The sequence below is a fragment of the Brevibacillus laterosporus genome, from assembly GCF_030489605.1.
In the GTDB taxonomy this organism is placed as follows: Bacteria; Bacillota; Bacilli; order Brevibacillales; family Brevibacillaceae; genus Brevibacillus_B; species Brevibacillus_B laterosporus_E.
In genome coordinates, this window is the sequence record NZ_JAUKFY010000009.1 from 1 (window position 1) to 57,671 (window position 57,671).

The following is a 57,671-nucleotide window of genomic DNA, read 5'->3' on the forward strand; positions in this document are numbered from 1 at the left end:
ACCAAAGCGCTAGGAGAGTTTTTTTATATCTTATAGTTTAGCAAATTTCATTGTGTCGCGAGCAATCATTACCTCTTCGTTTGTAGGGATAATGAAAGCTTTAACTGGAGAATGATCGAAAGTAAGATCAGTTTCTTTACCGCGTACGTTATTTTTAGAACGGTCGAAGTATACACCCATCCACTCTAATTTATCCAATACGCGACCACGAATGATATCACTGTTTTCACCAATACCGGCTGTGAAAATGATTGCATCCACACCGTTCATTTGCATTGCATAAGAACCGATGTAGTTACGGATTTTTTCTACAAAAATTTGTAGAGATAGCTCGGCACGCTCGTCATTGTTTTCTGCTGCAGACTCGATATCGCGAAGATCGCTAGACAAGCCAGAAACAGCTAGAAGACCAGACTTTTTATTTAGAACATCTACTAATTCGTCAACAGAAAGTCCTGTTTTTTGTTGTAGATAAGGAAGCAATGCTACATCGATATCTCCAGAGCGAGTACCCATTGGCAAACCAGCAAGTGGTGTAAAGCCCATGGATGTATCAATGGATTTACCACGGTAGATAGCAGCCAAAGAAGCACCGTTACCCAAATGGCAGCTAATCAAACGTAGTTTTTCTACTGGACGATCCAACAATTCAGCAGCACGCTGCATCACATACTTGTGAGAAGTACCGTGGAAACCGTATTTACGGATACCGTACTTTTCATAGTACTCGGTTGGGATACTGTACAAGTAAGATTTAGCAGGCATAGTTTGGTGGAAAGCTGTATCAAAAACTGCAACCGCAGGAACGTTTGGTAGAATCTTTTGGAATGCAGTAATTCCCATGATGTTTGCTGGGTTGTGAAGAGGAGCCAGTTCAGAAAGCTCTTCTAGTTTTTTAATTACTTCATCTGTTACCAATACGGAATCTTTGAAAGTTTCGCCGCCGTGAACTACACGATGACCAACGCCATCCAATTCTGTAATATCTTTAATAGCGCCTTTTTCTGGATCAGTTAACAAAGCAATTAGTTTTTTTACAGCTACTTCATGGTCTTTCAGATCAAGCGTTTCTTTTAGCTTCTCTCCATCGCCTACTTGGAATGAAGACATGGAATCCTCCATGCCAATACGCTCCATTAGACCTTTTGCCAATACACGCTCAGAAGGCATGTCAAACAATTGGTATTTCAAAGAGGAGCTACCACAGTTTACGGATAGTACGATTGCCATATGATCACCTTTATCCTATCTTGTTGTTTGTCTTTCGTTGTCTCTCTCGATTAATGAGAAAATCAGCATAGACCGATTTCATCACAATCTCTAGTAATCTACTTTAGCATGAATCCTCGCATCTGTGAATGTTATCACAAGAAATTCAGACTCTTTCAAAAACTGTTACTTTTAGTATGTCCAAAACGATACAATCGTACTCAGCGCTCGTTCATCATTTTAGAAAAGAAATAGATAAGCTTGGAAATTGAATGTTAATTTTTTTAAAAGCTTCTGTCAGAACCCTTTACACTGCCTATACCTTTTTAATAATTCTCGTTGATCTTATCCGATTTAATCTTTGCTTAAATCCCATCCATTAATAAAGCTCCAGCCTTTTCCTTTCTCCCTATCACTATAATTCCTTTTGTAAAAAAACTCGTTTCTCTTTCATAGAATCTTCATCCCAGCTTAACCTCATCTCATGACAGGCTCTTTACAATGAAAAGCGAAAACGAGCTTTTAACAGGAAAAGGAGCGATTCTACCAATGGAAGTAAACCGTCGTCAGTTTTTAACATTTCTTGGAACCGGCACTGCTGCTCTCGCTTCATTGGCTACAGGGATTCCAGCCCTTGCCAAAGGGGAGTCCATTTCTGGGAAAACAGCAGATCATCTATTTGGCCTGCAATCTCCTCCTAAAGCCTTTCATCCGAAATTCACCCCGATCAAACCAAGTACAAAGGATGACGTCATTCTTCCCCAAGGCTTTTCTTACAATGTCATTGCCCTTTATGGTGATAAAATTAACGCTTCCGGCGATACTTTTGGTTTTAATGCTGACTTCAACTGTTTTTTGCCGATGAACGGAAAATCAGATCATGGTTTACTTTGGACGAATCATGAATATTGCGGCGAGCTGGAATACTATGTAAATGGCTATGATAACCTGAACGCTGATCCCCAAAATAATAAACGCACGCAAGAACAAATCCGTAAATACCTGTACGCATTAGGCGGCTCTGTCATTGAGATTAAAAAGGAGCAAGGTAAGTGGACATTGATTCCTAACTCCAAATACGGTCGCCGTGTTAGCGGATTAACCAAACACCTCATGACAGGCCCTGCCGCTAGCCTTGCAAAAGAAGTAGTCGGTACATTTGCCAACTGCTCTGGCGGTGTCACCCTGTGGAATTCTATTTTAACCTGTGAAGAGAATTTTCAGGATGTAATCACCGATTGCAAACTTGCTGATGAACGACACTATGGCTGGGTAGTGGAGGTGGACCCATTCGATCCAAGCTCCACGCCTAAAAAACATACGGCACTTGGGCGCTTTTCACATGAAAATACTGCTATGACACTAGCTCCTGGCGGTCAATTAGTGGTATACATGGGCGATGACGCTACTGATCAGTACGTGTATAAATATGTATCTAAAAATAAGTACGATAAGGCTAAAGGTAAAGCGAACAGCAAGCTGCTAGAGGAAGGAACGCTGTATGTGGCCAATTTCGCAAAGGGGAAATGGGTAGCTCTCGATTACCAAAAGACAGAAGCCTTGCAAAAAGCTGTGGATAAAGAAAACAGACCGCAATTTACCTCCCAAGCGGATGTGTTGATTAACTGTCGCATCGCTGCAAAAGTAGCTGGCGGGACACCAATGGACCGTCCCGAGGATGTGGAGGTTCATCCGATTGATGGTTCTATCTTTATTTCCCTGACTAACAATAAAAATCATAGTAACTTTTATGGTCATATCATGCGCCTGTTTGAAAAGAATAACGATCACGCTGGCATAGAGTTTGATTTTGAAATCTTTGCCACAGGTGGTCCGCAAAGCGGCTTTGCGGCTCCAGATAATCTGGCCTTTGACAGTGCAGGCAATCTGTGGGTCGTGACTGACATCTCCTCTGGTTCTATGAATGCGGGAATCTACCGTTCCTTTGGAAATAATGGAGTCTATTTTATTCCTACCTCTGGTGAGCATAAAGGCGTAGCTAGTCAGTTTGCTTCGGCCCCAGTTGGTGCGGAGATGACAGGCCCCTGGTTTACATCCGATGAAAAAACATTATTTTTATCCGTTCAGCATCCTGGCGAAAATTTAGAGTCTTACGATAAACCAACCAGCCACTGGCCTCGCGGAGTATCCTCCCTCGCTTTGCCAGGGGTAATTGCTATTAACGGATTTTAGCCACTGCACCTGGCTTTTGAAGGCAGATAGACACTCTAAACGTAGGAAGGGAGAGTAAAATCCACATGCTATCATCTATTGGGATTCCGGGTCTTATCCTGATTTTAATTATTGCTTTGGTTATCTTTGGCCCTAGCAAGCTGCCTGAGATTGGTCGCGCTTTTGGACGTACACTAAGTGAATTTAAAACAGCAGCCAAGGATTTAACCAAAGACGAGGAACCAAATCAATCCTCAGAACCTGCGAAAACGACAGAAGCAACAAAAGTCATGGAACCTGCGAAAAAAGAGGTTTCCTAATTAATTTGTTCGAATCTAGTTGAAAGAGGTAGAATTTCATTGGACCCTTCCAACACTCCACGTCATATCTTCGACCATCTAAGCGATATGCGAAAACGGATTATTATTGTCATTGCCACATTTTTGATAAGCTTTATTGTTTGCTTTTTATATGTAGATTTTATTTATCAATTCCTTACGAATCGTTCTGGAGAAAAGCTGACCATCTTAGGTCCCACCGATGTACTAACCATTTATATGAAGCTGTCTGCATGGGCCGCAGTCGCGATTACGATTACGATTGCAGGTTTTCAGATGTGGGGCTTTGTTTCTCCAGCATTAACCACCAGGGAACGGCAGGTAACATTGATGTATATTCCCGCTCTGTTTCTGTTGTTTATCAGTGGGGCAATGTTTGCCTATTTTATCTTGTTCCCTATGGTGTATCAATTCGTGCTTGGATTGTCCAACAATAACTTTCAGCTTTTAATTACGGCTAGCGACTATTTCAGCTTTATGCTCGCTTTTTGCCTGCCCTTTTCGGTATTATTCGAACTTCCACTGGCGGTTTTATTTCTCAGTCACTTGGGCATTGTGAATCCGCATCGGTTAGCAAAATTACGCAGGCCTGCTTATTTTCTACTATCGATCATTTCTATCTCGGTAACTCCACCAGACATCATATCGGACATATTGGTGATTGTACCGCTGATTGGGTTATACGAATTAAGCATTGGAATTTCAAGAATGGTGTACCGTAAAAAGCTAGGGAAAGAGCAAATTACACTAGGGCGGTCGAATTGCTAAAAGAGGCGGTCATTCTCCGATCAAAATCGGTTGAAGACCGCCTCTTTTGCTATCCAACGATAATTTTATCGATTATCCACTTTCTCCGGATACATGTCATGATTCATCATGCGATGCTCCGCCATCTCTTCAAATTTAGTGCCTGGCTTCCCGTAATTGCAATATGGATCAATCGAAATACCTCCGCGCGGAGTGAATTTGCCCCATACCTCAATATATTTTGGATCCATAAGCTTGATTAAATCGTTCATAATAATATTCATGCAATCCTCATGGAAATCACCATGATTGCGGAAACTAAATAGATAAAGCTTTAAGGATTTACTTTCAACCATTTTCTGATCAGGTATATAACTAATATAAATGGTTGCAAAATCTGGCTGACCTGTCATTGGACAGAGGCTGGTAAATTCGGGGCAATTAAATTTCACCCAATAATCGCGATATGGATGCTTATTATCAAATGCTTCCAAAACGTTTGGATTATATTCATAATGATACGCTGTCTGTTGATTGCCAAGCAGCGTTAAATCTTTTAATTGCGGGTTGGTAGATTGATTATTATGGGTCATCTATAGTAAACTCCTTTAGCTCTTATTCTCACATCTGCAAGGCATATATTTCGACGGACGCTATTACACGCCTCGCTTATTGCCCCACAGCAGGGTGTGTAGCTGCGGTAGAACTTTGGCATTGTTAAACTCTTTGGTCATGGCTACCTTGTCCACTAACCATTCCAATGATTGTAGTAACCGATCACGCAAGCCTTCTCGTTCACCTTCTAGGTCGGCCAATTCAGGATTCCCTACTTGCAAATAGAACGGCACCTGCGGATAACGCTGATGTAATTCTTTTGCATACTGGAAATCCTTGTCGTCAAATACAACCACCTTCATGCTAACCTGTTGATCAGTTGATTGAAAAGGGTTGTCAGTGAGCTTGGCAACGATTTCATCCAGTCGATCTATATTTGTCGTCATCCCGGAGCTAGGCGGTTTCGGAGATAAGGTGATATCATCCACTTCAGCTAACCATTCCTGCCATCTGCTACCCTGGGTTTCCACACCGATGCGAATGTTGTGGGAATGCAGCAGCTGGACTAGTTCTCCAAGCGGAGCCAGCAATAGCGGATTGCCTCCTGAGATCGTGACATGCGAGAAGCAGTCTTTGCCGAGCTTCTGTAGCTGATTCCAAATCTCCTCTGCTGTCATCATGCTGATTTGCTCTTTAGCCGAGCCATCCCATGTGAAGGCAGAGTCACACCAACTGCACCGATAATCGCAGCCAGCCGTACGTACAAACATGGTTTTTTGCCCAATAACCATTCCTTCTCCTTGGATTGTCGGGCCAAAAATTTCCAGCACAGGAATGTTACTCATGATACATCCACTCCCGGCGCATTTCGGCGTAGCTAGTTGGTGTCTCGAATAGCCGTACAAATTCCACACGTACACCCTGTTCCTGATAAATAGAGCTATTGGTAAGCGACTCTTCCATTTTTTCAAAAATCCACGCTACCATATTTTCTGCTGTTGTATTCATTGGCGGCAACGTTTCATTTAAATAACGGTGATCTAAATAAACCTCGATCTGTTCCTTCCAGATCGTTTTAATATCTCCGAAGTCTACTGTAATCCCGATTTCATTGGGGCGACCGCTAATGCCAAACACAACCTTATAGGTGTGTCCATGTAGATTCTTACATTTCCCTTCGTAAGCATGCAGATGATGAGCGGCATCAAAAGTGAATTCTTTACTTACCAGCACTCGCTTTTGATGATAACGCAGTTCTTTCTTCTGGATATCCTGTTCATATCGCTGCAAGCGTTCGACAATGCGAAAATCATAGAAGTTTCCCATTGTTCGCTCGCTCCTCTTCGTATGCCTTCAGGCCTGCGGCACGCAACTGGCAAGCAGGGCATTCCCCACATCCATCGCCAATCACTCCGTTGTAGCAGGTCAAGGTTTTTTCACGGATATAATCAAACGCACCCAGTTCATCGGATAGCTTCCACGTCTGCGCTTTGTTTAGCCACATAAGCGGTGTATGGATCACAAATGGATAATCCATCGCTAACTGCAACGTGACATTGAGTGATTTGATAAAGGAATCCCGACAATCTGGATAACCGCTAAAATCGGTTTCACAAACACCAGTGATGATATGTCGAGCACCAATTTGCTTAGCGTAGACCGCTGCAAACGACAAAAAGAGCAGATTGCGTCCATCCACAAATGTATTGGGGATTTCACCTTCTACCTGTTCAATCGCTACATCATCGCGTGTCAACGCATTAGGAGCCAATTGGTTTAACAGACTCATATCCATAATCGTCTGCTTTACACCTTGTTCCTTGGCAATTCGCTGCGCACATTCAATTTCTTGCTTGTGACGCTGGCCGTAATCAAAAGTGACTACTTCCACCTCACCAAACTGTTTTCGTGCCCAAAACAAACACGTTGTGCTATCTTGGCCACCACTAAATACAACCACCGCTTTGTCTTTTGTCATATCGCTTCATCCCTTTCGTGTTCTTGAAGAATCATGTCTTCAAGGGTCTACGAAGAAAGAGCGTTCTTGAACTATCATATGAAACTTGTCCCCAGGTAGTTTTTTATAGAGGGAGTTCGCGAACCTCTCCCATGCACCAAGGCATGGAATTCTTCTGGTTGTCTGGTTGCGGTAAACAGACTTCTCCATTATACGCTGTTTTGATAGAAAGCATAAGGTTGTTTTACAAATTACAAATTTTCACTTGGTAAATCCCGCCAGTTATAATACAGCAAACCTTTTACGATTATGAAAGGAGCCATCTCTATGTACTTTTCTTAAACCAAAAGCCATTGATCGTATCCTGTTTATTGTTCACGTTAGAATATTTGCAGCTTTTGTTTATCCCTTATTTTTTATTTTAATGCAGCCATTTGTAAACTCTTTACATCCTTCACAAGTACAAGCTAAACCCTATCAGTAATAAAAACAAAACAAGGTAGGAACGCCATTCCTACCTTTTCTACTCCGAAAGACTCGTTATATTCCATCTATGACCTCTACAAGTCTTTTTCTTATTGGTCTTTTTCTCTTGGGTTTCAGCCAAATCTAGTTTCTTTCACACAAATCTTTACTTCTGTTCGCCATTGCTTTGCATATTGTTAAGATTCACAAGCAGCTTATACTTCCCCTTGTTTATTGACCAATGCAAGAATCGCTTCTACAGCTTCTTCAATTGAACAATGAGCGGTTTCTACAATTAAATCAGGATTAACCGGCGGCTCATAGGGCGCACTAATTCCTGTAAACTGGCCTATTTCTCCAGTCCTTGCTTTTTTGTACAAGCCTTTCGGATCTCTTTGCTCACAGACCTCTAACGGACACTTCATATAGATTTCATAAAAAACCTGATCAGAAAACAGCATTCGAGCCATTTGCCGGTCTTCTTCATAGGGGGAAATAAACGAAACGATAGTAACGATCCCCGCATCCACAAACAGCTTGGCTACCTCTGCTACCCTACGAATATTTTCTTGCCGGTCTTCTTTGTTAAATCCCAAATTTTTATTCAAACCATGCCGGATATTATCGCCATCCAGCACATAGGAGCGAATTTTTTGAGCCAACAGCGCCCTCTCAACAGCAAATGCAATCGTTGACTTCCCTGATCCGGATAATCCAGTTAGCCATAGCACACAGCTTTTATGGCCGTTTAGTCCAAAGCGTTCCTGTTGTGTTACTGTTGAGGTTTGCCATACAATCTGTTGCTTCTGATCAGTCGATTGGTTACTCACTTCCTCACTCTCTCCTTTTTTTATTACATTATGCACAGTTGCTTGTACGATTGTTAGGCATTACTCCGTTTCTTAGTTTTACGGGCAACCTACTTCTGTCCAATAGTGTGTCGGTTTCTAAATATTTGAATATAGTAGTAAGAGAATTGAAAAAGGTAGTCTATTATTAGCAAAAATCGGTTCGGGAAGGGGGATTTTACATGTTATCTTTATCTGAGGTCCTTTTAATAAGTGCCCCTAACGGTGGTGGTTTGGCTTGTTATGAAAACAAAGTAATGCGCGTATTTGATAATGTCTCATCAACGGGACTTGCCATATACAACTCATCTGTGATACGTTCTTTTCACTTTGCTGATTCTGCTGTACTCATGTTCTATCACCCTGATGGTACTCGAAAACAGTTGATTAATCATGATCTGGCTGATATCCATGACCTGCTGGTACTAGATGGTGTGTTATATGCTGTATCTACTGGCACAAATGAAGTTGTTTCGCTTTGTACAGATACCGGTAAAATTATGCAACGATGGTCATTTCCTGGTGAAGGAGATTCTTGGCATCTAAACTGCATTGATTTTTGGAATGGTCGCCTGGTGGTAACTGCCTTCTGTGAGGGAGTGAAACACGGAGATTATTATAAAAATCCTCTTTTCAACGGCTTTGTCATGGATGTGGAAACTAAGGAAAAGCTCTGGTTGAACCTGACTCATCCCCACACTCCGAAAGCAGAAGGGAATCGTCGCTATGTATGCGATTCAGGACTACAACGTCTTTTAATACAAGAGGATGATCAGATTCATTCATTAAGTCATCCCGGATATCCACGCGGGCTCTGCTTTACAGATGATTACATTCTGCTGGGGGTCAGTCAGCCGCGTAACCTGACCACGGAAAAGAACGCCAGTATTAAGGTGATTGATAAAAAAACTTTAATCCAGGTCGATGAAATCGAGCTGCCATTCACAGAAGTCTATGACATGAAAATTCTGCCTGCCGAGCTCTTTCATCGATACAATTTTAATTAAATTACGCTGTAAACAAAAACATTCCACGTTCCTATTCATGGACACGTGAAATGTTTTTTCTTTTTTACCTATTCATAATCAAAGTGATCAGGATCGGGGCCAAAACGTTGATTTCGATTCAATCCGTCTAACAGCGCCATGTCTGCAGCTGTAAGCTCAAAATCAAAAAGACCTGCATTTTCGATAATCCGTTCTTTTTTCACAGATTTAGGTATAACCAGGACATTATGCTGTAAATCCCAGCGTAACACGATTTGAGCAGGCGTTTTTTGATAGCGCTCTGCCATTTCTTGCAGCAGAGGAACCTCCAGATTGCCACGCATCAGAGGACGCCAAGCCTCCACATAAATTCCCCGCTGCTCGCAGTACTGACGCAATTCCTTCTGTATTAAATATGGGTGCATCTCTATCTGGTTCAGCATCGGTTTCACTTCACATACTGACAACAAATCTTCCAAATGATGAATATGAAAATTACTTACACCAATTGAACGGACAAGCCCTTTTTTATAAAGAGTCTCCAATGCTCTCCACGTTTCTTTATATTTACCAGGAACCGGCCAGTGCACCAAATATAGATCAATATAATCCAAGCCTAATTTTTGAAGACTAGCATCAAAGGCTTGTAAGGTTGACTCATAGCCTTGCTCCGTATTCCACACCTTTGTCGTGACAAAGATCTCTTCACGTAAAATCTTACTATCTCTAATCGCTTTTCCTACTCCTGCTTCATTTTCATAAATCGCCGCTGTATCGACACTGCGGTAACCTGCTTCAAACGCCAGACGAATGGCTTGCTCCACTTCAGCACCGTCATCCGCCTTATAGACTCCAAGCCCCAACCAAGGCTTTATTACTCCGTTTGCTAATGTTGCTCCATCTGCAATACGCAATGTCATACTTATCCCTCCGCTCACAAAAGTCTTAACGTTATGATAGCATACAACAACCCTTTTAAAAATTTTTTCAAAAAGTGTGAAAGAAAAATCCTCCCCCCTACGTTATAGCTTATGATTTAAATAAAAACACCCTTAGATATCGTTAGCTAACGCACATCATTGTGAAAGTACAAAAAGGAAAAAAAGCTGCATCAGCTCCCTTTTTGAATAGGAGGACTAACACCATGCAGGACGACCAAGAGTTGGTTGTTCTTGTGCAACGCGGACATAAAGAAGCCTATGCACGGATTGTCGACAAGTACAAAGGTAAAATATACGCTTACCTATACCGCATGATAGGCCAGCAACAAGACGCACAAGACATGGCTCAAGATGTTTTTCTTAAGGCATATTGTCATATTCACCAATATAAACCGGAGCACTCCTTCTCATCCTGGCTGTACCGGATAGCAGCCAATCATTGTATAGATGAGCTCCGTAAACGAAAGAAAGCTCCAAGGAAAAATCAAAATGAAACCACCTTGGTCGACAAACAAACACCAGAATACATTCTGTTGGAGAAAGAACGAAATCAAATATTGCAATCTCACTTATTAGCACTGGATGAGTCATACCGAACGGTTCTCATGCTTCGTCATCACGAGTATTTCAGCTACAAGGAGATCGGGGATATTCTAGAAATTCCTGTGACCACTGTACAAATGCGCCTGCATCGAGCACATAAAAAATTACGCGAGAGCTTATTAGCCTCTGTTGAAGGAGGTGGATTCCATGACTTGTGTGAAATTGAGACTGTACCAAGCCTACATGAAAGATCTACTCTCTCCTGAAGAGAGCGAACGCTATGAATTGCATGTAGCGACTTGTTCGCAATGTCGGCGCCTTTTAGAGAAAGAAGAAGCAAAAGAGCATCTTGAAAACCAAGACGTTGATGTTGATATTAATGTTGATACTGATACTAATGCTAATGCTAATGCTGATACTGATAACGGACATCCTACCGACCTTGTCACATGGGAGAATTGGGAGGAAGCCCTCATGGATATGGACATTCCACCTCTCTCCGACACATTTACCCAAGATGTAGAAAGACGAATGGAGCGCATTATACCATTAAAACCACCTGTTAATTGGAAAAAAAGGAGCTGGAATATCGTGAAAAAAGCTACACTTGCTGTTGCCGGACTTACTTTAGCCGTTTCTTTAGGTACCTTTGTATCCCCTACCTTTGCCGATTATGTGCATAGTTTATTTTCAGATAATAAAAAAGCTGACATAGGACTAAAAAATGCCGCCACACAAGGATATGTACAAAAGCTAACTACAAAAGTGACCCAGCAAGGGATTACAATAGAAGCTAAAGAATTAATGGCAGATACATTACGGGTCGCTGTTCTATTGGACGCTACAGATAAAGAGGGCAAAAAAATGCCTGTCGAAGAAATGAAAAAAGCTGAAATGGATGCTCAGCTAACAGATGGCCAAGGAAAGCCATTTAGCCAATATGGCGGAAATACCGGTCTATTAGGTGACCTTCTCATCGTAAAACATGAGATTGCCAATCTGGTTACGGATAAGAATCCATTGCCGGACGAAATGTTTATGGATATTACTTTCACAAAAATCAAGGACATAAAAGGCGAATGGAAACTACGTATTCCAATTGATATGAAGAAGGCAAAACAGGTAACCAAAACCTTGTTTCCGAATAAACAATATACGTCTGCGCAAGGTGTTACCATAGATCTGCAAAAGCTAGATATAGCACCGAGTGCAACGCTCCTCACCCTCCGAAAGGAATGGACAGATAAAGAAAAGCAAAACATAAAGAAAATGATTGATCAGATTGGAGTAAATGAAAATTCGAATGCTAAAAGAAAAGAAGAAGTAGAAGAGAAGCCAGAATTTGCCTCCATAGAAATGCGTCAGATCGATATCGCTTATGAATTATTAGATGAGAAGGGGAATATCCTAGCAGCACAGGATGACAGTAAAGCCAGTAATAATAAAAACGTGATTCCCAATGGATTCTTTGGAACAAGAAATCCAGATGGATCATATACAGTCTGGGATACTTTTACCCCACAAAGCCTGGAGCCTACGACCTTTAAATTAAAAGCGATCTATCGAAGTGAACCAGCTAGTTTTCAAACAAAGTTTTCACCAGCAACATTAGCTCAAAAACCTGTTACTGCTACAGGAAGTGATGGTAGTGTATACACCTTTAAAAAAGTAAAAGTAGATACGGAAAATGAAAGGGTAGATCTTGAAATTGAAAGTGTTTTAGGCAAGAACGTTGTGAATACATCGATGTGGAGAGCAATCGATGAAACCGGTAAATCCTATCGTATCTATCAATCTTCTGATAACACGTTAACTATTGACGAGCTAACTACAATGCCAAAAGAGCTCACTATCAAGTATCACTTTGCTAAAAAGGAATATAGGAATGTCGATTGGGAAGTAAACCTCACGGATAAAAAGCAGCAATAGATTAGAAAAAAAGAAAGAGCCAGACAGTCTGGCTCTTTCTTTTGTGAGTAACTAGCTCTTCTTTCGCTTTATGCCAATACTTGCTTAATTCGTTCAATCGCCCAATCCAGCTCTTCTTTCGTAATAACAAGCGGTGGTGCAAAACGAATCGTCGTATCATGAGTTTCCTTGCACAGCAAGCCTAATGCTTTTAAGCTTTCACAATACGGACGTGCTGCTGTATCCAGCTCTAATCCGATAAACAACCCTTTACCGCGAATCTCTTTAATATGCGGGTTCTTGATCTCTTTCATTATTTCCATAAAATAAGCGCCAAGCTCTAGGGAGCGTTCCACTAATCCTTCTTCTTCCAACACTTCCAGCGCGGCCACTGCTACTGCACAGCCTAGTGGGTTTCCACCAAAGGTAGACCCGTGGGAACCTGGTTCGAATACGCCCAGTACCTCGCTGTCAGCGGCTACAGCAGAGATTGGGAAAACTCCGCCGCCTAACGCTTTGCCCATAATGTACATATCTGCTTTTATACCTTCCCAATCTGTGGCAAACATTTTTCCTGTACGTCCAAAGCCAGTTTGGATTTCATCTGCTAGCAGCAAAACATTATGCTCGTCACAGAGACGGCGCGCTTCACGCAAAAAGCCCTCCTCTGGGATGACAATCCCTGCTTCCCCTTGAATCGGCTCTACTAAAAATGCTGCCGTGTTAGGAGTAATTGCTTCTGCTAATGCCTTGCTGTCACCGTACGGAATAACCTTGAATCCCGGGGTGAATGGCCCAAAGCCGCGTTTGTATTCATCTGCGGAAGAAAAGGAGGTGATGGTAACTGTGCGTCCATGGAAGTTCCCTTCACACACAATAATTTCCGCTTGATTAGCCGGCACTTTTTTACTATCATACGCCCAACGACGTACTGCTTTAACTGCTGTTTCTACCGCTTCTGCTCCCGAGTTCATTGGTATTACCATATCTTTGCCTGTCAAGGCAGCAACTTTTTCATAAAAATGACCAAGCTGATCATTGTAAAAAGCTCGCGAGGTTAAGGTTACTCTATCTGCTTGATCCTTCAGCGCTTGAATGATTTTTGGATGGCGATGTCCTTGATTCAAGGCAGAATACGCGCTTAGCATATCTAAATAGCGAGTGCCTTCAGGGTCTTCTACCCAGACGCCCTCTGCTTTGGAAATAACAATCGGCAACGGGTGATAATTATGTGCTCCGAACCGTTCTGTCTGATCAATAATTTGTTTTGTCGTTGTCATAAATAACCCTCCCTATATCTGTCTGCTTATAGTTTTATGCATTTTCTATGCCAGCTAAAAATTGTAAAAAATTAAGCTTTTATTACACGAAACGAGCTTGCTGCGCAAAAAAAGTTTGCATAAACAATTTTCAAGCAGTTTTTATCAGCAAAAATATTTTGCACCTCCCTCTGTCTATGTTAGAATGACTACACCAATTGATAAAAACGAATTGAGGTGAGCTGCTATGTCCACTTCTCGGTTGATGGACGGAACAACCTTTCTTGCAATGGTTGCTCATATTTTGGACGAAATGAATGAAGGTGTCCACGTGATTGACGCGGATGGCACCTCTATTTTATATAATCGTAAAATGGCAGAACTAGAAGGCATGCAAAAAGAGGATGTTCTTGGCAAGAAGCTGCTAGACGTTTTTCAATTTTCCCCTGGTCAGGAAAGCACCCTGCTTCAAGCTCTGCATAAAGGAGACAGCCTGCGCCAGATCAGACAAACCTATTTAAACGGCAAGGGACAGGAAATTACTACCATCAACAACACTCTCCCCTTGCAGCAACATGGAAGAAATATTGGAGCAGTGGAAATCGCTAATGATGTAACCAAAATGGAGCGTATGATACGTGAAAATTATTTCGTAAAAAAAGAAATGGGTAACACTCGTTATACCTTTGCCAGCATTATTGGAAATAGTCCTGCTATTCGTGAAATGATTGAACACGCAAATCGAGTAGCACGTACCTCCTCCTCCGTTCTGATTGTCGGAGAAACCGGAACAGGCAAAGAGCTGTTTGTGCAAAGCATTCATAATGCAAGCATGCGAGCCAAGTCCCCTTTTATTTCACAAAATTGTGCGGCTCTCCCTGACAGCTTAATCGAGGGACTATTATTCGGTACAACAAAGGGTGCCTTTACAGGAGCCATAGAAAGACCTGGTTTATTTGAGCAAGCAGAAGGCGGAACCCTGTTTTTAGATGAACTAAATTCGCTTAACCTCTCCCTTCAAGCCAAATTGTTGCGCGCCCTGCAGGAGAAAACCATCCGGCGCATCGGTGATACTAAGGATCGTGCCATTAACGTCCGCATTATCGCCGCCATTAATGAGGACCCTATCGAAGCAATCTCAGCAAACAAATTGCGGAAGGATTTATATTATCGTCTAGGTGTGGTCACCCTGCTCATCCCGCCGCTGCGTGAACGTCGTGAGGATATTCCTCCTTTAGCTGCTCATTTCATCGAGAAATATAACCGCCTGTTTCAAATGGATGTAGCAGGTATAACCGAAGAGGTAAAGCGTTTTTTTGGAGATTATGATTGGCCTGGAAATGTTCGTGAATTAGAACACTTCATTGAAGGCGCGATGAATTTAATGCTAACCGATGAAACCAGCATTGCACTTGAACATTTACCGCTCCACCATATTCGGCGTAAACTGCCTGGATCAACGCCAATTCCTTCTTCGCCAGCCTTCGGGGGCCAGGAAAAAAAGGGTATAGATCATAAAGAAGCCCCTTTGCCATCTATTCCTTCTATTAGAGCCTATTCGACAGAAACTACCAATACTCAACCAATTTTGCACGAGTCTTATATCAAAGATACCCTGCATCTCTTACAGCAGGATTCTTTATCATTAAAAGAAGTGCTACAATCCTTCGAAGCGATCTATCTTCAAAAAAAATTAGATCAGTTTGCAGGAAATATATCCCATACCGCAGAACATATAGGGATGAGTCGACAAAGTTTGCAATATCGCTTACGCCGTTTACAACAAGAAAATCGCTAATTATCAACATGCAAAAAAAATTGGCAGCAAAGTTTTTCAAACAAAAACCGACAATTTTTTTTGCATCCCCTTTTATTTATCTTTATAATTCAGAAAATTGAAATTGGTACGAATGTTGCATAATGTTTTCTCTGTAAACGCATACATCTCACTGTGAGATCATAGAAAGGAGAGAAGGACATGTCCAAACAACGTTCCTCTCATGAATTGCAACGTACGCTGAAAAGTAGACACTTATTTATGATCTCACTCGGCGGAATTATTGGCACAGGCCTCTTTCTGGGCTCCGGCTATACCATTAGCCAAGCAGGTCCGATCGGAGCCATCATTTCCTACCTTGTAGGTGGCTTTATCATGTATCTCACCATGCTCTGCCTCGGTGAATTATCCGTTGCTATGCCTGTATCCGGCTCGTTCCAGACGTATACCACTAAATTTATTAGCCCAGCAATGGGTTTTACCATTGGATGGCTATACTGGTTAGGCTGGGCTGTAACAGTAGCTCTGGAGCTTTTATCTTCCGGTCTGCTCATGCAACGTTGGTTTCCAGATTCACCCGTCTGGATGTGGTGCGCTGTTTTTGGCATAATCCTCTTTTTACTCAATGCCCTGTCAGCTAAAGCTTTTGGTGAGACTGAATTCTGGTTTTCCAGTTTCAAGGTAGCAGCTATTTTAGCCTTTATCGTGCTCGGCGGTGGAGCGATGTTTGGCATCATTCCCTTCCGCAGTGGCGAAGCTGCTCCCATGCTAAGCAATTTTGCCGAAACCTCCTGGCTGCCTAATGGAATTACTGGTTTGTTGCTTACGATGATAACGGTCAATTTTTCCTTTCAGGGAACCGAGCTCATTGGCATTGCTGCTGGTGAAAGTGACAATCCAGAGAAAAACATTCCCAAATCAATTCGGGCTACCGTTTGGCGAACACTCATCTTTTTTGTGCTGGCAATCACGATTTTAGCCGGCCTGATTCCCCATCAACAAGCAGGGGTGATTGAAAGCCCATTCGTCATGGTGTTCGATAAAATTGGTATTCCATATGCCGCCGATATTATGAATTTTGTTATCCTAACAGCATTACTATCTGTAGCTAATTCTGGTTTATATGCGGCCACTCGAATGCTCTGGTCTTTATCTAAAACAGAAATGGCCAGTCCAACACTCGGTAAAGTAAACAAAAAAGGCGTCCCCATGAACGCCTTATTACTAACATTTTCCATTTCTCTGCTATCCTTGCTTTCCAGCGTGTATGCTGAAAATACCGTATATCTCTGGTTGATCTCCCTTGCAGGATTAGGAGCACAGGTAGGCTGGATTTCAATTTCTGCCTCTCAATTAGCATTTCGTAAGCATTATCTAAAAAATGGCGGGAAGCTACACAATCTCAAATTCCGGACTCCGTTTTATCCAATCCTGCCGTTAATCAGCTTAACACTCAATCTAGTTGTACTTATCAGCCTAGCCTTTGATAAAGATCAGCGTATTGCTTTATATTGCGGTGGAGTGTTCGCTCTTTTCTGTTTACTCTATTACTTCCTGAGGATTAAAAGAAAGCCCATGAGTAATGGATCTCCAGAGGATAATAAAACGTACCACATCATCTAGCTCCCGAATAGAAGCGGCCCTCTGATGTTATGTCAGGGGCTTATTTTTCTTTCTAATAAGAAAATTCTGCACCCATTTCTACTAAATGAGCAGGTTAAACAAAGTAGGATTATGATTGATTTCCATGTAAGGGAAGTTCTTTTGATTCATCCGTTCCATTAATGCCTCATAATCATCCTTTTGCTTTAATTCAATGCCCACTAATGCAGGTCCGTTATCCCTATTATTTTTCTTGGTATATTCGAATCTAGTAATATCATCTGTAGGCCCTAGCACCTCATCAAGAAACTCCCGCAAGGCCCCCGCACGCTGAGGAAAGTTAATGATAAAGTAATGCTTGAGTCCCTCATAGATTAAAGACCGTTCCTTAATATCCTGCATGCGGTCAATATCGTTGTTTCCCCCGCTAACAATACATACCACATTTTTCCCTTTAATTTTATGCCTGTACTCATCCAATGCCGCGATGGTAAGTGCACCGGCAGGCTCAGCTACAATTGCATTTTGATTATATAAATCAAGAATTGTACTGCATACCTTTCCCTCTGGTACCGTAACAATGTCGTCAAGCACCTCTTTACAGAGCTCGTATGAGAGCTGCCCTACCTGCTTAACAGCAGCCCCATCTACAAATGTATCAATCTCTTGCAAAGCGATCACTTGATTTTCTCTAAAGGATTGCTTCATAGAAGCCGCTCCTTGGGGCTCTACTCCAATGACATCTGTTAGAGGGCTTATCCCCTTGACACAAGTTCCAACACCTGCCGCCAGACCCCCTCCTCCAATACCAACAAACAGGTAATCCAACGCTTCTGTCATATCATTTAGGATCTCCATGCCTACCGTGCCTTGACCCGCAATGATTTTTTCATGATCAAATGGATGAATGAACGTCATGTCATGTTCCTTGCCGTATTTGATCGCCTCAGAAAAAGAATCATCGAAGGTGTCGCCCACCAATACAATCTCAACTTGGTCACCGCCGAATAACTTCACCTGAGACACCTTTTGACGAGGTGTTGTGCTAGGCATAAAAATCGTACCTCGGGCTCCTAAAGCTTTACAGGAATAGGCAACCCCTTGTGCATGATTGCCTGCGGAAGCACAAACGACACCGCGTTTCATTTGCTCGTCCGATAATGTACGCATGAGATAATAAGCACCGCGCAATTTAAATGAACGAACAACCTGTAAGTCCTCCCGCTTTAGGAACACATTGCATTGGTATTTATCTGACAAAACTCCGTTGTACTGTAGAGGTGTTTTGACAATAACTTCTCGCAATAAATGACTCGCCACCAGAATATCTTCTATGGTTAGTTTGCTGGTTGTTACATTCATCAGTTTCTCCGCCTCTCTATATTTTTCAATAACAAAAAAACTCGCCCAGCATGAAAGAAATTTACTTCCATTGCTTAGGCGAGAGTCGCGATACCACTGAGCATTCTCCGTTTCTTCACAAAAACGGACTCCACAAGTCTAATTCCGTCTTCCTTCATGACTCGCAGTAAAGCGATCCATACGTTTAAAGAAGGTTCAAATAGACTTAGTCCGATAACGTGGACAATTCGTTGCCATGTACTAATGATCATAGAGATTGAGAGTTTTGTGTTTGCTCTGACTCTCCCCCTGCTTCTGCTCTGATCTGTTCCACAACAAAGCTCTGAGGTGATTTTCAAGGAAAGTTAGCGACCATCTTCGCAGCACATTGAGACGGCTCTCTGACACTAGAGCTTTCTTTTACTCTTCCTCTTCACGGCTTCATTTATATTTTTTCATAACATTCCAATACTTATTGTTCAGAATTATAGTGAGATGTTACAGGCTTGTCAACCTTACAAAAAAAGTGCCGCCCCGGACAAAGGAATTGTCTCGAGACGACACTTGAAAAAGAAACAGAGCGAAAAGGCTGTAAGAAAACAATCCGATGCTCTTACGCTTCTACATGTTTTTGCGTTTGATCATTGTAAATATTGGTGTCTAATTCTTTCGTTACACGGCTAGTGATCACACCTGCTACCATACTGCCGCTTACGTTTAGAGCTGTACGTCCCATATCAATTAATGGCTCTACAGAGATTAACAAACCAGCTAATGCAATTGGCATGTTCATTGTAGATAGCACCAGAAGAGCAGCAAAAGTGGCTCCACCGCCTACGCCTGCAACTCCAAAGGAACTAATCGCTACGACAGCAATAAGAGATACGATGAAAGAAGGCGTCAATGGGTCAATCCCAATTGTAGGGGCAATCATCACAGCTAACATGGCTGGATAAATACCTGCGCAACCGTTTTGACCAATGGATAAACCAAAAGATCCAGCAAAGTTAGCTATGCCTTCCGGTACTCCCAATTTATCACGTTGCGTTTCTACGTTTAAAGGCAATGCTCCTGCACTTGAACGTGAAGTGAATGCAAAAGTTAAAACAGGAAACGTCTTTTTCAAATAAGAAATAGGGTTAAGTCCAGTAACAGCAAGCAAAATCAGATGGATAACAAACATAATGATAATCGCGACATAGGAAGCAAGCACAAATTTTCCTAATTTAAGAATGGCTAAGTAATCGCTGGTAGCCGTTACTTTTGTCATGAGAGCTAGCACCCCATAAGGAGTTAAGCGTAAAATAATGCTTACTACCCGCATAATTATCGTATAAAATGTATCTACAATTTTGGCAAAGAATGCTGCGTGTTCCGGTTGTTTCCCCTTTACCCCTAAGAATGCAATGCCAAGCAAAGCAGCAAAAATAACAACAGCAATCGTAGAAGTAGAACGTTGGCCTGTTAGATCAAGAAACGGGTTGGCCGGTAATAATTCCACGATTTTCTGAGGAAGAGATAAATCTTGAATTTGACCAAACGTCTTTTCTAGTTGAGCAGCTCGATTTGTTTCCTGATCGCCTTGTTGAATTTGAACAGCTTCTAAATGAAAGGCGAGTGTTGTTCCAATCCCAATAGCGGCAGATACCGCAGTAGTTGCAATTAGGATACCAATAATTAAAGAACTAATTTTTCCGATATTATTCGTTAGCTTAACCTTTGTAAAAGCAGCTAAAATAGATATAAATACCAGCGGCATTACAATCATCTGCAAAAGCTTAATGTAGCCTTTACCTATAATGTTAAACCATTCTATCGAATCCTTTACAATGTCTGTTTTTGCCCCATAGGCAAGCTGTAAGCCAACTCCGAAGACAATCCCAACAGCCAGTGCGGTAAACACACGCTTCGAAAAGGAAATATGTTTCTTCTGCATGGTATATAGTCCAAAAATAACAAGTAACATGATAGCAATATTAAGTAAAATCCAAACTGTTGACAATGGATTCCCTCCGTTCTTTCTGATAAATTCTCATGAAGGTAACTAAAGCATATTCAAGTTATAATACATTAATTCCTATATGTAAAGTAGGATTTAAACTTTATCATATTTTTTTTGAAAATGCCACATAAATAGGCATGACCCCTATCTTTACATAAGATAGACACCATGCCCCTATGGTCTAGGCGCCCACAAAATAACACCCACACCAGCTATACAAATCACTGCTCCTAGCCAGTCATACATATCTGGGGTCTTTTTATCTACCAGCCACCCCCACATGATCGCTAGGATAATAAATACTCCGCCATAAGCTGCATATACTCGTCCAAATGTAGGAAATCTGTGCAAAGTTGGAATAATCCCATAAACGATAAGAACTATGCTCCCTACAAGACCGTACCAGGCAGGTTTTGCCTCTCGTAACCAAAGCCAAACCAGATAGCCGCCACCAATCTTAGCCAGACCGGCTGTGATAAATAAGAGAATTGATGCTAACAATGATTTCCTCCTCGCGTGGGAATATCTGTTATTTGGTTATGCTGTATAATTGTATCGTTTTATTCCATTTACTTATTTCTTTTTCCCATGTCATACCGACATTCTCCGCAACACGTCTGGACGCTACGTTCCTTTTATCAATAAGTGAAATCAAACGGTCATGGCCAAGCTTATGGAAACCATATTCTCTACAAGCAATTGCACATTCCGTAGCTAATCCTTGTCCCCAATACTTACGGACAATCAAATAACCAATTTCAATTTCTTGTTGAAGATTAATTTCTTGAGGTACCAAGCCGCATTGCCCTATAAATTCCCCATCCTGTTTATTCTCAGCAATCCAAAATCCTATTCCGAATTTTTCATAATTCCCCTGATTCCACTTGATCCATGCAACCGTTTCTTCTTCATTTTTCGTAGATGGATAGAACTGCATAGCGATAGGGTCAGTAAATATCCTGCTTAATTTTTCCACATCTGACAACTTCATTTTTCGCAAGATCATTCTGTTTGTTTCTAATTGAAACACAGCCTGTCACCTCTTTTCAATAGTTTCCATTCCTTATGTAATACGTAGCAAAACCAAGTAAAAGACACCTCTCCAATACTTATATATCTGCTTATTATAATTGGCACTATATTATAATTATTCAGGATATTCAACTCTCCCATACAATTATATGTGTAAATAATTATATATTTATTTATACAGATATAGTATAGATAAATTTTAATAAAAATGACATGGTAAAAGTAACATTTAGTTTATTTATAAACATTAGAGGACTTCTTTAAAATTTGGGATGATATCTATTTCATAAAAGTATTGTTATGTACATACTCTTCTTGGTTGGCTTTACACGTTGAGAAGCTGTTGGCAGTAAGGTAACAGGAGTAAAATCAAAAGAGGTATATGATATGTGGCCTACATTTATTATTTCCTAATTTTGGACAAAATAGCAATATGAAATTTACAGAAATTTCATGACTGTTCATTAGGCATTCTCATTAAGGCATTTCTAAAGAAAAAGCTGCTCCCCTATTTCAGAAGAGCAGCTTTATAACATATTGATCCTGATTTTAGCTTAGACGAATAATCGTGATACTTGTTGGTGAACCAGATGCTAAGGTTGCTGTCGCTGCTATACCAAATAGTTGTACCTGAATGGTTGCTCCAGCCGGTACAGGAACGATTACCTGTGCTTCGTATGCTGTTACACCAATTATTGGTGAAACAACACTAGCCGCTACTGGAACTCCATTTATCAAGATACGTGAGCTTACAAGAATGGAAGCAGCAAGATTTATGGTGTAAGCAATGAAATAGTTACCAGCGGCTGCTACAGTAAAGGTATCGCTCGTTGCATTGACTGTAATGCCTGGTCCGATATCCTGAGCGTTAGGGAATGGAACAAGTGTACCACCTAACAATACAGGGATAAGTCCACCAGTTAAGTTCGCTGCAAACGCAAAGGTATTGGTAGCAAGAGCTCCGGTTGGACCTGTTGGGCCGGTTGGACCTGTTGGGCCGGTTGCTCCGGTCGCTCCAGTCGCTCCAGTTGCTCCGGTCGCTCCAGTTGCTCCGGTCGCTCCAGTCGCTCCAGTTGCTCCGGTCGCTCCAGTTGCTCCGGTCGCTCCAGTTGCTCCAGTCGCTCCAGTTGCTCCGGTCGCTCCAGTTGCTCCGGTCGCTCCAGTTGCCCCAGTCGCTCCGGTCGCTCCAGTCGCCCCGGTATCTCCGGTCGCTCCAGTCGCTCCAGTTGCCCCAGTCGCTCCAGTTGCTCCAGTCGCTCCAGTCGCTCCAGTCGCTCCGGTCGCTCCAGTTGCCCCAGTCGCTCCGGTCGCTCCAGTCGCCCCGGTATCTCCGGTCGCTCCAGTCGCTCCAGTTGCTCCAGTCGCTCCGGTTGCCCCAGTCGCTCCAGTCGCTCCGGTTGCCCCAGTCGCTCCGGTTGCTCCGGTTGCTCCAGTTGCCCCGGTATCTCCAGTTGCTCCAGTTGCTCCAGTCGCTCCAGTCGCTCCAGTTGCCCCGGTATCTCCAGTTGCTCCGGTCGCTCCAGTCGCTCCGGTTGCTCCAGTTGCTCCAGTCGCTCCAGTCGCTCCGGTATCTCCAGTCGCTCCAGTCGCTCCGGTTGCTCCAGTCGCTCCGGTATCTCCAGTTGCTCCAGTTGCTCCAGTTGCTCCAGTTGCTCCAGTCGCTCCAGTCGCTCCGGTTGCTCCGGTCGCTCCAGTTGCTCCGGTCGCTCCGGTCGCTCCAGTTGCTCCGGTCGCTCCAGTTGCTCCAGTCGCTCCAGTTGCTCCGGTCGCTCCAGTCGCTCCAGTTGCTCCGGTCGCTCCAGTCGCTCCAGTTGCTCCAGTCGCTCCAGTTGCTCCAGTCGCTCCTACTGGTGTAAGGCTAGTAAGAAGGGTTTGAAGCTGTTGCAATAAACTTAAAATAGTTTGTAATGTGCCTGGGTCAACTTGGAAGAGTAAAGCAAATTCTTGCAGCGTATTGAGTAAGGATTGGAATTCAGTAGCAAAAGCACTTGGGTTAAATGGCTGCGTATCTAATATAGACAGTAATCCGTTAATGATAGAATTTAATTCTGCCAATTGGCCAGGGCTAAGTCCAGCCTGAGCTCCAAATGCACTTAACTCCAGCAGTATTTGTCTCAGTGCAGCAATATTAGCTGGACTTGGATCTGCAAAAACAGCTGGTACTGCGGCAATTAAACGGTTTAACAGTGAAATAAATGTAGGAATTAGTCCTGGTGGTATCGGTATTGGACCGATTCCTGGGCCGGTTGGACCCGTTGGACCTGTCGGGCCGGTTGCACCTGTCGTACCTGTTGGGGCGGTCGGACCTGTCGGGCCAGTTGGGCCTGTCGGGCCGGTTGGACCTGTCGGGCCGGTTGGACCTGTCGGGCCGGTTGGACCTGTTGGAACTTTAGGACAATCAATAAAGGTAATAAACGTGGATCTGCAAGTGATAGAAGAACTGGAGCTACAATGTTTATGCGCAAACAGTGGGTCTTTTCTTAAATAAAGATCTAACTCTGATTGAATAATGCTTTCGTAAATCTTGTCAATTTCAAAACGTTTATCCAACTCAATAACACCTTCCTTTCTCCTTTACAGTATTCAAATTTTTAAAAAGGGTCTTGTGTAAACAAACTATTTTTTTAAAAAAATGTGCCTTTTTGTACGTGTAAAGGTACGTTCATACCCTTTAGCCCAAAAAAAGAAGCATCCAAATTCATCATTTAGACGCTTTTTCCCTTATGTAATTCACTTTGTAGCAAATCGTTATGAGGTAATTTAACCTCTATCCTGTAATTTTTAAGGCGCAATTTCTTTTATAATCACTGCTGGGTTTCCACCTACGACAACGTTATCCGGCACGTTTTTCGTTACGACAGCTCCTGAAGCGACAACTGCATTATTTCCAATCCTGACTCCTGGGTTAATGATAGCACCTCCACCAATCCATACATGATTGCCAATGACAACCGGTTTCCCATATTCCAAACCACTTGACCGTTCTAACGGATGCAGAGGATGCATAGCCGTATAAATATGAACACCTGGTCCCAGCATGCAATGCTCGCCTATGCGTATTTCACAAACATCAAGCATGATGCAATCATAGTTGGCAAAGAAATGCTCTCCAAGATGAATATTGTATCCATAGTCACATCGAAAGTTAGGCTGTATCACACAATCCTCTCCCTTCGTACCCAATAGCTGGGATAATATGTCCTTTCGTTCTTCCTTTTCGGTTTCTAACGACTGATTGTACAATCTCGTCAACCTACTAGCTTGTTGACGCTCCTTGCTCAGCTCTATATCGGATGCATCGTATAACTCACCGTTTATCATTTTTTGTTTTTCTGTTTTCATAACGTCACTCTCCTTATTTCCACATCACTACAATTACAGCCATGTTACCATGAATAAAAAAAATAATGGTATAACGTTTTAGGACAATAAGGGCCATAAAAAAATCCACCCCTTCAATGTGAGGGATGGATTTAGCAATTACGTATCGATATTTACATTTGATAAAAGGATGTATCGTTACATCGTTACAGCCTTTTTCATTTCTAAATAGGCAGGCTCTCCAATTAGCCCTAATCTCCATAACGATACACCTTTTAAACCATATCGTTTAGCTAGACCAATTTTACTGTTAATGGTACCAGCATTTTCACTGCCCATAGAAATACCTAGGATCAGTTTCTCTTTTGGCACTTGCTTTAATGCAAGCTGGATAGCCTCATTTACTTTGTCCAAATTCTCCGGCTGTCCTTTTTGTCCATAATCATACGCCATGATGATCAAATCATCTGCCATAGCACTTAATTGCGCGTAATCGTAGCCTTTATAAGAACCGTTTGGCGGATGCAAGATTAGTGTGAGCTTTTTACCTTCCTGATGCAACACAGGAGCCACCTGTCCAACAAATTCAGTGTATAGACGTTTCTCAAGCTCGATATCTCCGCTCAAGCCCAATCCTTCAAAATCTAAGGCAACCCCTTCAAACGGCTGATTGCGGACAGTTTGTAAAATTCCATCGATCGTTTGTTGACGCAGCTGCGCGGTTTGAAGCATTTTCATTAGCTCACCTTTGCGATCTGAAGCAAAAACCATGAAATATGGCTGTGTTCCGCCTGATTTTGCCTCACTTACGATCCCCTCTGGCGTTACATCTCCTGCTGATTTAGGCCAATAAAAATCTTTCCCTTGAAGTGTAAACTCACCATTTTCGTTGATTCTTGCCCAGCCAAAGGCAACTGCATCAAAGGAAGAGATAAGTTGTCGCTCACTAAATGAAGAAATGGCATAGAAAGCCATCGTATATAAATCTTTTGGTGGAGATTGTAATAATACAGTTTGGTTAGCACCGTCCCAGTTAACAGTAGCCCCAAATTGCTCACTGAAAACCCGCAACGGGATTAATGCGCTCCCCTTGTAAAGCGTAGGACTTACAGCCAATGTGATTGGTTGATTATTCACATAAGCAGTAGCATTGTTGATTTGTAGGCGAAGCTGTGTTCCAGCAGTGCCATTTGGATTGGTTGCAATGATCGTCCGTGTTGCATTATCCCATTGCACCTGAATTCCCATCGCCTCTGCAATCGCTCGGAATGGCACTAAAGTCGTTCCTTTTACTACTTGAGGCTGTACTGGAAAGGTTAGTGGATAACCATCTAGTAAAATTTTTGCATTACCTGCTAGGGATTGGGAGGGCTGTAAACCGAATAGCAACAGCAGTAACCCAGATAGCAAGAAAGTCTTTAACCATATTTTCATCTCTATTTCTCCCTGTCCTTATCCTTTTTTCTTTTGTCTATCTGTTACATCATCATTCGTTCATACAAAACTGATACATTCTATCTTCTGAGCCTATACCAAACCAATTTCCTTTTTGCTTAATGTAGCTAGCGTTGCTGCCCTTGCTACACTCCCAAATAAGGCTCTTGTTTTTGCGTTTAGCAAAACCCCGAATACCGTTACGTTCACGAAAGCCAGCTTTGCATTAAGGTACTATGGTCAAGGTTTCTTTTCAATAGAAAGGAGTTTTCCTGATACGAATGCTGACATGAATCTGCTCATGATCAGTTGTCATGAACAATGCTCCAGTCAAACCTATCTGTATGAAGGCTTCTTGGGAATCTCAGAACAGCTTCAGCTTATTTAACAAGAACCCTTTAGTTTTAGAAGAGCGGAGTCTTGTAGACAATTCGTCATCAATCTTTATGGATAGACACAAGAGCTTTCTTCTGGTATAGAGCACATAGAGGGAATACCTTCATTAAAAAGATATCTAACTCCTTGTGTTTTATTGCCTCTATACGCAGCTTGATATGATACCGATATATTCAATGAACCATGCTTTGGGTTTCGTCTATCGCGAAATTGACTCATGTTTTTGTCCAAACGAAGCTGATTTTGTGTATCCAATCGTTTCACACTGCTAGCACATTATTAGCTATGCTTACGATTACATAAAATTCACCCATGCCTTCAATCACAAAGTAGGTTGATCTGAATCGTCAATAAAGACAAGATATTTGGAGGATTACCTGTAATCATAGGTCGATTTCTCCATCGTCCTTATTGGCATATAGTAAATAATATCAAAAAATCATAAATGTTACTCTGTAAAATTACACATATCTAAAATTTTTTTTATTTTTTTAATAGAATTTGCTTTTTGTTTATCAACATGTTACGATTATTCTTGTGTTTTTCATATTTAAGATGATTTTTTACCTTCATCCAATCAATTCTTTTTTCCTCGAAATGAATTACTCTCACCTGTTTTTCAAATCTCACGTCCAAAAACTATTTTCCAAAAAGAAGCAATTCATTTTCAGGCAAGCGTTTTGATTTACCCGATTCACACTGGCGCGGTCATCGGAGCCGTAAGGACGGAAGAGAGGTAGGGCTTTCGTTGTTTTGAGGTTCAAAAATGCTATATCTATCTTTTTCCAGATAATATGTCGTAAGGGAAAAAGAATTCGAATAAGGTTATAAAACACCGGCATGAAGTCATGTGGGACAGCTACAATATGGAAACCATAAAGCCACCTATCATTGGTGGCTTTTTCTTTTTTTCCACTATTCTCCCTCTCTTGAAAAAAATAAGCTTTTTTTCTGGAAATATACTTGCTGTTACACCGCTATGATTTTAAAATAGAGTTCCACGACACATTAAGCTGACGATTTTCACTACCGTTAATATGAATATGGAAATGTGGGTCATACTAACTGGCAGTGCCCCTGTCTTGGTATGTTATTCAAGTTATTTTTAATATGAAAGGGGAGCATCTGAGATGAGCCCAAGTATCTTGGCACCGTCAGAAACAGAACAGCACCAGCAAGTATCTGCTCAATTGTTACATTGGATTGATCAATTTAAAGATGCAGCTTCTCAAGGGAAGTGCGCTGACTATATACCTGCCCTAGGCAAGATGAATCCTCATCAGCTAGGAGTTACTGTAATAGGTACAGATGGAACGATGATTACCGCTGGCGATTGTGATGCTCCATTCACATTGCAAAGTATTTCTAAAGTACTCAGCCTAGTCGCGGTATGTATGGAATATGGCATTCCCCATGTTTTGCAGCGAGTTGATGCAGAGCCTACTGGGGATGCTTTTAATTCTATTATTCGGTTAGAAATGAGCAAACCGGGTCGTCCCTACAATCCGATGATAAACGCGGGGGCCATTACAGTTTCATCTATGCTCGCTGGTGATTCTGTTGCCCAAAAAATGGATTCACTCAACAAGCTGTTTATCCAACTTATCGGTACCGCTCCCGTGCTAAATGAAGAGGTATTCGAGTCAGAGTGGAATACTGCCCACCGTAATCGCGCCTTAGCTTATTATCTGAAGGATATTGGTTTCTTAGATGGAGATGTGGAGAGTGCTCTGGAGGTTTATTTAAAACAGTGCGCCCTTGAGGTAACGACCAAGGATACGGCCCTGATCGGCTTAATTCTGGCTCTAGACGGCTACCACCCGATTCGTCAGGAACAAGTAATTCCTAAGGACGTAGCTCGTTTCACTAAATCCTTAATGCTGACATGCGGAATGTATAACGCGTCTGGTAAATTCGCTGCCTTTGTTGGCGTTCCAACGAAAAGCGGGGTCTCTGGAGGTATCCTCTCCGCTGTACCGCCTCGCTATCGCTCCCGTGACTTACCTTTTGCCGATGGTTGCGGAATTGGGATTTTTAGTCCTTCGATTGATGAGGTTGGCAATAGCGTGGCTGGCTCCCTGTTGCTAAAAGAAATGGCTCAGCAATGGGATTTGAGTATTTTTTAGCTAAAAAGATAAGTACATTAGGCTCCGGTAGATACGATCGGAGTCTTTTTTATTATGTCTTCATCCATCTATATACATATAATGGTATTATGTAAAATAAAAAGGTGGCAAAGTTATGGTACGTCCGTGTAAAAAAATCCTATCACTGCTGCTCCTGTTTGCAATGACATTCAGTTTGCTCGGCTGCTCTCCCGAACGTTCTCTTCCGACAGTAAAAGGAAGTGGGTTTGCTAGAAGCGAGCATGTTTCCCTGCCTCACAGCATTGAGAATATCACCTATTTTAAGCCAATCACTCCCAAAGAGCTTGCTCCTTATCTGCCAACAAAGATGAAATCAGTAAATCAGCTCATTAACACACCCCTCCTTCCTTTCTCGGTAAGTAAAGAGTCAGCCTATCTGGTAACGTTTCAGCAAAAACATGAACAGGAGCTTTTCCAGCAGGTTCAGCTAACTTATGCACAAGAAAGGGATGCGGCTGTTAACGCCGAGAATGAGTTTGTTATCCTGCGAATGACCGAGATGAAAGAAGACCCCTTCGCCAACATAGACAAAACCAATCAACATGCCTCCCAATCCGCAGATATCATCGGGAATGAGGTTCGTATCGAGAGAACGCAGAATGGTGTACCTCTCTTTCAACACATAAAGACAACATCTGGCTCACTAGTCTACTCCTACTATGATTGGGATGAATCTACACTCTCCGTTCACCTGCACAATACAGTAGCAGACGAAATTGTTTTTTATCATCAAGGGATTTTGTATCAGCTCGCTTACTCTATTAATGAAAATAAGCGGAATGAAAAGTTACATCAACAGATGATGCAGGTAGCCAAAACATTAGTCGACAACGCATAACTCTGACTTGAACTCCTTATAAAGTGTTTCACTCAACGGCTCAACTTTGTATAATTGGAGGCAGAAGCTTTTATATTCCGCTTCCTTCTTTATTATAGAAAGGATTCGTTTTATACAGTCTTTCGAGAGCCCACGTTATGGTTTATGAAAAGGAGATTGTTCACATGAATCAAGTTAAACCAGCAGAAATCTTTTCGGGTACATTTGTAAACTCGAACAATCCATCCTCACGATCACTAAAACGTATACTTATCGTCACCTCTGTAGAAGCCGAACAAGAAGCGGTAATCCGCGGCTTACACGGTGCAGAAGGCTTCGACGTTCTAGTGGGTGGCGTCGGTGCAGTCTGTGCCGCAGCCAGTACAGCACGCACCTTAGCAGCTACTACATATGATCTTGTCATTTGCGCTGGGATTGCTGGTGGATTTAAAGGGAAAGCAGATATAGCTACAGTGGTGGTAGCAGATGAAATCCTGGCCGCCGATCTCGGTGCCGAAACCTCTAATGGATTTCTAAGCTTGGACGAACTAGGTTTTGGTTCTGCTCGAATCCCTGTAGACATCACGCTGGCAAAGCGTGTAGCAGAAGCCCTGCAAATTTCAGGTTTACTTACCCATACCGGCTCAATTCTCACTGTTTCCACAGTAACAGGCAGTGCCGAAACAGCCACAGCCATAGCCAGCAGAGCAGCGGGAGCGACTGCCGAAGCGATGGAGGGATATGGAGTAGCAACTGCCGCACAGCAATTCGAGATTCCCGTATTGGAAATTCGCACTATTTCTAATCCTGTAGGTCCACGCGACCGATCTGCTTGGCGTATCAAAGAAGCTTTGGAAGCTCTTGAAAAAGTAAGCTCAGTACTTGTGGAGGTATTACGATGAAAATTGCTTTTTCCCCTTGCCCTAATGATACATTTGTTTTTCATGCCTGGGCTCATGGACTCATTCCCCAAGCTCCAGCCCTGGATGTTATGTATGCAGATATTGATATCACGAATGGACTCGCAGCTAGTTTAACTGGACCAGAAGTTCTTAAAATTTCCTACGCAGCACTTCCTTGGGTATTGTCGGAATACGCCCTGCTGCCATGTGGCGGAGCATTGGGTAGAGGGTGCGGTCCCTTAGTCTTAACGAAAAACTCGTCTGCTATTGATCAGCCATCCCAACAACAAGCTGATCCTTCCGCTTTATCCGGCAAACGCGTAGCTGTTCCTAGCGAACGCTCCACCGCTTATCTATTATTCCGTCTATGGGCTGCCCAAAATGTGCCCGGTGGAGTAGGAGAAATTATTGTAATGCCTTTCCACGAAATTATGCCTGCTGTACGCGATGGTAAAATTGATGCCGGTTTAGTCATCCACGAAGCACGTTTTACCTATCCTTCATACAGTCTTTCTTTGATGACTGACTTAGGTAATTGGTGGGAAACGGATACAGGGCTGCCTATTCCACTAGGTGCCATTATCGCTCGACGCTCGTTAGACTTGGATGCTATCGCTAGCTGGACCCGCGCCTCCGTAGAGTATGCTTGGGCACATCCAGAAGCGTCCAGAGAATATATCATGCACCATGCTCAGGAAATGGATCCAGCAGTAGCCCAAGCCCATATTAATTTGTATGTAAACAAATTTACTGCGGATCTAGGGGAAGATGGATATGCGGCCGTAACTGCTCTTTTAAGCCGCGCTGCACAAGAAGGGCTTGTTCCGGAATTTGATCTGAAATTATTGCGATAATCGAATTTCTTTTTTATTTGAAACGGTATGATTTCCCACTAAAAAGTAATTTATTTCAAAAAAGACTGCCCACGTGCAAAGAAAAGTGGTAGCATAAAAAAGAGAACAAAAGTTCTCTTTTTTATCAGAAGTTATTCAAAGAGCGGTATCATCTGCAGTACGAATTATTCCCTCTTTGTTTACAGCAAAAAGAGGGGGAGCATTTTGAAGTATAAAACGCACATTGCTTTTTCAATGCTGGCTGGGGTATGTGTAGCCAAGTTTTTGGATATCCCATTTCAAACAGACTATGTAATGGGAATAGCTGTGGGAAGCTTATTGCCCGATATTGATCACCCCAAATCCTACATAGGGAAAAAACTATCCAAAACATCGAGGGTGATGAGTAAAACATTAGGGCACCGTGGCCTGACACACGCTCTGCCTTTTTGGCTTTGTTTATTTCCCCTTGGATTTTTTATGAAGGAGAACGTATTTTTAGGCTTGTGGATTGGATATCTCTTTCATATCGTGGGGGATTTATTAACGGTCGCCGGCGTACCGCTGTTCTATCCTTTTAGTAAAGCAAGAATAAAATTGCCTCTTGCTTTTAAAACGGGAGGCCCTGTAGAAAAAGGCGTATTTATCGCCTGCCTTCTGCTCATTGTTGTATCGATGGACGCTGACATGTTTGCTGAATTAAGCAGTTCATTAGCGATTCAACTGCAAGCCTTATTGAAAATAGCATCAGAGCTGATCAATTTGTTACTGGTACGTTAATAACAATGACCTGCCTTTTCTGATATGATTGCGGCAGAACAAAGAATAAAAAAGAGCGTCTCCTTTTATGCGGACGCTCTTTTTACTAATTCTTATCGAAAGCTCGTTGATTCCCTGTTTATTTTTTATAAAATTCAAACCTCTTCAAGGCTAATCTACCGTTAAGAGCTGCTCAAAAAACCCTCCGATTTCACGCTCACGATCAATAAAATGCACCTCTAAGATCCAATCTCGCGGTCCCCCATCCTTATCAGGCTCTCGCATGACAATTTTATTATCAGCATGGATGTAATTCTCTACTTCATCCCCTTGAATTCGCTCATGAGGGAATTCCCCTATTAGATGACCTGCGTGCGGTCCTCCATATTCCCATCCATACTGCTCTGCGAGTCGACACATATATTCGAATAACTCACTTCCAGTTATATTGGGTTTTGATAGGAAAAAGTCCTTCCCATCCTGCCAAGCTTTCTCGATATCATCACGCAGCTTTAGCTTGTATGGATCAGTTCCAAGCACGTATGTCCGTCCAAAATCAGCTTCCCATTCTTCAAAAATGGGGCCGAAATCAAGAAAAATAATATCCTCCTCAGAGATAGTTAAGTCTGGGGGATTCTCGCGGTAAGGATACAGTGTATTTTTGCCCGCTCTTACAATCCGTTTATGCCAATATTTTTTAATACCATACATTTGAAAAGCCAATTCATATATTTCTTTATTCACCTGCTTTTCAGTTACTCCACTGCGTAATATTCCCTTCTCTTCAACCTGTTTAAATAATTCCTCTGCTTTTCTTTCCGCTTCACGTAATCCTGCACGTCTCTCTTCTAATGGTCGTTGCAAAGCAAATGCACCTCTTTCTATCCATTCTACATGATCGTATAGGTATTTTGGCTATTTCACTTCAGCAAATCGTAAGCACAGCTCCCGTAATGTAGCGATCATTTTTTGTTCGATTTGACCATCAAATGCTATATTCTTTCGCGCAAAAGCTCGCAAAGGTTCACATTTGCCAATCAATACTGAGTAGTAAGCCTTTTGAAACATCGGGAGATCATTCAGACTGTTTCCAAAGCAAACCATTTGATCTTCCTGAATTCCCCATTGCTGCAAAGCTGTCCATTTATTAACACCTTTATATGTAATATCTGGAAACGCAAGTTGAATGATAATGCAATGTTCATCAAGTTTTTTCAATCTAGCAGACAGAACATCAAGCTGATCACAGGATAATACCAAAACATTCAAAATAGATTGAATTTATTTTACTAAAGCGAATCCGATAGTTAAAATGGTGAGCTACAGACATTTTCTCTGAAACCAGTATCGAGACGTTCCATACACCTTCACCCCCTTTACGACCTAATTCAAGCAATTCTGCTTTATGTATGGCTTGTTTTCACAGTTAAAAACACATGTAGCCCTCTATCTTTTCCTACACCGCTACTCGTCCCTTCATATATTCGTCAATCACTTGAAGAAACATATTTTTCTTGTCTGTATAGCTTTGTCTCATCATTTGTACATGCTTATGCCAATATCCATCTGATAAAAAATCGGCCAGTGTCAATTGATCAAGCCTCGAAACTGGCTGATCGTATTCAGGTACGTTTTTATAAAATAAGGATAAGAGATCGTATGGAAGTATAAGACAGCTAACATTAACAAGAGGTAACAGTTCTTTTGAAAGTCTCCCAATATAAACCGACCTTTGCAGGAGATAAGCAATGAATAGAAGGAAGAAGGTCGTTATATTAAAAATGGTTATGCAGAATTTCTTCCTTAAACAATTGATAAAATCTGAAAAAACAAAGGCACATCCCTTGATGAAACATCTAAAGCAAACTCTGTAAGCTGAATCATCTACTGCCAGTTATTTCGTGTAACAGGTTGCAGGTCTTCTCTCATGAATCCCCATAAGGAAAGGTAGCATTTCCTTGATCAATCCTTTTACAGAATGAAAAATATTCATCTATGCTTCCCTTCTTCTCATTAGGTACTTGTTATCCCCATTGCTTAATTTCAAAATATCAAATCAGATATAATGATTGTAAAAGATTGCTTTTCCTTTTTCCATAGCATTATACTGTTTTCTTATTTATTACAAGATGAAAAGGAAGATGATAATGATCGTTCGAATGTATACGGAATCGGATACAGAGCAACTGGTCTTTCTCTTTTATGATACGGTTCATTCTATTGCGGCACATGACTGCTCACCAGAACAGCTCAATGCTTGGGCTCCAGCCGACGAACAAATGAACAAGCTGATCAGTTGGCCAGAGTCTTAACGCCTTAATATAACTTTTTTCAAACGAAAAATAAAACAGCCCCCGCTTTATGTCATTAACATAAAAAGGGGATTGTCGATAGATAATCTGAAACTGCATGTCTCCGTCAATAACGTCCTATTACATAAAGGTGGCTACACGAAACTTCCTTGACCAAATCGGACTTCAGCTATCCCTTTCAGTTGATTTCGGTCTGTCTTTCCATTAGCTAGTACCGGTAGATTGGGGATCATTTCATAAAAACTTGGTCGGGAAGGCTCGTCTACCTTATCCTTTATAAAAAGGTCAATATCTCTTTTTGTAAGAGAAGCATCCCCCACTACAAAAGCACACAATCGATTTCCACGTGTTGGATGAGGAATCCCTACAATAGCTATGTCTCTTATTCCGTCATGTTCTCTAATCGTTCTTTCCACATATTCCGGGCTGACATTATATCCATTGACAATAATGATATTCTTTTTTCTTCCCAAAATAGTCACGTATCCATGTTCATCTCTCGTTGCCATATCACCAGTAGACAGCCAGCCATTATGAAGCATCGAAGCATCTACTTGTCCATTGGCATAATAACCCAGCATTACTGAAGGGCTTCGAACCCACAACTCTCTATCCTCAGAAAAAGTAATTTCTGTTCCGATAAGAGGTTTGCCGACGGTTCCATAACAATAATCATATGGACGATTCAGCGATACATTAGGACCCGCTTCCGTTAATCCATAACCATCCAATATGGGAACACCTGTCATTTTCACCCACTGTTGAACAAAAGTATGGGTAAGCAGGTCGCCTCCACAGCCCCATCCCTTTACTCCAATTACTTCAATCCCTCTCTGCTCTTTTAATAGATAAGGAAGCATAGATTGATAAAAAAAAGGAGCACTTTCTACCCAGCAGACTTTTTGTTTTTCCAGAACGGTAATTATGGAGCGAGGACGCAAATTAGCAGGAATAACCAAATCCATACTGTTGTGTTCCAAAACTCCCACAATACTTAATCCATAAGCTCCCCAAAGTGGCAATGTAAAAAGAAGCCGTTCTCCCTCTTTGTATCCGAATACTCGTGTCGTCTCCCGTTTCTGATACTTAATCCCTTCTTTACTCCAGACCACATATTTAGGCATCCCTACAGTTGAGCCTGAGGTTCTGCAGATGAGCCCTGTATTACTAGGTATATCTCTTTCCTTTACCACAGATAGGCTCTCAATTAGTATCTTGTAATGATCGCTTGTATAGCACACATAGTCAGCTTGAACTATCTCCAGCTGTTGGTCTAATTCGGCCACCTTTCCGATCACAACAGGAACTGCCTCCAGTTCTTTGCAGGCATAATAGGCAATCAACCAAGAGATGGGTTCGTGAATAGCAATCGCAACCAGATTACCTGCTGAAACTCCCTGACGATTCATACAAAGCGTAAGCTGTTGTATTTCTTGTTTAATAAGAGCTGTATAAGATGTATTACCAACAAAAACCTCGTAATTTATCAATCCGCTTCTTCCCTTCTTTGGAAGATCATATTTAGATTGTTTTTATGGGCTCTACTAAGGAAATATGAGAGTGTCTGTGAAGAAACTCAATAAAAAACTGATTCTCCTGCCTCCCCACTTGCTCTATTGACTCAATCGTTGTTTTTAAAAATTTTTTAAGTGGTGACTGTCGTAAAATATGCTTCATCAGACCAATGTTGATGACTTCCCATCGTTTCACAATCTTCTCAAACTGGGCCAAGTCCTCCTCATAAACAAAACCGTATAACATTACTAAATCTTTAAGCAAATCCAGATAATAGTAGCGCATCAGCTTTATTTCCAGAACAGCTTGACCATAATCAGAAAGATGTTCCCCTCCTAGTTGATCATCCTGTAAATAGGAGCCCAAATCCTCTACTAACTGATGAATTGCACTTCTTCCAAAGTAATGTGTTTCGCTATTTTCTCGAATGATCAACCCCCGGGTATATTCAAAAGCAACTGTAGCGGCTACACCCTCCATTAGTTTCATGACGTCACCTTGACCTATTTTTGAAACTTCATATAGCTGTAGCATTTGAAACTCTTTTTTCCCCTGTACTTTCGAATTGTTTTCTAATTGTTTTATAGCTCGATCTCCACGCCAGCACGCTTCAAAGTCCCGAAGTTGTATACTTCCAACGTAATCTCCCGGAACACCATCATAGATCAGTGCTTTCTGCTCATCTATCCCATATACAGATATCCAATGCTTCGTAATTCCGGGGTGGAGAGAACTGTAATCTATTAGATACTTATCACTATGATAAAATTCGCTATAAGGCAGATGAAAATATGAAGCACCAATCAAGGAAAGTTTTTTGTTTTGAATATTACGAATAATGGATAATTTTCCTTCCTCATAGGAAGCAAACGAGACATTCTCTACTTCATAACCCATATGCTCCGGGCTGATTCCGTAACCCAGCTTACCTAAACGGAAAGAGTCTATATATTCATCCCATAAACCATACTGCATGTTGATTGTGCCTTGTTTCTTAGAATAAACCGTAACACTATACATCTCCAGGTTAGGATGTAAGCTAAGAAAACTAGCCATTCCCTCATGCCTTAATCGCTCATGCAAGATGACATGAAGACAAATGGAGTAATACGGAGCTTTTCTTTCTGGTGCAAATGGTTGTATTTTCATTGCTGTAACGCTTCCTTTCCAACGGTAGGCTCTATACGTTACACAGGGTAAGAGCAATTACAATCAAATATGGATTGCTTGGCAGTATAACTTGCTTGATGTACCCCGAATGCTGAAGAGTTATTTTTTGCAGCCAAACGGTTCTTGGTAGTTCAGTAAGGATCATGTTCTCTACATAATAGGGGAGAGACATTGCTATCTGCTCTCCAAATAGTGGCGTTCCAGTTTTATACTGTTTCCAGTTAGTTAAACCAAATCGCGCTTCTTCTTCCACCCCATCCACATAATGAATTGTAAATTTATCCTGATAATCGCCGAATAATGAAAAACCGAGGAAAGCTAAGGTTTGAAAGGAACTTTGAGCGTTTACTTCAATGATTTGGCCATCACAACTTATAACATCGTTATCAACCGCTTCAGTTAATGGAAAGGCAAAAGGGATTCCTTGGTATGAAATTACTTCATCGCTTGGAAATATCTCTCCTGGAATGCTGCTGTGTATATGATCCAGCTGAGCAACCAGCTTTGGGTCTTGGATTGATACTCCTTTTGTATTATAAATGGATGCCAAATCAATTATATGTGCCTCTCTCATATCCATTGTTCAAGCACCTCAATTGCTTTTCTATCATTTTAGAAATATTTGATTATGTTTTCATAAACTTCTTTTTCTTTTTCAATGATTTTATTCACCCAATCAATTTGTTTTTGAAAATTAGTGCTTCCTGTAACCTTTGCCTTAATTAAGTAATTTCGAAAGACAGCCCAAACATTTACTGTCTCTTCTACTAAAATAATTAGCGCCGGGTCTATTTCTTTGTATGCCGGACTTGTTTGATCCTGATCTGCATATAAGATGAATTCAAGAAATCCATCCCGATAGTTTATTACTCGTTTTAGCATGTCAAATATTTTATCCAGATGAGCTCCTAAGTCTTTCCCATGCAATATCATATCTTGCTGACACGCAAGGAGTGCTTTTTGTCCGCTGAGATAGCCCACATATCCGGTATCAGTACCAGTAATTTTTTTACACACGGATCTAAATTGCTGTCGAAGCAGTTCGTCATTGATTTGTAGAGATGGTTCTGTCAATGTAAAGCTATACCTGCCTTCTACTTCATAAGCTTGTTTGGTAGGTTCAATCGGGAACCAGCCAGAAAATTCATACGGCCATAAATCTGTTATATAAAAAAGCTTGGATACAGGATCATAGTCCTGAATTAAAACAAAATGAGAGAAAATTTCCATATCCGTATACCATGGAAAGAATCTACCGTCCACAACAGTGAAAAGATGTCGGTTTTGATTAATGGTTTCCTTCACTACATCCAATAGCTCTCGTTTTTCATAATGAAAGAACTCAGCCTTGTAAATTTTTTGTAATGTATCTGGAAAAGGTATTAATACCTCTTCCTTGGCTGCTGTAAAATCATCAATGCTTCGATAATAAAATCCCCATCTGTCGGACAAAAGCCAGTGATACGGCACTCCAAATCCTTGAATATAAGAACAAATAAGATACTCTAAGCAATCTAAAAATTCCTTTCGCTTGTTATACATGACAGGATGGTGTGTGGGAATAGCCAGATTCATAGGATTCCTCCTAGCTTATTTAGTCATCTACATACCTTTGTTCCCATGAGACATACTTACTGTTCTTTGTCTCCATATTGCATCATCACCGTAATTGGTAAATCTTGATCCCAATTAACTAGTAATTCTAGCAAAGCAATTTTATTTTGTTCTGTATACAGCCTTGCTTCTTTTAATGCATTTTGGTACTCATTTGGGTCAGTTAGCTTCGCATAATAGCCGCCAACCGATTTAGCTAAAGCTGCATAGTCTAGCTCTATTTGAAAAGAGCAGCCTATTTCTATTTCGCTCATGCTTTGCTGAAATCTTGGCCAAGAAAATCCACCATTATTTATGACAATAAAAGTGATACCCAATTGATGCTCAGCGGCACAACCCACAGCTGAATACCCCATTTCAAACGAACCGTCTCCAAGTAAGGCAATAACATTGGCTTTTCTAGCAGCAATCTTAGCTCCTAAGGATATCCCCATCGGTAAACCTAGGGCTGTTTGTTCACCGGGAACCACTGTGCGGCTAGGCGGAGCAACCGTAAAAACAGGATACGAATAGCCCCACATATCATGTAGCCCATTATCTTGAACCAAGATGACATTCTCTCCAAATTCATGTTCGATTCCCTTAAGCATCCTTCTCACAGGTGCTTTTATGTCTTCTGCTTCTGCCCATACTGACAGAGCTTCTTTTTTTACCTCCTGCATTCTTTTTATCCACTCATTTTTGTTAGTCGTTACCCAATTCAGATTCTCGCATGACATTTTCCACAGGAGTTGCAAAAACAGCTGGGCATCTCCAAGCAACCTGTAATTGGCATGAACAGAACGTTCCAGCGACTCATAATGGCAATCAATATGTACAAAGAATGTATGTAATAAGGCCTCCTTCCATCCCATTAAAGCTGTCTCCTCTAACTGAGTTCCAATCGCTATAATCAAATCTGCCTCAAAAAGGAGCTTCTTAATTTCCGGTAACGTATACAGGCCTACATTTCCAAAAGCGTTGGGATGCCTCTCATCTATGATTCCTCTTCCAGATGCTGTAGTAAAGATAGCTAATCCGTGTGCCTCTGCTAAAGAGATTGTTAATTCAGATACAAACGGACGATGTTGACACCCACCTCCTAATAGGAGGATAGGACGCTTTGCTTTCGTTAGTTGCGTGAATAAATTCCGTATACTCTCTTCTTCAGGCTGCGAAAAAATCGGTCCTTGTGCATCAAGGTTTCTTTTATCAACATCAGAGAACGCTTCACTGCTTAGCTCCATCCATGTTAGATCATCTGGAATCTCAAGATAGACTGGCCCCGGTTTTCCATTAATAGCTAGAAAAACAGCACGTCGCAAAGCCCAAATGGCTTTCTCTGGATGCTCTACACGATAGCACCATTTCGTCATGGGTTGCATCATGGCAATGGAATTGGTTTCTTGAAATGCCCCTTCACCCCGCATGTTCCGTGCAGTAGCATTGGAGATTATGATTAAAGGTACAGCGGCCGAATATGCCTCTAAAACCCCCATTATGCAGTTTGCAATTCCAGGTCCTGGGCTAGTAACAAGCACGGCTGGATTCCCTGACACCTGAGCATGTCCCATTGCCATTCCAACCGCTATTCGCTGGTCACGTGCCGTGAAAATGCCTAATCCTTCCTTTTTATAAGCGGATTCAATTAACCCCCCGCCATCTCCGACCATACCAAACAGCTTTGTTATGCCCTGTTCTGCCAGTACACTCGCATAAGCATCCCAGATCGTCAAACTTTCTATTGCTTCCATTACTTCACATCCTTCTTTAGTTATGAATGAAGTAGTTCCTTATTGCCGAATGCAGCTGATACTTCTTTGGAGATTAAAAGAGGACGACTAGTAAAACTGTCTTGGTAACACACATAATTCGCCTGTAAGCCATAACCACCAAACGGACTATTTCCGTTTTCAATATCGTACAGGCTTAAATTCTCTGACACGATGTGGGTAGAGCGTAATTTTTCAGCTAGTTCTGGTATTCCAAAAACAGAAGCACCAAGAGTACTCTCTACACGCTCAGGAGCATGTAACCAATCTATTACCTCTTGTTCATCCCGATAAGTTACAACATGAAAGATCGGACAGAAAAACTCAATTACCTCACCAATTTTTTCAAGAGAGGACACGATAATAGTAGGCTCTACATAATTACTGGACAAATCCACCGCTCCACCGTAAACAATACGATCTTTTATTGGTGTGAGATACTCCTGTGCCTGCTCTGACAACCCCTCATAAAATAACGGAGCTATTACATTACCTGGTTCATTTCGCTTACCACTCCGTAATTCTTTAATGTCCTGAATCAGTGTATCTAGAAAATTCTCTTTTATATTCTCGTGGACAAAATAAACGTTTGGGCACATACAATCCTGTCCCGAATTATAGACACGTGCAGCTACAGCTCGCTTAGAAGCATCTGCTAGATTTGCTTTTTGTCCAACGATAAATGGATTAATTCCCGCTCCGAAATACAAGAACAAAGAGTGGGGATAGGTTTTTTGCACCTTCAAACTATTCTCATAATTCCCTGTAAAGACAACTACATCAGGTCGTCCTGCCTGTTCTCTAAATTTCCGTTGAGAAATAGGGAGTAGCTGGGATGGCATATCCGCCTGTTTCATTATGAAATCATGAAGCTTTACCATTGTAGATAAAGCTTTTGTAGAGGGTCTGATCAAGATTTCCTTGCAAAATAAACTTGGAATAGCAGCATATAAGACATAGGAGTACAATAAAACGTTTGATGAATGATAAACTGCAATCCGATTAATAGGAGGAGGATTGTAACGCTCCACTTCTTGTTCAGCTCCAAGTAGAGTAGAGATGGAAGATTCTATCTCAGCCTCAGCACTATCATAAGTAGCAATCTCCGTTAAAATTTCTAACAGTTCTGCTTTATTCATTCGGATTCCTGAAATAAGCTTGTCCAATCGTTTTAATTGCACGTCTCTTTCGTTTGTAGCAAAAATCATTAGTAATAAGCCTCCTTCTATTTATTTAAAGGTAAGAATTTACAAATCCAAAATTTCTCTTATCTGAGCAGGCCATTCATGAAGCTGTGTACCATACACAGCCAGCAAGGCGTATACCCACCGATCAATCCCAAAAGCCACACATCCTGAATGCAATATTGAACCATTTGGTTCAGTTATGCCAAACTCTTTACATAGCGTGTCTTTTACATTATTAAAGGACGCAATTGAAAAATTCCCCATGTCAGTTGAGATAATTAGCTCATATTTCATGTGAGCCATTAGCTGATACTGACTTTTCTCAGCATGATGAGGAAAATAAAAAGGATCATGTGCTGTCTCTATATAACCACTAAATCCCAAATTAACAAATAATTTCCATATTAAATCTAAAAAAAAGGACCTTGTTTCTTCCACAAAGGACTCATTCCCCATAAAAACAAACTCTCTCATTCGAAAATTATGAAGTCGATGTTTTCCCAAACGCCATGGTGCCTCATGACGAAAACAAACCCCTTCTGTACTAAGTAATAATGGTTCGTGCAATGTCTGATTAGAATACTCCTCATAGCAATGAAAACATAGAGCTGGTGAAAGAAGATACTCACTACAACGAGTATATTCTTCATAGTTATCGGTTTGACCAACCTGATTAAGCACTTCATACTCATGAGGAAATTCCGCAACTACATAAAGGTTTTGGGGGAAGTTTTTCACATACTGGCATTTTTCCATTGTCTGTCTGGGAATTAAAGACGAATATATTCTCGCCCTCGCTTGTTTAGATTCTGCATATTCCGTAAAAAGACGTTGTAATGCCTCATATAAAGTAACAGCAGGCTCCTTTCGAATAAGCTCTGAAAACTCTGCTAGCATTTCTTGCTCATTGACTATTATTTTTGTGATGTCTCCATCGGTCTTTCGTATGATCCGATTAGGAAAAGAACGGATATTCTTTTGCTCCTCAATCATGGTCTGAATAATCTGGTCAATCTGTGTTTCTTTACTTTTATCAACGATGTCAATTTCAATTTGCTTTGTTTCAGGATAGAAGGAGCAATGAGAAATCCCCTCAAGGCTATACACCAATTTCGAAGTAATCGCTTCTGCTTGCGATTGAGAAAGTGTTCCGGCTACATGATACTGTTTTTTCATTAGCACTCACTCTTTTCTGTATAAACTAATTTCTTTGATTGTCTTTCATTAATTAAACTACTTATTTTCTCAACAGTCCGAAAATTTTCCAACAAGAGATCTTCCTCACTAAATTCCAGATCAAACGCTTGCTCTAGTGCTACAATTAAACGAATTGTAGTCATAGAGTCTAACCCCATTTTTGTTAAGTCGTCACATTCAGTAATAGGTTCCTTGATTTCAAGCAGTTCTTGTAGGATTTTACGTATCTTCGCTTGTGCCATTTTCTTTCATTCCCTTTCATTGAATAGTCTGGGCATTCTTCTCTTTTACAAGTATCTGCAATCGTTCCAAGCTCTCCATGATTTTCTGTCTTTGTAATCCAAAGTCTATCAGCGCAGCAACTTGCGTAACCCCGATCTCCTCTAGCTTCCTTAATACGGCTGAACAAGTCTCTGGAGTACCTAGCAAGGAATAATGAGGAGAATATTTCCTAAGCATCATTGTTTTTGCAATCTCTTCTTCTCGTTTGCTTTCATAATGGGGGGCAGCCTCTGCCAATGACAGGAATGCATGCTGATACTCAAAAAAAGCATTCTTTACAGTCTGTTCTACCATTTCAAGATCATGATCAAGATAAGTGTGAAGCAGGATAGTTACATCTTTGTCTTCTATGCTATGACCTCCCTCACGTAATCCAGCATGATACAATTCAATCTTTTGCTTTACATCATTCATATCATTAAAAATAAAATGGGTTAACAAATGGTATCCATGTTTTCCAGCCTCATAACAAGTCTCTTTAGAAGAAGCTACTGTTACATAAATCGGGATTTGTTGTTGATAGGGTTTTGGGAATATAGTTACATCTGTTTCTTTGTTATCCCAGAGATTTTCAATTCTTTCTATTCCTTGCCACATTCGTATTTTCCGCTGATCGAAATGCTCTGGATTTTCTTTAAAATCATTGGGGTTCCAGCCAGAAGCAAACGAAATACTTACGCGCCCTTTTGACAATTGATCCACCATTGCCCATTCTTCTGCAATTCGAATGGGTGAATGGAGAGGCAATATAACGCTTCCAACTTGAATGCGGAGTTTCTTTGTTTCTCTTGCTACAGCCGCTGCAAAAACAGATGGACTAGGAAATAACCCACCAAAGGTATGATAATGCCTCTCAGGAAACCAGACACCATACCAGTCATGCTTCTCCACATATTGGATTACTTCGAATAGAAATTCATAGTGATCCTGTATGTTTTGGGCTGTAGTATCATTTACGTTCGAAAAAAAGCTAACTGAGAATTTCATTAATGTTTCACCTCTCTTTTAAAAAATCAACTGCTTGCACTAGAATAATTCCGAACCGCTGCCTTCCACAATAATCGAGTCAAAAGCAACAATGCTAGCGGAGCAAGAATACCCCACATCATATTTACCATGCTTAATTGATTTAAGAGATACAATGGTCCAAAGTTACTTGCTAAAAATAACGGAATAATGTAAATACCGATGATCTGGATTGTCTTACCATAGATTCTTGCTGGCATGTGCCCAAATTCCCAAATATCATTGCTCAAATCATTCACAGCCGATGTTTTAATAAACCAAAACGAAAAGAGGTGCGGAATCAACATGACCGTGTAACTAATTACAATTCCTCCGATTAAAAATAGGGTGTAGCCTGCGATATTAGCCAAGCTAACCTCAATTCCTAATCGACTCCATCCCATTACCAACAGCACACTTCCGACAATCAGATTAGGAATCGCCAAGCCAAAATCTATATATCTCATTGTGGTAAGAAATTGTAGGGATATTGGTTTTGTAATGTATAAATCTAGTTTTCCTTCGTGTATATAATCCTCTGAGATTTTAAAAAAATTAACAACGAAAAGGCTAACATATACCCCTGTAACCAGCATAAATGTACCAGAGAACAATAGAATAGAATCTCTGCTTAATCCTTCAATAATCAAACCTGACTGGTATATCACAAAGATATAAATCAACTTGGATAATACAAAACCACTCTCCACAATGACTCCGACAAAAAAATTAAAACGATATTCCATCTGCGCCATCAAACAGTTTTTACAAAATAGATAGTAAATTTTCAACATTTTTTTCACTTCTTTAACCCATGCCATGTTTATCCACCTATAGCTATATATTTTTTAATACCGATGCCCCATAACAATTTGGAGAGAACTGCAAAAGCGATAATCCAGAATACTTGTAGCCCCATACCTGTCACCAGTTCCATCCCCTGGTACTTCCCAATAAGCACATCTACTGGATAATTGACTGTATATTTAAATGGCAAATAGTTTAGAAAGAAGAGAATTGTATCATCGAAGACATCTAGCGGAAAGATCCCTCCGCTTAATATTACAAGCAAAATTTTCGGAGCTTCAAAAATATAAGAAACATTTTCAAGCCAAAAGGCTATGGTAGTGATGCTAAAGAAGATAAAGAAGTTTAATACGAGAGCAAGTAAAAGTGTAATCAGAAAATAACCGATATTAACGAGGTTAATCTCTACTTGGATCAGTCTATTTAAGATGAATAAAATGAGAAAGATTAAACAAAAGCTGACCACAATATAAATTAACTTAGAACCAAGAAACGAATAAATTTTGTAAGGAAGATATCCAATCGGTCTAATGATAAATTTATTAAGCCCACCCTCCTTTATATCTTCCGCTACATCATACTCAAAACCAGCTTGAATAATCTTGGCAGTCACTGCCGCAATCAGTGTATAAGTAATCATCTCCCGATAGGTATATCCAAAAACGGTGGACCCGGGACTTTGACTATCAAAAATAGCTGTCCATAAGTAGGTTAATATGGTGATGGAGAATACACTTCCCACAATTCCCAACACAAAATTAGCTCGATATTCCACTGCTGTCTGTATCCCTAATTGAAAGGTATGAATGTATTTCCTAAAACTGCGCAACCTTCTCATTTTTCTCATCCTTCTTATACAAAATCGTAATGCTATCTTCTATGGGGATATCCTCTACATTAATGTCACTTACAGGCAAATGCTCCAATATCAGCTTGGAGTTTTGCTTTAAGAATTCACGGTCAAGCTCGATAAGACTTTCAAATTCGTTGTGCTCCCTCACAATTCCGTAAGCTTCTACAGCTGATTGTTGAACAGGGTCAGAGAATTGAATCTTAACGAGCTTCTTCTGATTCAGCAATTCGTTTACTTTGTTTAAGTTGCCATCATAAACAATCTTTCCTTGATTGATAATAATAGCGCGTTTGCAAAGGTCTTCTACATCTTTCATATAATGCGTTGTCAGAATGATCGTAGCCTTCGTCTCTTCATTGTAATACTTCAGAAATTTACGGATGCTCTTCTGTGAGATAAGGTCTAATCCAATTGTAGGCTCGTCCAAGAAAATAACCTTAGGTCGATGAATTAATGCAGCCACCAATTCTAGCTTCATTCGTTCTCCCAAGGAAAGTCTTCTCACTTGTACATCTAGAACATCCTTGACATCAAGTAATTCTGTTAGCTCTTCCAACGTCTTTTGATACTCTCGATCTTCTACTTCGTAAATGAATTTATTTAAGAATAGGGATTCATTAGCGGGTAAATCCCACCATAGCTGACTTTTTTGTCCCATAACAATCGAAAATTTCATTTTAAATTCCTTTTTACGTTCCCATGGAACATATCCCATCACAGTTGCTTCACCACCAGTAGGATGCAAGATGCCCGATAAAATTTTCAAAGTTGTTGTTTTTCCTGCTCCATTTGGTCCGAGAAAAGCCATCATCTCTCCCTCATCGATATCAAATGAAATTTTTTGTACCGCTTCCTTAACCAGCTTTTCCCGATGGAATAGGTTTTTAATAGAGTTAAGCAACCCGACCTCCTTTCTGTAATAAGCATACTCTTTCTGCAGATTAGAAACGTGTATAAAACTCATATTTCCTCCTACTTTCCGACACTATCTTATAAATTTTTTATATCGCAATGCATTGCTCATGCTTATGTTTCTCACTATTTAGGGGAGGTAACTACCATAGATACATAATTTCCGCAGAAACCAAAACTGTTGATAAGCACAGACTCTACTGTTGCCTTCATACTATGTCCGATCACTGCCTGAACAGGACAAGCCGGGTCGAGATTTATCAAACCAAGAGTTGCTGGAATAACGTTCTTTTGCAAAGAAAGGACCCCTGCGGCTAATCCCATTACTCCTGAACAGCGCAACAAATGTCCAATTGCCCCTTTATGGGAACTTACCGGGATCATATTCCCCTCCTCTATAGCCTCCACAATGCCTACTGCTTCAACGAGATCACCTTGAGGGGTACCTGTTGCATGAGCCTGAATACAATCGATTTTTTTACGCTTTGCATCCTCTAACGCCTCACTCATCGTATGTATCGCACTGACTTTATCTAGCTCAACCATATTTGTTTCATACCCACTAATGATATGACTAATTCCATCTACCCATGCTAGTGGCTTTTTCCCACGAGCTCGCAGGCATTCCTCTGACTCAAGTAAAATGACTCCCGCCCCTTCTCCTATTAAAATTCCACTACGATTTTGATCAAAGGGACGCGCTGTCTCAGTTGAAATAGCCTTAACAATATCGAGCGAAGCATATTCATATTCATTTAGCAGTTCTGCTCGTGCAATCATTACCATATCTAGTTTTCCTTGTGAGACAAGACTTTTTGCCATCGCGATTGCAGAACTGATAGAAGAACATGCTGCTGATAAACGTAATACGGGTGTTTGCTCACGCCATTCAAAAGGAAGGAACTCCAGAGGGTCTTTCACCCATACCTCGGCCCTTTCTTCCAATCCCGACATAGAATCCCCGCAGACAACTGGTAAGATAATGGCTTTTTTGCAGTCACGCCACATCTCTAGCTTGCACTCTGCTTGCTCCATTGCCTCCTGTAAGGACTTGTTCAACCAAAACTGCGCTATTGATTCCTCCAATTTGTCACTTTGAAAGTCAACTTGTCCGCCTATTTGAGAGCGAAACCCTTGAGCATCAAATCTGGTTAAGGAGGCAAGGGCATTTTTCCCGGCAAGCAGACCTTTGGTAAATAGCTCAAAACCGAATCCATAAGGAGAAACGATACCTAAACCAGCGATACCCACTCTCATTTTTTGCTCCCCCCCCTATGATTTTGTAAAGCAAATTGCCCAGTTGTCAGGATCGACATAACCAAACCATGGCGATGAGTTTTTCAATTCCATCCAGGTCATTACCTGTTCTAGTTTATTGCCGTATAAACTGTCTTTTCTCGGATATCCAAATGTCCAATCCGTTAGTTTTCCAACTGGTACTATCTCTCCCGTGGAAGACTCCTTTATTAACGCCGCAACGCTGATACTTCCAACAAAATCATCTGTTAAGGAGGACTCTCGGTCTACATCAACTACTATCATTAAATCAGAACGATTCTCCCTTAACAGATTGTATGCCCAACCTAAACCACTCAAGCCGCCATACCGATCAGTTAATGTAGCAGAGGGTCCTTTAAAGTTGAATTGCAGTGTAACAAGTGCGGTTGGAGAACTTGAATCGATAGCTAAGCTCTGATGAGGTCTAATTCTTCTGCGCGGTTGATGGAAAGCATTGAGGTAAGAGTCAATTTCTGCAGAGACAGCATTAGGCACATTCATAATGACTCCTCTTCGATCTGGCCTGGGTAAAAGATTATTCTGCTTTAATACAGAAACAACGTAAGCAACGGATTGCAGAAGAAACGGTGTCAATTTTTGATGAATTTTAAACGGTTTTTGTGTATATGTTGAGGTGAATCCCATATTACTTATTTTGCCAAACCATTTATTCGAGACCATTCGTTCTTTATTTATACAAAAATGATATCCGGTCACAACTGTAATCGATTCCTTACCCATCGACTTATCCTCTCATAGTTTTTAAATAATTGGTATTATTTTCTATTTTTTCTACATGTTATCATTACGTTATTCAAAAAACAAGTTACTATAATTGAATTTTTTCATATCATATATATATAATTTTAACCATTCAAAAATTTAAATTAACTTATTTATACCAAATTATTCTCTCTAGTAACTCATGCCCTCATAATATAGTAAGGAAGGTTTCATAAATTAAATATTTTACAAATTTTATCTAACCCAAAAAAGAACACCTATAAAATTAGGTGTTCTTTTTTGGGTTACTTCTATTTAATAATATCTATAATCCACACTAAGCTCCAAACCGCTTTCTATATCCACACTTTCTGCATAATTCCTCTACAGCCTCGCGTCTTGAGAATCCGTCAAAAAGATTGTTTGCTCTCTCGCTCTCTACGATTTCAGAGAAAGGTGTAGTTTGGACATTGCCCAAATTAATCACACCTTCCCCATCCAAACAGCACGGCACAACCGTTCCATCCACAAGGATTCCTGCTTGAGAGCGAAGGGCATGGCAAAAGCCTTTTCCATCATCCTCGGGCGCGTGTAAGCTCGGCCATTCAAATTCATGATCCTGATTGAGATAAATTCGTTCAGCAATCTTAACCCCGCTGCCCGGAACTACTTTTTCTTCAATCTTATAATCCAGGTTAAATTCCTTTTCCAGCACCTCTAAGGTCTCTCTGTTCCTATTTCGCTGAAGATTCGTTGCGTTATCTTTATCCAGATTCCAGAGACGAAAGGATATGATTACATTATGCTCCGCCGCCTCTCGAACAAAGGATAGAATGTTAGATAAATATTTATCACGATCAACCGAGCCTTCATGACCATCAAAGCTATGCAATGAAAAGTTCATTTGACGCAGGGCTGGCTTCCCCAGTAGCTTCGCACGATTCTTTTGGATAAGGGTTCCGTTTGTCGTGATGTTGACCTTAAATCCCTTTTCATGGCTTACATCCAGCAATTGATCAATTTTGGGATGCAGAAGCGGTTCGCCCTTCACATGAAGATAGATGTGCTTTGTATGCGGTTTAATTTGATCCAAAATGTTAGTAAACGTGTCTAGCTTGATAAACCTAGCTTGTCGACCTGTTTGTGGACAGAAGCTACAGGCAAGATTGCAAACACTGGTAATTTCAATGTACACCTTTTTAAATGTCTTCAAAACTCGTTCCTCATTCCCTATATTCTGTAAAGAAGTGATTTGTATTTTGCCATTTATCCTGATTGCCGCATGGACAAATCTATAACTGTTCTCTTCATACCTTACTTTCGCTTATTATACATGAAAAAACGCAGGGATGATTGCAACTTGAGCTTTTGGAAGCATCTGCTGGTCATGTAATGTGCTAGGTGTATCAGGATACACAAAAATGACCGCCTTAGCTGATCCTAGGCTGTCATTTTCGCCTATAGTCGGTGTATACGATAGGCATTTCTTACATCCTATTTACTTTAAAGCATTCTTGCCATATTCACTGGGGTTAACACCATATGTCTTGCGAAATAAAGAAGCAAAATGACTAAAATTATGATAGCCCACGAGCGACGAAGCTTCGCTGACACTAATCTTATTATTCTCCAATAGCATCCTCGCCTTTTCCATCCGTTGCTGTCTAACAAATTCAAATACAGTCATACCAAACACTTCTTTAAAGCCGATCTTGAGCTTGTAATCATTCAGTTGAATCAATTTCGATAGAGCAAGCAGGCTGGGTGGCTGGCCCAGCATTTTTACCAAAATATCCCGAGCTAAATAAATTGGATCAATATCGTCTTTTTTTAAGCTGCTGCGCCCTTTGACCTGCCCCATTTCCATTTCATAGATAAATAATGCCAAAAGCTCTAGGGTTTTTCCTTCCATATAAAGGCGTTTGGCTGACCCGCTGTATGAACAATTGCGCAGTTGCTGTAGTAGAACCTGCATTTTCGGACGAATCATATCCTGAAGATAGAGGAAGGACTGATTATTCCCAGGCATTATATTGGGAAACAAGCTGCCCCAAAGCCTTGCATCCATGCGCAGCTCCATGTGAACAATTGGTCTTTCTTTGATTTGCTCGGCATGAAATCTTATATCATGCAAATAAACGAGTTGGGCACTACCTGCTTCTGTTACAATTTCCTTGTTTTGTCCATCAACAGAGAAATATCCACCCCCGTCTAGTGTAAACGCAAGCTCAAGATGTGGATAGCGAATGCCTACATCAAACGAAAGATTCTCATATAAAATCATATCGCTCATGTGCAATTCCATGCCGTCGCGAAGCTGAATGCAACTGAAATGACCTTTGCCAAGATGAGACGGTATCCTGCCGCAATGCTCATATGGCTCTACAGAGGAATAACCTAGAATTTTATGCAGAACATTTGCATTAAAATCTGCAAACTCCGTATTTTCTGCTTGAACAATCATTTTCTCCCCTCCTATCTGCATACACAGGGTTGTGATATATGTGCTGCATCCATTGATAACAATTCTCATTTACAAGCAGTTTATCATATCCTGGCTGCTTATGTATGCTATAAAATGATATTCCCCTGTTGTATAAAAAAATAAGGCCTGAGGGTACGATGCCTCAGGTCTTGGCTTTACTCTTTGCGATTATCGATATAAAAAACCAGTCTGCTTAATTGGATACGCCCCATCCACGAGCTTCTTGTTGCAATTTCCACATGCGGGCATACAGCCCATCTAACGCTAGGAGTTCGTCATGTTTTCCCTGTTCTCTGATCTGTCCGTTCTCCAGCACAACGATTTGGCTTGCTGCCTTCACTGTTTTTAGCCGATGAGCAATCGCAATGACAGTTCTCCCGCGCACAAGCTGGTCAATAGCCTTTTGAATCTCCGCCTCGTTCTCAGGATCTAGCGATGCAGTTGCCTCGTCCAATAAAACAATGGGAGCGTTTTTTAAAATAGCTCGTGCAATCGAGATACGTTGTTTTTCGCCGCCTGAAAGCGTACTTCCCCCCTCTCCAACCAACGTATCATATCCCTGTGGCAGTTTTGCGATAAAATCATGGCAGCAGGCAAGTCTGGCCGCTTCCTCAATCTCATGCTGGGATGCATCACTTTTGCCAAATCTAATGTTATTTGCAATAGTATCCTGGAACAGATACACATCCTGAAAAACCATAGATACCTTGCGTAATAGCTCCTCAGGGTTCATGCGGCGGATATCCTCGCCTCCCAGGGTAACTGTCCCCTGATCAGGATCATAAAAGCGAGCAATCAAGCGAAGAACTGTACTTTTCCCGCTTCCTGACGGTCCGACCAATGCGGTAAACGAGCCTGCCTGCATCCGTAAGCTCACCTCACGTAGCACAGCTTTATCCTGATAACCAAAAGTAACATTGTTTAATTCAACATCGTGGCACTCTGGCGGCAGAAGCTCCCCAGACATAATTGGTTCGTTTAACAATTGCACAATACGTTCCCCTGCCTGCTCGTGATAACGAAACTCCGCATAATTAACAAGCGCAACTGTTAAGGGCTCGAAAATTCGTGTACCAACAAGTAAGAAGGTAACAAATGTCATGAGATCAAGACTGCCTCCAAGCAATAAATGAACACCTACAATCACCATGACAGTAAGCCCTGCTCGCAAGCATGCAATCGCACTTAATACAATCGGTCCAAGCAGACCCTCGATTAGCAGACTTCGCTTCATCAACTCTTTAAATGAGTTCTCCAGACGCACAAATTTTTCCCCAGTCAAGTTATAGGCCTTAATCACTCGAATCCCATGTAAATATTCCTGCAAACGATTAGCCGCATCTATTTTGGCTCGCATATGCTGACTGCCGAGCTTGCGTTGTAATTTAGAAGTCATGAGCACTAGGGCGATCGCTATTGGAAATACAAAAAACATAGCCGCAGCCATGCGCCAGTCTAATGTAGACAGCCCTATCAGAGCAAGAAAAGGCATAATGAGTGCGCCGATCATCTGCGGAACAACATGAGAAATCCCATGCTCTACTAATGAGATATCTCCCATCATCATGTTGGCAAGGTCCCCTGGGTCACGTTTGTTTAAAAATCCAAGCGATAGCTTTCTTACATGCTCTGCCAGCCTGGTTCTTCCATCCACCGCTGCGTTATAAGCTCCCCGAAATTGTGCTCGGTATGCCGGAAGCTCACACAGATATAAGAAGACAATGGACATCCCCAGACCTGCGCATACCCACCATAACCTCGCGAAGTCCATTTCCGCACCTGAGCCGGTAAAAGGCTGGAAGATCAGACGTGCTGCTTCCACCAATAGTATAAATGGCAGAATTCCTACGAGGTTAGCCAGCGTGGTATAGACGACTGGCTTAATCAGCATTTTAGGATTACCCACTGTGATGTTGTGCAACATGCTCATGACCTATGCTTCCCTCCTCTTCCATCCCGATCTGCCATTGCTCTGCGTCTATATACGTGCGCCACATTCGATTGTACAACCCTTTAGAAGCCAGTAATTCCTCATGCTTTCCCTGTTCTGAAATGCGCCCCTCATCCAGCACGATGATTTGATCAGCCTCTCGAATGGTAGCCAGTCGATGCGCGATGACAATAACTGTTTTTCCCTTAATCAGTTCTTTGAGAGCAAGCTGCATCTCGTATTCATTCTCCGGATCAGCAAAAGCAGTCGCTTCATCTAGCACAAGTACAGGAGCGTTTTTCAGGATCGCCCTCGCCACGGCAATACGTTGCTCTTCTCCTCCAGATAGATACACGCCACCTTCTCCGATCAATGTATCGTAACCATTGGGAAGCTTGCTGATAAAATCATGACACTGCGCCGCCCGGGCTGCCGCCATGACCAGCTCTAAAGAGGCATGAGGGCTTCCGACTGCAATATTATGAAATACGGTATCGCAGAACAGAAAGGTCTTCTGAAAGACAAACGCCACCGTATTCATCAAATCCTTACCTGCTATTTCTCTAATATCCACTCCACCAATTCTGATCTCTCCCTCCGTTACATCCCAAAATCGCGGTACCAGATTGGCAATCGTTGACTTACCAGCGCCCGAGGGTCCCACTAAAGCCGTCACTTGATTCTGCTTCGCTGTAAAGGAAATCTGGGAGAGTATTTTGTCACCAGTAGAGGTGGCAGAAGAGCTGTTAGTAGATTTTTCACTGGATGGATACGAAAAACAAACATGATCAAATTGAATATCAAACCCACGCGGTTTCTGCGGATTTTCAGGCTCTGGGATTGGCTTTTCTGCTAATATCTGATCCATTCGCTCAACCCCCTCGCTTATTTCCCGCAATGATGAAGTCAAATACATTATTTTAAACATGGAGGAAGAAATTCCAGGGGCCATCACTAGAAAAAACAACAGAGTGGAAGCAAATGCGGTGCTTTCTGGCTGACCACTTAGCAGAAAAACTCCGACTGGCAAAAAAAATGCCGCAAAGGAGCCTAGTGTCACCTTGAAAATTAAGAATCCCTTTTCCACCTGATTCGTAACATTCAGGCAATAATCACGATAAAGAATCATATCGACATGAAACTTGCGAAACGAATGCACAGTCTGTCCAAAAACCTTGATAGCTGGCATCCCTCTCACATATTGGACGGCGGAGCCATTCATCCTCTCCAATGAGTCATAATAAAGCTTGATACTATCTTTCATTTTGGGGCCAGTCATGAGAAATAACTGAGCACCAAATCCAATTAAAATAGGTATCATGCAAGCAATTGCAAGCCAAGTATTGAGGTAAAACATGACAATAATCATCAGAATCGTAGTAACCAGCACATGGACTAAGTCAGGCAGCTGATGAGCGATAAATGTCTCTACCTTTTCTACATTTTGCTCCAGCGTTTTTTTGACAGCACCTGTAGAGGTTTTGCTTAACCAGCCCAGTGGTAATTTTCCAATATGGGAAGCGAGACGAACACGCAAACCGTACAAAATGCGAAATGCCGCAAGATGCGAAGCCATTCCCCCTGCATACATTGTTACTAGACTCACGAGAAGGCCAAGCAAGGCGATAACACCCCAACGAATCATTAAATCCCCGTTAGCCAAGACGGGATTGGAAGCATACTCCAATAATTCCTTTAAAATAAAGTAAACCGACGCATAAGGCACCAGCATACTGATTGCACTCACTGTAGAAAGCAAAGCCGAGACGATTAACAATCCGCGCTTTTCGCCCGCAATTTCAAGCAATCGAGGAACTCCCGTTTTTTGCTTCATCCGATTCCCTCCCTTCTTCTTTTTGCCAAAATGAAATGAATCGTGTACCGTTACATGACAATGATAGCTGTTCGACTGCATTTTCTCTGCCACTTGCCGGTGAAAGGCCACCACTTCACGGATTTTTTTCCATTGTAAAAATAAGTTTGAAAAAAAGCACAAAAAAACCGCCCTAATTTAGGCGGGTTTTCTTGCAGAGTAAGCACGAAGTGAACCTGCTCTTGTCTTGAAATCACCTATTGGTCGAACATTCTCAAACCCGGTGTCTTCAAGAAGTTCAGGAATAACATCTGTAACATGATCTGCTGTAGTCTCAAAACCATCTAATAGCTGCACGGTAAAAAACGCTGCCCTCATTACTGCATTATGAGGCTTACCAAAGTCAATGATATGTGCTTCTCCGCCCGGACGCAGGGTTCGCAATAATTCTTGTATCGTACTACGCTTCATCTCCCGTGTAAGATGATGGAAGAACAGACTAGAAAAAACGTGATCGAGGTGATTATCCTCAAAGGGAAGCTCAAACGACATTCCTTGTCGAAAGGTAAGAGCTATCTGTTGTTCCTCTGCCTTATTTCTAGCTATGGATAGTATGTTCGGATCGGCATCTAGTCCAATTACCTCTGCATGTGGCTGTGCCTGTTTAAGCATAAGAGTTAAGGTGCCTGTTCCGCAAGCCAAATCCAAGATGCGTTGCTCCGGCATCAAATTCGCTTGACTCACAAGATGTCCTTTGAAGGCTACTTCCTTCATTCCCCACAACGAAGGATCATACAATCGGGTCAACCAATGAAATTTTAAAGCCGGAATATAGTCTTGATTTTCTGTACTTTTCATTCATTTCCTTCCCCTTCCATCTTAATTTCCACCCCACAGCTTACAAGCACGTTGCGAAAAGCACATAGCAGCAAACCGACAACTTATACGAACAGATATGGTAGAAAACAAACAGAGAAGATTATGTATAATAAGGTAAATAAAAAAATGGCTGAAATGGTTCATGAATATGTGATAGTGATTTTCATAATCATCATCCTTGTCAATATATATTCTATTCCGTCCTATAATTCCAAATGACTATCATTGGTGAAAAAATGAAGATTACAAAAGGTAATCATGTATGCTATAAAATTTCTTGCTTCTCGTGCTCTCTTTATTCTGGAAGAAAAATACGATGGCTCATTTTTTCTGTTACGAATTCTCATGCTTTCTTTAAGAAGCAAATGCCAGTCAGAGGGCAGAGCTTGAAGTGCATGCTCTACCGCTTTGCCCTTTGGAATAATTTCTTGATACTCTAGGGTGTAATAAATTCGGCACAAGGTTACTACAGCGTCTTCAATCCACTCATCAAACAAGAAATAAATCCAGCTTTTCCCCTTTTTGGCCCAATATTCATTTATGTTATAATGCATTGTCGCATGAACATCCTGCCACTCTGTACCAATTCCTAATTCATCTGTCTTTTTACCCGCAATCGTTATTCCATAATGCCTTAACATCCACCACGTCACATGATTACTATCCCAGTGCCCCTCTTTTTTAAAAACTCCACTAGCGCAGCATGGATAAGGCTGTAAGGATTTATTATCTCGTCCGATCTCCTCAAGGCTGATATACATACCGTCCAATTTTTGGGCAAGTGGATTATCCCGCTTAAGCTTATGATGCAGCTTGCTTACGATTTCAAGCTCTTCATCCGTTAATCTTCTTTTTACAATTGTCATGAAATCTATATCACTTTTATGTTCATCAAATGCTGACAAAGCAATCGAACCATATAAATAAATTCCTTCTATCACATCAGTTAATTCAGACATTAATAAGCCACTATACTCTTGTAATAAAGGTCTAATCTTTTTTGGTATCTGTTCATCCATAGCTTGAATCCCCATTTCTTTATTAGGTACCTACCAAATAATACACAAAATATTTGCATTATTCTACTTTGTTATGCTATATTCTATAAAATAATAAATATTATTACAAAAGGAGTTTGCATATGAAGCCGAATAAGAAGTAACGTGTTGTCAGCTTCTTTAAAGCACGAGCACCGCCTCCATATCCGATCATTTTAGCATTATGAAAATGAAAATATGGAGGAATCAATCATGAGTAAACCAGAAATGCATATTGCCTTAGTCTGCGGGCCTGATTCTGATATGGATACACAAGCAATCCGAGCTGCTTTGGAGTATTTTGGCGCAAGAGTCTTTACGTATTGGATAGGCAGACCAAATGATTTCACTGCCGTCTTATCGGGTGAGGACTTATATCCCAATACTGACATGATTATTCTCAACTTCCATGGAGATGAAGGGAAATTTATCATGCCGGAGCTAGGAGAAGACGTGTATGATGCAGATGAGGTGTCAGGTAACTTTGGTCCAGAGGAAATTTCCCGGTTTGCCAGATTGGAAGGGAAAATCGTTGTTGCCAACGGATGTTCCTTAGGCGATCCTGAACTGGCAAAAGCATTCCTACAATGTGGATGCCAAACGTATATTGGCCCAGACGACTATCCAGAT

The 57,671-nt window shown here is 41.3% G+C and carries 53 protein-coding genes (1 of these 53 running past the window's edge); 15 read left to right on the top strand and 38 right to left on the bottom strand.

Annotated features, from left to right (window positions below):
• Positions 1 to 30: 30 nt before the first annotated feature.
• Complete coding sequence (locus QZ995_RS11520; RefSeq protein ID WP_301806839.1) at positions 31 to 1,230, bottom strand: acetate kinase; 1,200 nt, start codon at positions 1,228 to 1,230, stop codon at positions 31 to 33.
• 528 nt (positions 1,231 to 1,758) lie between these two features.
• On the opposite strand from QZ995_RS11520, the gene QZ995_RS11525 reads away from it, so the two are divergent.
• The 3 genes from QZ995_RS11525 (at position 1,759) to tatC (ending at position 4,487) form a co-directional block, all read left to right on the top strand.
• Positions 1,759 to 3,402: a PhoX family protein gene (locus QZ995_RS11525; RefSeq protein WP_301807204.1), complete on the top strand. Its 1,644-nt coding sequence runs from the start codon at positions 1,759 to 1,761 to the stop codon at positions 3,400 to 3,402.
• 65 nt (positions 3,403 to 3,467) lie between these two features.
• Positions 3,468 to 3,701, top strand: coding sequence for a twin-arginine translocase TatA/TatE family subunit (gene tatA, locus QZ995_RS11530; protein ID WP_301806842.1), 234 nt, complete (start codon positions 3,468 to 3,470; stop codon positions 3,699 to 3,701).
• Positions 3,702 to 3,740: 39 nt separating this feature from the next.
• Positions 3,741 to 4,487 carry a twin-arginine translocase subunit TatC gene (gene tatC / locus QZ995_RS11535; protein ID WP_301806844.1) on the top strand — a complete coding sequence of 249 codons (747 nt, stop codon included), beginning with the start codon at positions 3,741 to 3,743 and terminating at the stop codon, positions 4,485 to 4,487.
• Between the two features lie 65 nt (positions 4,488 to 4,552).
• Here the strand turns inward: tatC and queF are convergent, their stop codons facing one another.
• The 5 genes from queF to cysC all read right to left on the bottom strand — a co-directional run bounded on the left by queF (position 4,553) and on the right by cysC (position 8,273).
• A complete protein-coding gene (gene queF / locus QZ995_RS11540; RefSeq protein ID WP_301806846.1) occupies positions 4,553 to 5,059 on the bottom strand; it encodes a preQ(1) synthase in 507 nt (168 codons plus the stop codon).
• Positions 5,060 to 5,122: 63 nt separating this feature from the next.
• A complete protein-coding gene (gene queE / locus QZ995_RS11545) occupies positions 5,123 to 5,866 on the bottom strand; it encodes a 7-carboxy-7-deazaguanine synthase QueE (RefSeq protein ID WP_301806847.1) in 744 nt (247 codons plus the stop codon).
• The gene (gene queD / locus QZ995_RS11550; RefSeq protein WP_031411951.1) at positions 5,859 to 6,347 is read right to left on the bottom strand and encodes a 6-carboxytetrahydropterin synthase QueD; all 489 of its coding nucleotides are present in this window, start codon (positions 6,345 to 6,347) and stop codon (positions 5,859 to 5,861) included. Before queD ends, queE begins: the two co-directional genes overlap by 8 nt.
• A complete protein-coding gene (gene queC, locus QZ995_RS11555) occupies positions 6,331 to 6,999 on the bottom strand; it encodes a 7-cyano-7-deazaguanine synthase QueC (RefSeq protein ID WP_301806857.1) in 669 nt (222 codons plus the stop codon). Before queC ends, queD begins: the two co-directional genes overlap by 17 nt.
• A 659-nt stretch (positions 7,000 to 7,658) precedes the next feature.
• Entirely contained in the window at positions 7,659 to 8,273 is a 615-nt protein-coding gene (gene cysC / locus QZ995_RS11560; protein WP_301806859.1) for an adenylyl-sulfate kinase, read from the bottom strand.
• 200 nt (positions 8,274 to 8,473) lie between these two features.
• Between cysC and QZ995_RS11565 the strand changes: the two genes are divergently transcribed.
• The gene (locus QZ995_RS11565) at positions 8,474 to 9,298 is read left to right on the top strand and encodes a DUF4915 domain-containing protein (protein ID WP_301806861.1); all 825 of its coding nucleotides are present in this window, start codon (positions 8,474 to 8,476) and stop codon (positions 9,296 to 9,298) included.
• 68 nt (positions 9,299 to 9,366) lie between these two features.
• On the opposite strand, the gene QZ995_RS11570 is transcribed toward QZ995_RS11565, so the two are convergent.
• Positions 9,367 to 10,197, bottom strand: a complete 831-nt coding sequence (locus QZ995_RS11570; RefSeq protein WP_301806863.1) for an aldo/keto reductase — start codon at positions 10,195 to 10,197, stop codon at positions 9,367 to 9,369.
• A 224-nt stretch (positions 10,198 to 10,421) separates the two neighbouring features.
• Here QZ995_RS11570 and QZ995_RS11575 point away from each other — a divergent pair, with 224 nt between their 5' ends.
• Together QZ995_RS11575 and QZ995_RS11580 are read left to right on the top strand one after the other, a co-directional pair.
• Entirely contained in the window at positions 10,422 to 11,027 is a 606-nt protein-coding gene (locus tag QZ995_RS11575; protein WP_301806865.1) for an RNA polymerase sigma factor, read from the top strand.
• The gene (locus QZ995_RS11580) at positions 10,969 to 12,690 is read left to right on the top strand and encodes a DUF4179 domain-containing protein (RefSeq protein ID WP_301806869.1); all 1,722 of its coding nucleotides are present in this window, start codon (positions 10,969 to 10,971) and stop codon (positions 12,688 to 12,690) included. Before QZ995_RS11575 ends, QZ995_RS11580 begins: the two co-directional genes overlap by 59 nt.
• Positions 12,691 to 12,758: 68 nt before the next feature.
• Here QZ995_RS11580 and QZ995_RS11585 read toward each other — a convergent pair whose 3' ends face one another.
• The gene (locus tag QZ995_RS11585; protein WP_301806872.1) at positions 12,759 to 13,949 is read right to left on the bottom strand and encodes an ornithine--oxo-acid transaminase; all 1,191 of its coding nucleotides are present in this window, start codon (positions 13,947 to 13,949) and stop codon (positions 12,759 to 12,761) included.
• Between the two features lie 226 nt (positions 13,950 to 14,175).
• Here QZ995_RS11585 and QZ995_RS11590 point away from each other — a divergent pair, with 226 nt between their 5' ends.
• On the top strand, positions 14,176 to 15,726 hold the full coding sequence (locus QZ995_RS11590) for a sigma-54 interaction domain-containing protein (protein ID WP_301806874.1): 1,551 nt from the start codon (positions 14,176 to 14,178) through the stop codon (positions 15,724 to 15,726).
• 180 nt (positions 15,727 to 15,906) lie between these two features.
• The gene (locus QZ995_RS11595; RefSeq protein WP_301806876.1) at positions 15,907 to 17,328 is read left to right on the top strand and encodes an amino acid permease; all 1,422 of its coding nucleotides are present in this window, start codon (positions 15,907 to 15,909) and stop codon (positions 17,326 to 17,328) included.
• A gap of 81 nt (positions 17,329 to 17,409) precedes the next feature.
• Here QZ995_RS11595 and ilvA read toward each other — a convergent pair whose 3' ends face one another.
• From ilvA to QZ995_RS11630, 7 genes are all read right to left on the bottom strand, one after another.
• A complete protein-coding gene (gene ilvA / locus QZ995_RS11600) occupies positions 17,410 to 18,669 on the bottom strand; it encodes a threonine ammonia-lyase IlvA (RefSeq protein ID WP_301806878.1) in 1,260 nt (419 codons plus the stop codon).
• A 592-nt stretch (positions 18,670 to 19,261) separates the two neighbouring features.
• On the bottom strand, positions 19,262 to 20,650 hold the full coding sequence (locus QZ995_RS11605) for an L-cystine transporter (protein ID WP_301806880.1): 1,389 nt from the start codon (positions 20,648 to 20,650) through the stop codon (positions 19,262 to 19,264).
• A 174-nt stretch (positions 20,651 to 20,824) separates the two neighbouring features.
• Complete coding sequence (locus QZ995_RS11610) at positions 20,825 to 21,151, bottom strand: YnfA family protein (protein ID WP_301806881.1); 327 nt, start codon at positions 21,149 to 21,151, stop codon at positions 20,825 to 20,827.
• A 28-nt stretch (positions 21,152 to 21,179) separates the two neighbouring features.
• Positions 21,180 to 21,680, bottom strand: a complete 501-nt coding sequence (locus QZ995_RS11615; RefSeq protein ID WP_301806882.1) for a GNAT family N-acetyltransferase — start codon at positions 21,678 to 21,680, stop codon at positions 21,180 to 21,182.
• A 551-nt stretch (positions 21,681 to 22,231) separates the two neighbouring features.
• Positions 22,232 to 24,232: a BclA C-terminal domain-containing protein gene (locus QZ995_RS11620; RefSeq protein WP_301806883.1), complete on the bottom strand. Its 2,001-nt coding sequence runs from the start codon at positions 24,230 to 24,232 to the stop codon at positions 22,232 to 22,234.
• Positions 24,233 to 24,463: 231 nt separating this feature from the next.
• Positions 24,464 to 25,024 carry a sugar O-acetyltransferase gene (locus QZ995_RS11625; protein WP_301806885.1) on the bottom strand — a complete coding sequence of 187 codons (561 nt, stop codon included), beginning with the start codon at positions 25,022 to 25,024 and terminating at the stop codon, positions 24,464 to 24,466.
• A 177-nt stretch (positions 25,025 to 25,201) separates the two neighbouring features.
• Positions 25,202 to 26,437, bottom strand: a complete 1,236-nt coding sequence (locus QZ995_RS11630; protein ID WP_301806887.1) for a stalk domain-containing protein — start codon at positions 26,435 to 26,437, stop codon at positions 25,202 to 25,204.
• Between the two features lie 1,538 nt (positions 26,438 to 27,975).
• Here QZ995_RS11630 and QZ995_RS11635 point away from each other — a divergent pair.
• The 5 genes from QZ995_RS11635 to QZ995_RS11655 all read left to right on the top strand — a co-directional run bounded on the left by QZ995_RS11635 (position 27,976) and on the right by QZ995_RS11655 (position 32,312).
• Positions 27,976 to 28,959 (top strand): glutaminase, encoded by a 984-nt coding sequence (locus tag QZ995_RS11635; protein WP_437124732.1) that lies wholly within the window; start codon positions 27,976 to 27,978, stop codon positions 28,957 to 28,959.
• 115 nt (positions 28,960 to 29,074) lie between these two features.
• Positions 29,075 to 29,818 (top strand): hypothetical protein, encoded by a 744-nt coding sequence (locus tag QZ995_RS11640; protein WP_301806891.1) that lies wholly within the window; start codon positions 29,075 to 29,077, stop codon positions 29,816 to 29,818.
• Positions 29,819 to 29,982: 164 nt separating this feature from the next.
• Positions 29,983 to 30,699 carry a futalosine hydrolase gene (locus tag QZ995_RS11645; protein WP_301806894.1) on the top strand — a complete coding sequence of 239 codons (717 nt, stop codon included), beginning with the start codon at positions 29,983 to 29,985 and terminating at the stop codon, positions 30,697 to 30,699.
• Complete coding sequence (locus QZ995_RS11650; protein WP_301806897.1) at positions 30,696 to 31,553, top strand: 1,4-dihydroxy-6-naphthoate synthase; 858 nt, start codon at positions 30,696 to 30,698, stop codon at positions 31,551 to 31,553. The genes QZ995_RS11645 and QZ995_RS11650 overlap by 4 nt, the downstream gene beginning before the upstream one ends.
• Positions 31,554 to 31,757: 204 nt before the next feature.
• Positions 31,758 to 32,312 carry a metal-dependent hydrolase gene (locus QZ995_RS11655; protein ID WP_301806898.1) on the top strand — a complete coding sequence of 185 codons (555 nt, stop codon included), beginning with the start codon at positions 31,758 to 31,760 and terminating at the stop codon, positions 32,310 to 32,312.
• A gap of 150 nt (positions 32,313 to 32,462) precedes the next feature.
• Here QZ995_RS11655 and QZ995_RS11660 read toward each other — a convergent pair whose 3' ends face one another.
• From QZ995_RS11660 to QZ995_RS11670, 3 genes are all read right to left on the bottom strand, one after another.
• Positions 32,463 to 33,155, bottom strand: coding sequence for a M24 family metallopeptidase (locus QZ995_RS11660; protein ID WP_301806900.1), 693 nt, complete (start codon positions 33,153 to 33,155; stop codon positions 32,463 to 32,465).
• A gap of 51 nt (positions 33,156 to 33,206) precedes the next feature.
• Positions 33,207 to 33,560 (bottom strand): HAD family hydrolase, encoded by a 354-nt coding sequence (locus QZ995_RS11665; RefSeq protein WP_301806904.1) that lies wholly within the window; start codon positions 33,558 to 33,560, stop codon positions 33,207 to 33,209.
• A 187-nt stretch (positions 33,561 to 33,747) separates the two neighbouring features.
• Positions 33,748 to 33,882 (bottom strand): hypothetical protein, encoded by a 135-nt coding sequence (locus QZ995_RS11670; protein WP_301806906.1) that lies wholly within the window; start codon positions 33,880 to 33,882, stop codon positions 33,748 to 33,750.
• A gap of 556 nt (positions 33,883 to 34,438) precedes the next feature.
• On the opposite strand from QZ995_RS11670, the gene QZ995_RS11675 reads away from it, so the two are divergent.
• Positions 34,439 to 34,603 carry a hypothetical protein gene (locus tag QZ995_RS11675; RefSeq protein ID WP_301806907.1) on the top strand — a complete coding sequence of 55 codons (165 nt, stop codon included), beginning with the start codon at positions 34,439 to 34,441 and terminating at the stop codon, positions 34,601 to 34,603.
• 134 nt (positions 34,604 to 34,737) lie between these two features.
• On the opposite strand, the gene QZ995_RS11680 is transcribed toward QZ995_RS11675, so the two are convergent.
• From QZ995_RS11680 to QZ995_RS11775, 20 genes are all read right to left on the bottom strand, one after another.
• Positions 34,738 to 36,093 carry a class I adenylate-forming enzyme family protein gene (locus QZ995_RS11680; protein ID WP_301806910.1) on the bottom strand — a complete coding sequence of 452 codons (1,356 nt, stop codon included), beginning with the start codon at positions 36,091 to 36,093 and terminating at the stop codon, positions 34,738 to 34,740.
• Positions 36,094 to 36,124: 31 nt separating this feature from the next.
• On the bottom strand, positions 36,125 to 37,267 hold the full coding sequence (locus QZ995_RS11685) for a hypothetical protein (RefSeq protein ID WP_301806912.1): 1,143 nt from the start codon (positions 37,265 to 37,267) through the stop codon (positions 36,125 to 36,127).
• Between the two features lie 31 nt (positions 37,268 to 37,298).
• Positions 37,299 to 37,868: a hypothetical protein gene (locus QZ995_RS11690; RefSeq protein WP_301806915.1), complete on the bottom strand. Its 570-nt coding sequence runs from the start codon at positions 37,866 to 37,868 to the stop codon at positions 37,299 to 37,301.
• A gap of 32 nt (positions 37,869 to 37,900) precedes the next feature.
• A complete protein-coding gene (locus QZ995_RS11695) occupies positions 37,901 to 38,863 on the bottom strand; it encodes a hypothetical protein (protein ID WP_301806917.1) in 963 nt (320 codons plus the stop codon).
• A 56-nt stretch (positions 38,864 to 38,919) separates the two neighbouring features.
• A complete protein-coding gene (locus tag QZ995_RS11700) occupies positions 38,920 to 40,635 on the bottom strand; it encodes a thiamine pyrophosphate-binding protein (RefSeq protein ID WP_301806919.1) in 1,716 nt (571 codons plus the stop codon).
• A gap of 20 nt (positions 40,636 to 40,655) precedes the next feature.
• A complete protein-coding gene (locus QZ995_RS11705) occupies positions 40,656 to 41,861 on the bottom strand; it encodes an aldehyde dehydrogenase family protein (RefSeq protein WP_301806922.1) in 1,206 nt (401 codons plus the stop codon).
• Positions 41,862 to 41,900: 39 nt separating this feature from the next.
• Positions 41,901 to 43,016 (bottom strand): aminoacyl--tRNA ligase-related protein, encoded by a 1,116-nt coding sequence (locus QZ995_RS11710; RefSeq protein WP_301806923.1) that lies wholly within the window; start codon positions 43,014 to 43,016, stop codon positions 41,901 to 41,903.
• Positions 43,016 to 43,279 (bottom strand): acyl carrier protein, encoded by a 264-nt coding sequence (locus QZ995_RS11715; protein WP_301806925.1) that lies wholly within the window; start codon positions 43,277 to 43,279, stop codon positions 43,016 to 43,018. Before QZ995_RS11715 ends, QZ995_RS11710 begins: the two co-directional genes overlap by 1 nt.
• Positions 43,280 to 43,295: 16 nt before the next feature.
• On the bottom strand, positions 43,296 to 44,306 hold the full coding sequence (locus QZ995_RS11720; RefSeq protein WP_301806928.1) for a MupA/Atu3671 family FMN-dependent luciferase-like monooxygenase: 1,011 nt from the start codon (positions 44,304 to 44,306) through the stop codon (positions 43,296 to 43,298).
• A gap of 26 nt (positions 44,307 to 44,332) precedes the next feature.
• On the bottom strand, positions 44,333 to 45,145 hold the full coding sequence (locus tag QZ995_RS11725; protein WP_301806930.1) for an ABC transporter permease: 813 nt from the start codon (positions 45,143 to 45,145) through the stop codon (positions 44,333 to 44,335).
• Between the two features lie 2 nt (positions 45,146 to 45,147).
• Positions 45,148 to 45,969: an ABC transporter permease gene (locus tag QZ995_RS11730; protein WP_301806931.1), complete on the bottom strand. Its 822-nt coding sequence runs from the start codon at positions 45,967 to 45,969 to the stop codon at positions 45,148 to 45,150.
• The gene (locus tag QZ995_RS11735) at positions 45,947 to 46,948 is read right to left on the bottom strand and encodes an ABC transporter ATP-binding protein (RefSeq protein WP_301806933.1); all 1,002 of its coding nucleotides are present in this window, start codon (positions 46,946 to 46,948) and stop codon (positions 45,947 to 45,949) included. Before QZ995_RS11735 ends, QZ995_RS11730 begins: the two co-directional genes overlap by 23 nt.
• Before the next feature lie 74 nt (positions 46,949 to 47,022).
• Positions 47,023 to 48,153, bottom strand: a complete 1,131-nt coding sequence (locus QZ995_RS11740; RefSeq protein ID WP_301806936.1) for a beta-ketoacyl synthase N-terminal-like domain-containing protein — start codon at positions 48,151 to 48,153, stop codon at positions 47,023 to 47,025.
• Positions 48,154 to 48,168: 15 nt separating this feature from the next.
• Entirely contained in the window at positions 48,169 to 48,915 is a 747-nt protein-coding gene (locus QZ995_RS11745; RefSeq protein WP_301806939.1) for a beta-ketoacyl synthase N-terminal-like domain-containing protein, read from the bottom strand.
• Positions 48,916 to 49,234: 319 nt separating this feature from the next.
• Complete coding sequence (locus tag QZ995_RS11750) at positions 49,235 to 50,110, bottom strand: radical SAM/SPASM domain-containing protein (protein WP_301806942.1); 876 nt, start codon at positions 50,108 to 50,110, stop codon at positions 49,235 to 49,237.
• 285 nt (positions 50,111 to 50,395) lie between these two features.
• Entirely contained in the window at positions 50,396 to 51,361 is a 966-nt protein-coding gene (locus QZ995_RS11755; protein WP_301806944.1) for an AraC family transcriptional regulator, read from the bottom strand.
• A 214-nt stretch (positions 51,362 to 51,575) separates the two neighbouring features.
• Positions 51,576 to 53,312: an ABC transporter ATP-binding protein gene (locus QZ995_RS11760; protein ID WP_301806949.1), complete on the bottom strand. Its 1,737-nt coding sequence runs from the start codon at positions 53,310 to 53,312 to the stop codon at positions 51,576 to 51,578.
• Positions 53,281 to 55,146 carry an ABC transporter ATP-binding protein gene (locus QZ995_RS11765; protein WP_301806951.1) on the bottom strand — a complete coding sequence of 622 codons (1,866 nt, stop codon included), beginning with the start codon at positions 55,144 to 55,146 and terminating at the stop codon, positions 53,281 to 53,283. The genes QZ995_RS11760 and QZ995_RS11765 overlap by 32 nt, the downstream gene beginning before the upstream one ends.
• A gap of 177 nt (positions 55,147 to 55,323) precedes the next feature.
• Positions 55,324 to 55,983: a class I SAM-dependent methyltransferase gene (locus QZ995_RS11770; protein WP_301806954.1), complete on the bottom strand. Its 660-nt coding sequence runs from the start codon at positions 55,981 to 55,983 to the stop codon at positions 55,324 to 55,326.
• A 224-nt stretch (positions 55,984 to 56,207) separates the two neighbouring features.
• The gene (locus QZ995_RS11775; RefSeq protein ID WP_301806955.1) at positions 56,208 to 57,023 is read right to left on the bottom strand and encodes a nucleotidyltransferase domain-containing protein; all 816 of its coding nucleotides are present in this window, start codon (positions 57,021 to 57,023) and stop codon (positions 56,208 to 56,210) included.
• Positions 57,024 to 57,254: 231 nt separating this feature from the next.
• Here QZ995_RS11775 and QZ995_RS11780 point away from each other — a divergent pair, with 231 nt between their 5' ends.
• A protein-coding gene (locus tag QZ995_RS11780; RefSeq protein ID WP_301806957.1) for a delta-aminolevulinic acid dehydratase crosses the window boundary here: on the top strand, positions 57,255 to 57,671 show its 5' portion. 141 nt of this gene lie beyond the right edge of the window; only the first 417 of its 558 coding nucleotides appear in the window; its start codon is at positions 57,255 to 57,257; the stop codon falls past the right edge of the window.

Excerpts from the sequence above, each read along its gene's own strand:
- QZ995_RS11520 (WP_301806839.1), bottom strand. The coding sequence starts at position 1,230 with ATGGCAATCGTACTATCCGTAAACTGTGGTAGCTCCTCTTTGAAATAC.
- QZ995_RS11525 (WP_301807204.1), top strand. The coding sequence starts at position 1,759 with ATGGAAGTAAACCGTCGTCAGTTTTTAACATTTCTTGGAACCGGCACT.
- tatA (WP_301806842.1), top strand. The coding sequence starts at position 3,468 with ATGCTATCATCTATTGGGATTCCGGGTCTTATCCTGATTTTAATTATT.
- queF (WP_301806846.1), bottom strand. The coding sequence starts at position 5,059 with ATGACCCATAATAATCAATCTACCAACCCGCAATTAAAAGATTTAACG.
- queE (WP_301806847.1), bottom strand. The coding sequence starts at position 5,866 with ATGAGTAACATTCCTGTGCTGGAAATTTTTGGCCCGACAATCCAAGGA.
- queD (WP_031411951.1), bottom strand. The coding sequence starts at position 6,347 with ATGGGAAACTTCTATGATTTTCGCATTGTCGAACGCTTGCAGCGATAT.
- queC (WP_301806857.1), bottom strand. The coding sequence starts at position 6,999 with ATGACAAAAGACAAAGCGGTGGTTGTATTTAGTGGTGGCCAAGATAGC.
- QZ995_RS11565 (WP_301806861.1), top strand. The coding sequence starts at position 8,474 with ATGTTATCTTTATCTGAGGTCCTTTTAATAAGTGCCCCTAACGGTGGT.
- QZ995_RS11570 (WP_301806863.1), bottom strand. The coding sequence starts at position 10,197 with ATGACATTGCGTATTGCAGATGGAGCAACATTAGCAAACGGAGTAATA.
- QZ995_RS11575 (WP_301806865.1), top strand. The coding sequence starts at position 10,422 with ATGCAGGACGACCAAGAGTTGGTTGTTCTTGTGCAACGCGGACATAAA.
- QZ995_RS11580 (WP_301806869.1), top strand. The coding sequence starts at position 10,969 with ATGACTTGTGTGAAATTGAGACTGTACCAAGCCTACATGAAAGATCTA.
- QZ995_RS11585 (WP_301806872.1), bottom strand. The coding sequence starts at position 13,949 with ATGACAACGACAAAACAAATTATTGATCAGACAGAACGGTTCGGAGCA.
- QZ995_RS11590 (WP_301806874.1), top strand. The coding sequence starts at position 14,176 with ATGTCCACTTCTCGGTTGATGGACGGAACAACCTTTCTTGCAATGGTT.
- QZ995_RS11595 (WP_301806876.1), top strand. The coding sequence starts at position 15,907 with ATGTCCAAACAACGTTCCTCTCATGAATTGCAACGTACGCTGAAAAGT.
- ilvA (WP_301806878.1), bottom strand. The coding sequence starts at position 18,669 with ATGAATGTAACAACCAGCAAACTAACCATAGAAGATATTCTGGTGGCG.
- QZ995_RS11625 (WP_301806885.1), bottom strand. The coding sequence starts at position 25,024 with ATGAAAACAGAAAAACAAAAAATGATAAACGGTGAGTTATACGATGCA.
- QZ995_RS11630 (WP_301806887.1), bottom strand. The coding sequence starts at position 26,437 with ATGAAAATATGGTTAAAGACTTTCTTGCTATCTGGGTTACTGCTGTTG.
- QZ995_RS11640 (WP_301806891.1), top strand. The coding sequence starts at position 29,075 with ATGGTACGTCCGTGTAAAAAAATCCTATCACTGCTGCTCCTGTTTGCA.
- QZ995_RS11645 (WP_301806894.1), top strand. The coding sequence starts at position 29,983 with ATGAATCAAGTTAAACCAGCAGAAATCTTTTCGGGTACATTTGTAAAC.
- QZ995_RS11650 (WP_301806897.1), top strand. The coding sequence starts at position 30,696 with ATGAAAATTGCTTTTTCCCCTTGCCCTAATGATACATTTGTTTTTCAT.
- QZ995_RS11675 (WP_301806907.1), top strand. The coding sequence starts at position 34,439 with ATGATCGTTCGAATGTATACGGAATCGGATACAGAGCAACTGGTCTTT.
- QZ995_RS11685 (WP_301806912.1), bottom strand. The coding sequence starts at position 37,267 with ATGAAAATACAACCATTTGCACCAGAAAGAAAAGCTCCGTATTACTCC.
- QZ995_RS11690 (WP_301806915.1), bottom strand. The coding sequence starts at position 37,868 with ATGGATATGAGAGAGGCACATATAATTGATTTGGCATCCATTTATAAT.
- QZ995_RS11695 (WP_301806917.1), bottom strand. The coding sequence starts at position 38,863 with ATGAATCTGGCTATTCCCACACACCATCCTGTCATGTATAACAAGCGA.
- QZ995_RS11700 (WP_301806919.1), bottom strand. The coding sequence starts at position 40,635 with ATGGAAGCAATAGAAAGTTTGACGATCTGGGATGCTTATGCGAGTGTA.
- QZ995_RS11705 (WP_301806922.1), bottom strand. The coding sequence starts at position 41,861 with ATGATTTTTGCTACAAACGAAAGAGACGTGCAATTAAAACGATTGGAC.
- QZ995_RS11710 (WP_301806923.1), bottom strand. The coding sequence starts at position 43,016 with ATGAAAAAACAGTATCATGTAGCCGGAACACTTTCTCAATCGCAAGCA.
- QZ995_RS11715 (WP_301806925.1), bottom strand. The coding sequence starts at position 43,279 with ATGGCACAAGCGAAGATACGTAAAATCCTACAAGAACTGCTTGAAATC.
- QZ995_RS11720 (WP_301806928.1), bottom strand. The coding sequence starts at position 44,306 with ATGAAATTCTCAGTTAGCTTTTTTTCGAACGTAAATGATACTACAGCC.
- QZ995_RS11725 (WP_301806930.1), bottom strand. The coding sequence starts at position 45,145 with ATGGCATGGGTTAAAGAAGTGAAAAAAATGTTGAAAATTTACTATCTA.
- QZ995_RS11730 (WP_301806931.1), bottom strand. The coding sequence starts at position 45,969 with ATGAGAAGGTTGCGCAGTTTTAGGAAATACATTCATACCTTTCAATTA.
- QZ995_RS11735 (WP_301806933.1), bottom strand. The coding sequence starts at position 46,948 with ATGAGTTTTATACACGTTTCTAATCTGCAGAAAGAGTATGCTTATTAC.
- QZ995_RS11740 (WP_301806936.1), bottom strand. The coding sequence starts at position 48,153 with ATGAGAGTGGGTATCGCTGGTTTAGGTATCGTTTCTCCTTATGGATTC.
- QZ995_RS11745 (WP_301806939.1), bottom strand. The coding sequence starts at position 48,915 with ATGGGTAAGGAATCGATTACAGTTGTGACCGGATATCATTTTTGTATA.
- QZ995_RS11755 (WP_301806944.1), bottom strand. The coding sequence starts at position 51,361 with ATGATTGTTCAAGCAGAAAATACGGAGTTTGCAGATTTTAATGCAAAT.
- QZ995_RS11760 (WP_301806949.1), bottom strand. The coding sequence starts at position 53,312 with ATGAGCATGTTGCACAACATCACAGTGGGTAATCCTAAAATGCTGATT.
- QZ995_RS11765 (WP_301806951.1), bottom strand. The coding sequence starts at position 55,146 with ATGAAGCAAAAAACGGGAGTTCCTCGATTGCTTGAAATTGCGGGCGAA.
- QZ995_RS11770 (WP_301806954.1), bottom strand. The coding sequence starts at position 55,983 with ATGAAAAGTACAGAAAATCAAGACTATATTCCGGCTTTAAAATTTCAT.
- QZ995_RS11775 (WP_301806955.1), bottom strand. The coding sequence starts at position 57,023 with ATGGATGAACAGATACCAAAAAAGATTAGACCTTTATTACAAGAGTAT.